The 55,748-nt window shown below is 69.0% G+C and carries 47 protein-coding genes and 13 pseudogenes; 33 read left to right on the top strand and 27 right to left on the bottom strand.

The window, feature by feature from the left end:
• The first annotated feature begins 443 nt into the window (after nt 1-443).
• The gene (locus tag ACZ52C_RS39240; RefSeq protein WP_469079315.1) at nt 444-1,865 is read left to right on the top strand and encodes a hypothetical protein; all 1,422 of its coding nucleotides are present in this window, start codon (nt 444-446) and stop codon (nt 1,863-1,865) included.
• 219 nt (nt 1,866-2,084) lie between these two features.
• A complete protein-coding gene (locus tag ACZ52C_RS39235; RefSeq protein ID WP_469079314.1) occupies nt 2,085-2,294 on the top strand; it encodes a hypothetical protein in 210 nt (69 codons plus the stop codon).
• On the opposite strand, the pseudogene ACZ52C_RS39230 reads toward ACZ52C_RS39235, so the two are convergent.
• Nucleotides 2,284-2,431, bottom strand: a pseudogene (locus ACZ52C_RS39230) (transposase); the annotation flags it as partial. The gene ACZ52C_RS39235 and the pseudogene ACZ52C_RS39230 overlap by 11 nt on opposite strands.
• Before the next feature lie 981 nt (nt 2,432-3,412).
• Between ACZ52C_RS39230 and ACZ52C_RS39225 the strand changes: the two are divergent.
• From ACZ52C_RS39225 to ACZ52C_RS39210, 4 genes are all read left to right on the top strand, one after another.
• Nucleotides 3,413-3,991, top strand: a complete 579-nt coding sequence (locus ACZ52C_RS39225) for a DUF4352 domain-containing protein (RefSeq protein WP_469079313.1) — start codon at nt 3,413-3,415, stop codon at nt 3,989-3,991.
• A gap of 283 nt (nt 3,992-4,274) precedes the next feature.
• Complete coding sequence (locus ACZ52C_RS39220) at nt 4,275-5,711, top strand: carboxylesterase family protein (RefSeq protein WP_469079312.1); 1,437 nt, start codon at nt 4,275-4,277, stop codon at nt 5,709-5,711.
• A gap of 58 nt (nt 5,712-5,769) precedes the next feature.
• Nucleotides 5,770-6,792 (top strand): alcohol dehydrogenase catalytic domain-containing protein, encoded by a 1,023-nt coding sequence (locus ACZ52C_RS39215; protein WP_469079311.1) that lies wholly within the window; start codon nt 5,770-5,772, stop codon nt 6,790-6,792.
• 265 nt (nt 6,793-7,057) lie between these two features.
• The gene (locus ACZ52C_RS39210; protein WP_469079310.1) at nt 7,058-7,417 is read left to right on the top strand and encodes a cyclophilin-like fold protein; all 360 of its coding nucleotides are present in this window, start codon (nt 7,058-7,060) and stop codon (nt 7,415-7,417) included.
• A gap of 27 nt (nt 7,418-7,444) precedes the next feature.
• On the opposite strand, the gene ACZ52C_RS39205 is transcribed toward ACZ52C_RS39210, so the two are convergent.
• Nucleotides 7,445-8,392 (bottom strand): helix-turn-helix domain-containing protein, encoded by a 948-nt coding sequence (locus ACZ52C_RS39205; RefSeq protein ID WP_469079309.1) that lies wholly within the window; start codon nt 8,390-8,392, stop codon nt 7,445-7,447.
• Nucleotides 8,393-8,521: 129 nt separating this feature from the next.
• On the opposite strand from ACZ52C_RS39205, the gene ACZ52C_RS39200 reads away from it, so the two are divergent.
• Both ACZ52C_RS39200 and ACZ52C_RS39195 read left to right on the top strand, forming a co-directional pair.
• Entirely contained in the window at nt 8,522-8,917 is a 396-nt protein-coding gene (locus ACZ52C_RS39200; RefSeq protein WP_469079308.1) for an MmcQ/YjbR family DNA-binding protein, read from the top strand.
• Between the two features lie 9 nt (nt 8,918-8,926).
• Nucleotides 8,927-9,277, top strand: a complete 351-nt coding sequence (locus ACZ52C_RS39195; protein WP_469079307.1) for an MmcQ/YjbR family DNA-binding protein — start codon at nt 8,927-8,929, stop codon at nt 9,275-9,277.
• A 288-nt stretch (nt 9,278-9,565) separates the two neighbouring features.
• Here ACZ52C_RS39195 and ACZ52C_RS39190 read toward each other — a convergent pair whose 3' ends face one another.
• Complete coding sequence (locus tag ACZ52C_RS39190; protein ID WP_469079306.1) at nt 9,566-10,195, bottom strand: TetR/AcrR family transcriptional regulator; 630 nt, start codon at nt 10,193-10,195, stop codon at nt 9,566-9,568.
• A gap of 124 nt (nt 10,196-10,319) precedes the next feature.
• On the opposite strand from ACZ52C_RS39190, the gene ACZ52C_RS39185 reads away from it, so the two are divergent.
• Entirely contained in the window at nt 10,320-11,312 is a 993-nt protein-coding gene (locus ACZ52C_RS39185; RefSeq protein WP_469079305.1) for an aldo/keto reductase, read from the top strand.
• Between the two features lie 97 nt (nt 11,313-11,409).
• Here ACZ52C_RS39185 and ACZ52C_RS39180 read toward each other — a convergent pair whose 3' ends face one another.
• The 3 genes and pseudogenes from ACZ52C_RS39180 to ACZ52C_RS39170 all read right to left on the bottom strand — a co-directional run bounded on the left by ACZ52C_RS39180 (nt 11,410) and on the right by ACZ52C_RS39170 (nt 14,908).
• Nucleotides 11,410-11,631, bottom strand: coding sequence for a DNA ligase-like domain-containing protein (locus tag ACZ52C_RS39180; protein WP_469079304.1), 222 nt, complete (start codon nt 11,629-11,631; stop codon nt 11,410-11,412).
• A gap of 1,010 nt (nt 11,632-12,641) precedes the next feature.
• A pseudogene (locus ACZ52C_RS39175) lies at nt 12,642-13,443 on the bottom strand (IS5 family transposase); the annotation flags it as partial.
• Between the two features lie 472 nt (nt 13,444-13,915).
• On the bottom strand, nt 13,916-14,908 hold the full coding sequence (locus ACZ52C_RS39170; RefSeq protein WP_469079303.1) for a helix-turn-helix transcriptional regulator: 993 nt from the start codon (nt 14,906-14,908) through the stop codon (nt 13,916-13,918).
• A 104-nt stretch (nt 14,909-15,012) separates the two neighbouring features.
• On the opposite strand from ACZ52C_RS39170, the gene ACZ52C_RS39165 reads away from it, so the two are divergent.
• The 3 genes and pseudogenes from ACZ52C_RS39165 to ACZ52C_RS39155 all read left to right on the top strand — a co-directional run bounded on the left by ACZ52C_RS39165 (nt 15,013) and on the right by ACZ52C_RS39155 (nt 17,385).
• Complete coding sequence (locus tag ACZ52C_RS39165; protein WP_469079302.1) at nt 15,013-15,591, top strand: TIGR03086 family metal-binding protein; 579 nt, start codon at nt 15,013-15,015, stop codon at nt 15,589-15,591.
• Between the two features lie 43 nt (nt 15,592-15,634).
• Entirely contained in the window at nt 15,635-16,543 is a 909-nt protein-coding gene (locus ACZ52C_RS39160) for a DNA-3-methyladenine glycosylase family protein (RefSeq protein ID WP_469079301.1), read from the top strand.
• A 108-nt stretch (nt 16,544-16,651) separates the two neighbouring features.
• Nucleotides 16,652-17,385: pseudogene (locus ACZ52C_RS39155) on the top strand (IS6 family transposase).
• A 123-nt stretch (nt 17,386-17,508) separates the two neighbouring features.
• Here the strand turns inward: ACZ52C_RS39155 and ACZ52C_RS39150 are convergent.
• Nucleotides 17,509-19,566, bottom strand: coding sequence for an AAA family ATPase (locus tag ACZ52C_RS39150; protein ID WP_469079300.1), 2,058 nt, complete (start codon nt 19,564-19,566; stop codon nt 17,509-17,511).
• Nucleotides 19,567-19,816: 250 nt separating this feature from the next.
• On the bottom strand, nt 19,817-20,320 hold the full coding sequence (locus tag ACZ52C_RS39145; protein WP_469079299.1) for a MarR family winged helix-turn-helix transcriptional regulator: 504 nt from the start codon (nt 20,318-20,320) through the stop codon (nt 19,817-19,819).
• Nucleotides 20,321-20,828: 508 nt separating this feature from the next.
• Between ACZ52C_RS39145 and ACZ52C_RS39140 the strand changes: the two genes are divergently transcribed.
• The 6 genes and pseudogenes from ACZ52C_RS39140 to ACZ52C_RS39115 form a co-directional block, all read left to right on the top strand.
• Entirely contained in the window at nt 20,829-21,107 is a 279-nt protein-coding gene (locus ACZ52C_RS39140) for a hypothetical protein (RefSeq protein ID WP_469079298.1), read from the top strand.
• On the top strand, nt 21,107-21,274 hold the full coding sequence (locus ACZ52C_RS39135) for a hypothetical protein (protein ID WP_469079297.1): 168 nt from the start codon (nt 21,107-21,109) through the stop codon (nt 21,272-21,274). The genes ACZ52C_RS39140 and ACZ52C_RS39135 overlap by 1 nt, the downstream gene beginning before the upstream one ends.
• 97 nt (nt 21,275-21,371) lie before the next feature.
• Entirely contained in the window at nt 21,372-22,316 is a 945-nt protein-coding gene (locus tag ACZ52C_RS39130) for an NADP-dependent oxidoreductase (protein ID WP_469079296.1), read from the top strand.
• 394 nt (nt 22,317-22,710) lie between these two features.
• Entirely contained in the window at nt 22,711-23,211 is a 501-nt protein-coding gene (locus ACZ52C_RS39125) for a cupin domain-containing protein (RefSeq protein WP_469079295.1), read from the top strand.
• A gap of 477 nt (nt 23,212-23,688) precedes the next feature.
• Nucleotides 23,689-23,874, top strand: a pseudogene (locus ACZ52C_RS39120) (relaxase domain-containing protein); the annotation flags it as partial.
• Between the two features lie 78 nt (nt 23,875-23,952).
• Nucleotides 23,953-24,103, top strand: a pseudogene (locus ACZ52C_RS39115) (DUF397 domain-containing protein); the annotation flags it as partial.
• Here ACZ52C_RS39115 and ACZ52C_RS39110 read toward each other — a convergent pair.
• The 3 genes and pseudogenes from ACZ52C_RS39110 to ACZ52C_RS39100 form a co-directional block, all read right to left on the bottom strand.
• Nucleotides 24,094-24,600 carry a hypothetical protein gene (locus ACZ52C_RS39110; RefSeq protein WP_469079294.1) on the bottom strand — a complete coding sequence of 169 codons (507 nt, stop codon included), beginning with the start codon at nt 24,598-24,600 and terminating at the stop codon, nt 24,094-24,096. The pseudogene ACZ52C_RS39115 and the gene ACZ52C_RS39110 overlap by 10 nt on opposite strands.
• Before the next feature lie 202 nt (nt 24,601-24,802).
• Entirely contained in the window at nt 24,803-24,985 is a 183-nt protein-coding gene (locus ACZ52C_RS39105; protein WP_469079349.1) for a hypothetical protein, read from the bottom strand.
• Nucleotides 24,973-25,667, bottom strand: a pseudogene (locus tag ACZ52C_RS39100) (IS701 family transposase); the annotation flags it as partial. The gene ACZ52C_RS39105 and the pseudogene ACZ52C_RS39100, both read right to left, overlap by 13 nt.
• Nucleotides 25,668-25,673: 6 nt before the next feature.
• Here ACZ52C_RS39100 and ACZ52C_RS39095 point away from each other — a divergent pair.
• A pseudogene (locus ACZ52C_RS39095) lies at nt 25,674-25,908 on the top strand (IS6 family transposase); the annotation flags it as partial.
• Between the two features lie 367 nt (nt 25,909-26,275).
• Nucleotides 26,276-26,512 carry a hypothetical protein gene (locus tag ACZ52C_RS39090; RefSeq protein ID WP_469079293.1) on the top strand — a complete coding sequence of 79 codons (237 nt, stop codon included), beginning with the start codon at nt 26,276-26,278 and terminating at the stop codon, nt 26,510-26,512.
• Between the two features lie 93 nt (nt 26,513-26,605).
• Here the strand turns inward: ACZ52C_RS39090 and ACZ52C_RS39085 are convergent, their stop codons facing one another.
• The gene (locus tag ACZ52C_RS39085) at nt 26,606-27,277 is read right to left on the bottom strand and encodes an FMN-dependent NADH-azoreductase (RefSeq protein ID WP_469079292.1); all 672 of its coding nucleotides are present in this window, start codon (nt 27,275-27,277) and stop codon (nt 26,606-26,608) included.
• A 119-nt stretch (nt 27,278-27,396) separates the two neighbouring features.
• Here ACZ52C_RS39085 and ACZ52C_RS39080 point away from each other — a divergent pair, with 119 nt between their 5' ends.
• Nucleotides 27,397-28,347 carry a LysR family transcriptional regulator gene (locus tag ACZ52C_RS39080; RefSeq protein ID WP_469079291.1) on the top strand — a complete coding sequence of 317 codons (951 nt, stop codon included), beginning with the start codon at nt 27,397-27,399 and terminating at the stop codon, nt 28,345-28,347.
• A gap of 154 nt (nt 28,348-28,501) precedes the next feature.
• Here ACZ52C_RS39080 and ACZ52C_RS39075 read toward each other — a convergent pair whose 3' ends face one another.
• On the bottom strand, nt 28,502-29,155 hold the full coding sequence (locus ACZ52C_RS39075; protein ID WP_469079290.1) for a hypothetical protein: 654 nt from the start codon (nt 29,153-29,155) through the stop codon (nt 28,502-28,504).
• 255 nt (nt 29,156-29,410) lie between these two features.
• Here ACZ52C_RS39075 and ACZ52C_RS39070 point away from each other — a divergent pair, with 255 nt between their 5' ends.
• A complete protein-coding gene (locus ACZ52C_RS39070) occupies nt 29,411-33,364 on the top strand; it encodes an nSTAND1 domain-containing NTPase (RefSeq protein WP_469079289.1) in 3,954 nt (1,317 codons plus the stop codon).
• A gap of 2 nt (nt 33,365-33,366) precedes the next feature.
• On the opposite strand, the pseudogene ACZ52C_RS39065 reads toward ACZ52C_RS39070, so the two are convergent.
• Together ACZ52C_RS39065 and ACZ52C_RS39060 are read right to left on the bottom strand one after the other, a co-directional pair.
• Nucleotides 33,367-33,504: pseudogene (locus ACZ52C_RS39065) on the bottom strand (IS630 family transposase); the annotation flags it as partial.
• A gap of 83 nt (nt 33,505-33,587) precedes the next feature.
• Nucleotides 33,588-33,749 (bottom strand): annotated as a pseudogene (locus tag ACZ52C_RS39060) (IS6 family transposase); the annotation flags it as partial.
• A gap of 272 nt (nt 33,750-34,021) precedes the next feature.
• Here ACZ52C_RS39060 and ACZ52C_RS39055 point away from each other — a divergent pair.
• A pseudogene (locus ACZ52C_RS39055) lies at nt 34,022-35,557 on the top strand (ISL3 family transposase).
• Between the two features lie 368 nt (nt 35,558-35,925).
• On the opposite strand, the gene ACZ52C_RS39050 reads toward ACZ52C_RS39055, so the two are convergent.
• Complete coding sequence (locus ACZ52C_RS39050) at nt 35,926-36,867, bottom strand: alpha/beta hydrolase family protein (RefSeq protein ID WP_469079288.1); 942 nt, start codon at nt 36,865-36,867, stop codon at nt 35,926-35,928.
• Between the two features lie 141 nt (nt 36,868-37,008).
• Here ACZ52C_RS39050 and ACZ52C_RS39045 point away from each other — a divergent pair, with 141 nt between their 5' ends.
• From ACZ52C_RS39045 to ACZ52C_RS39035, 3 genes are all read left to right on the top strand, one after another.
• Entirely contained in the window at nt 37,009-37,401 is a 393-nt protein-coding gene (locus tag ACZ52C_RS39045; protein ID WP_469079287.1) for a MerR family transcriptional regulator, read from the top strand.
• Between the two features lie 219 nt (nt 37,402-37,620).
• Nucleotides 37,621-37,794, top strand: a complete 174-nt coding sequence (locus tag ACZ52C_RS39040) for an STAS domain-containing protein (RefSeq protein ID WP_469079286.1) — start codon at nt 37,621-37,623, stop codon at nt 37,792-37,794.
• A 520-nt stretch (nt 37,795-38,314) separates the two neighbouring features.
• Nucleotides 38,315-38,593 carry a hypothetical protein gene (locus tag ACZ52C_RS39035; protein WP_469079285.1) on the top strand — a complete coding sequence of 93 codons (279 nt, stop codon included), beginning with the start codon at nt 38,315-38,317 and terminating at the stop codon, nt 38,591-38,593.
• A 109-nt stretch (nt 38,594-38,702) separates the two neighbouring features.
• Here the strand turns inward: ACZ52C_RS39035 and ACZ52C_RS39030 are convergent, their stop codons facing one another.
• The 3 genes from ACZ52C_RS39030 to ACZ52C_RS39020 all read right to left on the bottom strand — a co-directional run bounded on the left by ACZ52C_RS39030 (nt 38,703) and on the right by ACZ52C_RS39020 (nt 41,504).
• On the bottom strand, nt 38,703-38,957 hold the full coding sequence (locus tag ACZ52C_RS39030) for a hypothetical protein (RefSeq protein WP_469079348.1): 255 nt from the start codon (nt 38,955-38,957) through the stop codon (nt 38,703-38,705).
• Between the two features lie 17 nt (nt 38,958-38,974).
• Nucleotides 38,975-40,975, bottom strand: coding sequence for an alpha/beta hydrolase (locus ACZ52C_RS39025; protein ID WP_469079284.1), 2,001 nt, complete (start codon nt 40,973-40,975; stop codon nt 38,975-38,977).
• A 106-nt stretch (nt 40,976-41,081) separates the two neighbouring features.
• On the bottom strand, nt 41,082-41,504 hold the full coding sequence (locus tag ACZ52C_RS39020; protein WP_469079346.1) for a YybH family protein: 423 nt from the start codon (nt 41,502-41,504) through the stop codon (nt 41,082-41,084).
• 146 nt (nt 41,505-41,650) lie between these two features.
• On the opposite strand from ACZ52C_RS39020, the gene ACZ52C_RS39015 reads away from it, so the two are divergent.
• A complete protein-coding gene (locus tag ACZ52C_RS39015; RefSeq protein ID WP_469079283.1) occupies nt 41,651-42,301 on the top strand; it encodes a TetR/AcrR family transcriptional regulator in 651 nt (216 codons plus the stop codon).
• 725 nt (nt 42,302-43,026) lie between these two features.
• On the opposite strand, the gene ACZ52C_RS39010 is transcribed toward ACZ52C_RS39015, so the two are convergent.
• From ACZ52C_RS39010 to ACZ52C_RS38995, 4 genes are all read right to left on the bottom strand, one after another.
• Nucleotides 43,027-43,272: a hypothetical protein gene (locus ACZ52C_RS39010; protein WP_469079282.1), complete on the bottom strand. Its 246-nt coding sequence runs from the start codon at nt 43,270-43,272 to the stop codon at nt 43,027-43,029.
• A 195-nt stretch (nt 43,273-43,467) separates the two neighbouring features.
• Nucleotides 43,468-43,776 carry a transposase gene (locus tag ACZ52C_RS39005; protein WP_469079281.1) on the bottom strand — a complete coding sequence of 103 codons (309 nt, stop codon included), beginning with the start codon at nt 43,774-43,776 and terminating at the stop codon, nt 43,468-43,470.
• Between the two features lie 232 nt (nt 43,777-44,008).
• A complete protein-coding gene (locus ACZ52C_RS39000) occupies nt 44,009-44,560 on the bottom strand; it encodes a hypothetical protein (protein ID WP_469079280.1) in 552 nt (183 codons plus the stop codon).
• Between the two features lie 387 nt (nt 44,561-44,947).
• Nucleotides 44,948-45,466, bottom strand: coding sequence for a HEAT repeat domain-containing protein (locus ACZ52C_RS38995; RefSeq protein WP_469079279.1), 519 nt, complete (start codon nt 45,464-45,466; stop codon nt 44,948-44,950).
• Between the two features lie 587 nt (nt 45,467-46,053).
• On the opposite strand from ACZ52C_RS38995, the gene ACZ52C_RS38990 reads away from it, so the two are divergent.
• The gene (locus tag ACZ52C_RS38990) at nt 46,054-46,368 is read left to right on the top strand and encodes a hypothetical protein (RefSeq protein ID WP_469079278.1); all 315 of its coding nucleotides are present in this window, start codon (nt 46,054-46,056) and stop codon (nt 46,366-46,368) included.
• 82 nt (nt 46,369-46,450) lie between these two features.
• Here ACZ52C_RS38990 and ACZ52C_RS38985 read toward each other — a convergent pair whose 3' ends face one another.
• Nucleotides 46,451-47,371, bottom strand: coding sequence for a helix-turn-helix domain-containing protein (locus ACZ52C_RS38985; protein ID WP_469079277.1), 921 nt, complete (start codon nt 47,369-47,371; stop codon nt 46,451-46,453).
• Between the two features lie 173 nt (nt 47,372-47,544).
• Here ACZ52C_RS38985 and ACZ52C_RS38980 point away from each other — a divergent pair, with 173 nt between their 5' ends.
• Both ACZ52C_RS38980 and ACZ52C_RS38975 read left to right on the top strand, forming a co-directional pair.
• Complete coding sequence (locus tag ACZ52C_RS38980; RefSeq protein ID WP_469079276.1) at nt 47,545-48,891, top strand: aldehyde dehydrogenase family protein; 1,347 nt, start codon at nt 47,545-47,547, stop codon at nt 48,889-48,891.
• Nucleotides 48,892-49,071: 180 nt separating this feature from the next.
• The gene (locus ACZ52C_RS38975; RefSeq protein WP_469079275.1) at nt 49,072-50,160 is read left to right on the top strand and encodes an alkene reductase; all 1,089 of its coding nucleotides are present in this window, start codon (nt 49,072-49,074) and stop codon (nt 50,158-50,160) included.
• A 577-nt stretch (nt 50,161-50,737) separates the two neighbouring features.
• Here ACZ52C_RS38975 and ACZ52C_RS38970 read toward each other — a convergent pair.
• Nucleotides 50,738-50,893, bottom strand: coding sequence for a hypothetical protein (locus tag ACZ52C_RS38970; protein ID WP_469079274.1), 156 nt, complete (start codon nt 50,891-50,893; stop codon nt 50,738-50,740).
• Entirely contained in the window at nt 50,890-51,762 is an 873-nt protein-coding gene (locus ACZ52C_RS38965) for an amylo-alpha-1,6-glucosidase (RefSeq protein ID WP_469079273.1), read from the bottom strand. The genes ACZ52C_RS38970 and ACZ52C_RS38965 overlap by 4 nt, the downstream gene beginning before the upstream one ends.
• Nucleotides 51,763-51,875: 113 nt before the next feature.
• On the opposite strand from ACZ52C_RS38965, the pseudogene ACZ52C_RS38960 reads away from it, so the two are divergent.
• Both ACZ52C_RS38960 and ACZ52C_RS38955 read left to right on the top strand, forming a co-directional pair.
• Nucleotides 51,876-52,244, top strand: a pseudogene (locus tag ACZ52C_RS38960) (hypothetical protein); the annotation flags it as partial.
• Between the two features lie 435 nt (nt 52,245-52,679).
• Nucleotides 52,680-54,107: pseudogene (locus tag ACZ52C_RS38955) on the top strand (NF041680 family putative transposase).
• 209 nt (nt 54,108-54,316) lie between these two features.
• Here ACZ52C_RS38955 and ACZ52C_RS38950 read toward each other — a convergent pair.
• Nucleotides 54,317-55,006, bottom strand: coding sequence for a hypothetical protein (locus ACZ52C_RS38950; protein ID WP_469079272.1), 690 nt, complete (start codon nt 55,004-55,006; stop codon nt 54,317-54,319).
• 191 nt (nt 55,007-55,197) lie between these two features.
• Here ACZ52C_RS38950 and ACZ52C_RS38945 point away from each other — a divergent pair.
• Nucleotides 55,198-55,478, top strand: a pseudogene (locus tag ACZ52C_RS38945) (NF041680 family putative transposase); the annotation flags it as partial.
• Between the last annotated feature and the right edge of the window lie 270 nt (nt 55,479-55,748).

Here is a 55,748-nt window from a genome sequence, read left to right as displayed (position 1 = left end):
CATGTATCCACCCGTCAACGAGTCCGCAGAGTGGCGCGAAGACTGGTCGAGCAAGAGGCTCGGACGATCCACATACCGAGAGATCCGTAAGCCGGCAGACACGCGGCAGGCGACGGCTGGGCCCCCAGATGGTTCAGACCCGGCCAGCACGTGCCCGGCAGATGCCTGGCCCGGCAACCACCACGCTGGCGGCTGAGGGGCATGGTCAGGGGGGAGGTCGGTGTGCTGGCCCCTGACCAAGACCGCCTCTGCGCGTTGCTCGGTGAGCAACTACGGAGGGCTGCTGGGCGCCCTTCCTTGGGGTTCTCCGAGAGGCGCAGGTGGTCGATTCGGCCAGTGTCCACAGAAGCTGGCCTGATCAAGATCCCCATGGTGCCGGAGCGCCCCAGGCGCGTTGTTAGGGTCGGTGTTGACCGGATCATGGCAAGGGTGAGCGGGGGATCATGCGATCGCGTACGGCAGTGGCCGGGGCACTGGTGCTGACGGTGTTGACAGGCTGCTCGGACTCCACGTCGGACTCCGAATCGTCCAAGCACAGCAAGCCGCACCCGCTTGATCGCGCGGAGCCGCTGGTCAAGCTGAGCGCGCCGTCGGCCTTCGACGCGGCGAAGGGCTGGGACGAGAAGCTGGCGTGGGTTCCGGGGGCGGTGACGACCTTGCCGGTGACGACCGTCCCGGGCACACAGACGGTCGCGGTGATGCAGGTGGCCTCCGACGGCTACACCGTCACCGCCCGCTCAGGCAGCAGCGGCAAGGTCGCCTGGAGGTCCGCGCCGTGGAACCCGCCCGCCCCCGTCGAGGGTGCACAGGGCGACAGCACGACCGGCGAGACCGCCGAGATCCCCGATGTGATGGGCTTCGAGCAGGACGGCAAGCGCTACGTGGTCGCGTACGCGCACGGCATGCGCGACAAGGACGATCTCCACGAGGGCATCGAGGTGGTACGCCTGGCCCTCTACCCGGCCGACGCGTCCGGCTCTGCGGCCAAGCCGGTGCGGGAGATCGACATTCCCGTCTCCGCCGATCCCGGCGAGATCCGCGTGCAGGCAGCGGGCGGACGGCTGCTGGTGGCCTGGGGAGAGGATGGTGCGTTCCCGCGCTCGTCGGCCGCGGTGGATGCCGCCACGGGCAAGACCACCGTCTACAAGGACGCCAACCAGCTCCTGCCGCAGTGCGAGCAGGCGATCACCTGCAACAGCAGCCGCGTCATGGCCGCCACTCCCGACGGTCCGCTGGTCGGCATGGGCGGCGGAGGCTTCGGCATTCCCGGCCGGTGGTTCAGCGACTCGATCCGGCCCAAGCAGGTGACCGCTACCACCGGCTTCCTCGACTCCTGGAACGGCACCGTCTACGGCGCCGCGCGGGGGCACGTCCTGGCGGGCTGGAACACCGGCGGCAAGTACGGCCGTGATGACAACGCCGTCTGGTCCGTGCACGATTTGGCAACCGGCACGCTCGCCGCCCAGGTCGTCTGCGACTACGACATCCCCGACGAGACCAGCTCCAGCCGCGACTTCCCCGTCATCACCTCGCCTGACGGACGCTACCTGGCCGCCGGCCCCCTCGCGTTCGACCTGAAGGCCAAGAGGGGCATCTGTCTCCAGGGAGACGGGAACCGCAAGACCATCGTCCTGGCCTCCATCCGCGACGACGGCACCGCGTACGGCGCGGTCCGCGACGACTCGATCGGCAGCGACACCGACCCTGTTCCCGCCCAGCTCAACCTCCGGACCGTCACCGGCGACCCGAAGGTCCTCAGCGTCGACACGGAGCTCCCCTACCTGACCACACCGGACGGTTCCGGGCTCTTCCTCACCCGCAACGCGGACGAGGACCTCGTCGTCTCCCTGCGCGCCGGCGACTGACCGGCTGGCGGCACCGAGCGCATCGAGGCCTCCTACGAGGCGGGCGTGCTGGTCTGGCCACCCCGGTCGTCGAGGTGCCGAGCTCCGCAAGATTGCCATCAGGAGCTTGAGTGCCTGAGCTTCGCTGTGAAGCGGTTGGCTGGCTGGGTCACTGACGACCCGTTTCCCGGCCTCGTCGAGGTTCAGTTCGTTGACGCCGCGGGACGACGCTGGTCCTTGATGGACAAGAGCCCCGTCTTCACGCAACTCGATGAGCTGACCCCCGACTCGGTCTACCCGGTGAACGTCACGGTGGCGTGTGTGATCCAGAACGACAGCAAGGCCCTGGCCGGCGACGAGGTCGTCACGATCTCCACCTCGCCGGACGGGGTCACGACGCCGGACGGGCGGGACACCTTCACCGTCAGGTCAAGCCAGCTCATCCCATGAGCGCAAGGTTGTGGAGTCGGGCGATGCCAAGCATGGCCTGGTGAACCCCGTTGCCCTTGAGGCGGCAGTCCCGCAGGATCTTCCAGTTCTTCAACCGGGTCAGGGCGTTGTTCCACCCGGGCTCGCGCCCGGCGGTGGATGGCCCACTTCGGATCATCCGCTGAGATCACCCCACCCATGCCCAGCCAACGCACCAACCGCCCCACCAGTTACGGGACAACCTCTAGTGGCGGCCTTTGCGCCGTCTGCGTTCGCGGGCGAGACGGACCTCGACCGTGTGGACGGTCAGGCTGAGGATCTCTGTGGTGACCAGATCGAAGAACTGGTCAACCGCTTCTGAGCTTCAGCCGCTCATACAGTTCCCTTTTGGCCCCTGGGGCCGGGGGCCGGGGGCCGCGCCACTGAGCACATGGCGCAGTACGCGGTCCCGGCGCGCCCTTCAGCGGTCACGGCTGCTCGCCGCCGACGAGGATCTGGCCGGTGTACTTCGCTCCCGTGACCGATGCCACGGGAGCGAAGACCCGCACCTGTCCGGACAGCACCCACGGTGAGGATGTCGATCGCCCCCAGGGCCTCGTCCTTGGACTTCGTGCTCCAACTGTCCGGTCCGTCAGGGACGGCCGCGGAGTTTGCCCAGCAGGCTCTTGGCCTGGCGCCGGCGACGAGGGTCGGCAGCGGCTCGCCGCGCCTGCTCGGCCGCACGACGCCCTTGGGGGCTCCGTGCGAACTGCTTGATACGTTCCATCATGCGTGGCATGCGGCTCCATCCCTCGGTACCGACGAGTGCCTTCCTTGCCTCGGCTACCCCTTCTGGGACGACTCAGCCCTGCCGGCCGCCGGGATGCGCGACTCGTGGACGGGACGGCGAGCTGGGCGGCGAGATGTTCACCGCAGTCCTCCCCCCCCCGGACCAGGAAGACGGCTTCTGGCCATTGCAACTGCAGAGGGGGCGATGGGCGTATCCACTGCGCGCCACCGGTGGAAGGGCCTTCGTTTCCGCCCGGGCAAGCCAATGCGGGAGGCGCCTACCGGCGTGCGCGCGCTGACGAGGAGAAGCATGATTGGTTCTGCCCCGATGCACTGCGCACTGGTCGGGTGGGAGGCCTGTGATGCGTCGCGTGCTCGCCCTCATCCTCACCGGGCTTCTGACTATCACTGCGGTCGCTTGCTCCGACGACGAGGTCACCACCACACCAGCCACATCGGCGACCAGTTCACCTGCACAGCAGACATCCCCGACCGAGCAGCCCAGCACCCCGAGTCCCGCCTCCCCTTCTCCCACCGCGACGGTCGGGGAAACCATCGACCTCACCGGCGTCGAGACCGAGGAACGGCTCGCCGTCACCGTGGTGAAGGTGGTCGACCCGGCACAAGGCGAGAACCAGTTCTCCAGCCCGGATTCGGGGATGCGGTTCGTGGCCGTCCAGTTCCGGCTGAAGAACACCGGCACTGTGGTCTACGACGACTCCCCGAGCAACGGCGCGCGGCTCGTGGATGCCCAAAGCCAACAGTTCGATGCTGCCTTCGAGGACACCACCGCCGGGCCCGGCTTCCCGGGAAGCGTGGCCGTCGCGCCCGGCGACACCGCCCTGGGCTTCATCACCTTCGAGGTCCCAACGGCCTCGAAGATCGCCAAAGTGCAGTTCGCCATGAACAGCGGCTTTTCCGGAAACACCGGCCAGTGGAAGGTGTCCTGACCAGATGCCGACCGCGGCGCGGTCGGCGGCTGGACGCAGGCCGCGCACGCCGGGGCCCGCCTGTGAATGACCTTCGCCCCGCTTGTGCCCTCGTAACCGGACCGCCGCGGCGGCCTGGCTACAGAAGGAGGTGCAGCGAAGTGTCACCTGATGACCATCGTGTGACCGCTATCCGCCCGGCGATGCATCAGAGTCCAGGGAATGCTTGGTGAGCGTCACCGCGAGCGATCGCCGCCGACACGCCGCACGCAAAATTCGAACCGCACCGGAAGGATCTGACGCCATGACCGCGACTGCGCCCAAGGCTCCCACTGCACCAGGGGTGCGGTCCTGGTGGGGAATCCCGTACGCCACCGCCGAGCGATACCGCCGCCCCGTGGTCTCGGACTTCGCCCCGGACCGCCCCTATGACCGCAAGGGCGTCGTCTCTGTCCAACCCGACAGCGGCGACTGGCTCGAAGCGGACAGCGGGATGGGCGAGGACTGCCTGAACCTGAACGTGTGGGCTCCCGAGCAGCCGGCCGGGAAGGCACTGCCGGTGGCCGTGTACATCCATGGCGGTGGATTCGAGTACGGCGCGAACACGCAGACCACCTCGAACGCCGCCGGTCTCGCCGCGACGGGACGCGTGGTGGGCGTGTCGGTCAACTACCGGCTCGGCGCACTGGGCGCGCTCTCGCTCTCGCAGTACGGCGGGCGGCTCGCCGAGGCGAGCAACCTGGGTCTGCAGGACGTCATCGCCGCGCTCACCTGGGTCAAGCACAACATCGCTTCCTTCGGTGGCGACCCTGACCAGGTCACCGTCTTCGGCCACAGCGCCGGCGCCTACTCGGCCCTCGGGTTGCTCGGGGCCTCCTCCGCGGACGGCCTGTACCGGCGGCTGGCCGGGTTCTCAGGCGCGCCCTCGCGTCTCGTCCCGGCCTGGTGGGCCGAGGAGCTCGCGGAGCGGTTCGTCACCGAACTCGGTGTCGCGGGCAACCCGGACAAGCTGATCGACCTCGACGCGGCCTCCCTGGTGGCCGCCCTGCGCACGGTCTGTCCGACGGATCTCGGAGTCCGTGGCGGGATGGACAACCAGAGTCTCGGTGTCGTCCTGGACGCCGGACAGCCCGGCTCGGTGGTGCACGCCCACCCCATGGACGTCCTGGCCTCGGGCTCGCACCGGGACATCGACGTCCTGCTGAGCACGGCCAGTGACGAGATGGGCTGGTGGGTGGCGAACGACCTCGACCGGTTCGACCCGCACACCGTCGACCGCGTCACCGACGAATTCGCGGGGTGGCGCATACCCCGCTCCCGCGCCAAGAAGATCGTCGACACCTACGACCAGGGCGGCCGCACCCCTGCCGAGGTCCGCGCCGCGGCCCTGACGGACTACATCTTCACTCTCCCCGCAGCCCGCGGTGCGCTGGCCCACGCCGCCGCAGGCGGGAACGCCCATCTCCTCGCGATCGGGCCCGCCGAGGGCGCGCCCGCCGTGCACGGCACCGAGATGTACGCCCTGGTCGGCCAGGAAAAGCCGGGCCGCAGCCCCGAACAGGCCGACGGTGACACGCGTATCCGCGACATCGTCCTCGACTTCGTCACCGGTGAACAGACCCGCCTGTGGCCCGCCGTCACGGACCGTCCCACCTCGGGAAGCGTCGGCAACCTTCCCTACGAGCCCAGAGCCCACTACCAGGCGGTCCTCGACCTGTTCGAGAACATCGCCCGCCCCTGACGACCGTCGGACGATACGCAACAGCGCACCAAGGGGCGAGCGGAGTGAGGAACTCGACATGAGCCAACCGACAGCAGCCGGCGACGCCGCACCGGTCACGATGCGGGCCGTTGTCGTCACCCGGCCCGGCGGCCTCGACGCACTGGAGATCAAGGATGTGCCGGTGCCCGTACGCAAGCCCGGCTGGGTGCGGATCAGGGTGAAGGCGTTCGGCGTCAACGAGTCTGAGGTCACCACTCGCAAGGGCGAGTCGGACGCGGAGGTCACCTACCCGCGTGTGCCCGGCATCGAGGGTGTCGGCGTGGTCGATGAGGCCGATGAGGACAGCGGGCTGCGGCCGGGACAGCAGGTGGCCACGATGATGGGCGGTATGGGCCGCTCGTACGACGGCGCGTACGCCCAGTACGTGACCGTCCCTGCGGCGCAGGTCATCCCGTTCGATTCCGGCCTGCCGTGGGAGGTCGTCGGTGCGCTGCCGGAGATGTTCCAGACCGCCTACGGATCGCTGACCACCGGCCTGGACCTCGAGGCCGGGCAGACGCTGCTGATCCGCGGCGGCACCTCCACGGTCGGGCTGAGCGCGGCAACGATCGCGAAGGACCTCGGAGCCACCGTGCTGTCCACCACCCGCAGCCCGGAGCGGGCCGGGGACCTGCGGGCCGCGGGCGTCGACCATCCCCTCGTCGACAGCGGCACGATCACCGACCAGGTGCGCGAGCTGATGCCGGAGGGTGTCGACGCCGTACTGGAGCTGGTGGGCTGCTCGGTCCTCGCCGACAGCCTGCGCACCGTTCGCCGGCACGGCACGGTCTGCTTCACCGGAGCCCTGGCGGGCCAGTGGACGATCCCCGATTTCACCCCGTTCATGATCCCGGGCGGGGTGCGGCTGACGTCCTACGGCGGTCAGGCCGCCGACCTCCCGGCCGCCGTCTTCGCCCGTCAGCTCCAGGCCATCGCCGCAGGGCGTCTCAACGTCCCGGTCGCGAAGGTCTACCACGGCCTGGAACAGGTCCGTGACGCCCAGGCCGATGTCGAGTCCGGCACCACGCCGGGCAAGCACGTCGTCGTCCTGGGCGACTGAGACCTGGGCTGCTGAGAATCGACGAACACCCGCGCACGATGCCTGCCGGTCGACGACGGCCGGCCACAGCATCCGTACGAGGAACTGGCACTGGGGTGGGAGCAGTCCTTGATGGACGGCGATGGACGGCGATGGACGGCGATGGACGGCCCAGCCCGGGCATCCCGCCGGGCGCCTGCCAGCAGGCGCCGGGCTTCCAGGAGGCGCCGCTCGTCGATGAGTTCCCGTACCCGCTGCCGGTAACATCCCAGTGAGCAGGAACCATATGAGAATCCGACTGACCGCCGAAGAGACCGTTCTCACCGCAACCCTCGACGACAACGCGACGGCACGCGACTTCGCCTCGCTGCTTCCGTTGACGCTCCAGATGGACGACCTGCTCACGCGCGAGAAGTACGGTCATCTGCCCCGGTCTCTCGCTGCGGGAGGCGAGCCGCGGTTCAGCTACGAGGTCGGCACCATCGCCTACTGGTCACCCGGTCCCGACATCGCCGTCTTCTATGACCACGACGGCCAGTCGATCCCCGACCCCGGCATCGTCATCCTCGGCCACATCGACTCGGGGGGCGATGCCTTCAAGAAGTTCGACGGCTCGGTCGACGTCATCATCGAGGTCATCGACTGAGTCCCGCCCGGAAACCACCGAGACCCGTCAGCCGGCCTCGCCGGCCTCGCCGGCCTCGCCGGCCGCGAAGGCGGCAGGGGTGAGGCCGGTGCGGTCGCGGAAGAAGCGGCCGAAGTTCGCGGGGTCGGTGAAGCCGAGGTGGACGGCCACCGTCCGGGCGTCCCACCGGGCTGCTCCCAACAGGCGCCGGGCTTCCAGCAGGCGCCGCTCGTCGATGAGTTCGCGTACTCCCTTGCCGGTGGCGTCCCGGGCGGCACGGCTGAGGGTGCGGACCGAGCAGCCGAGCAACTCGGCGTACTCCGCGGCTTGGTGAAGCTCGCGAAAGTGCAGCTCCAAGGCGTCCAGAAAGCGTCCGTACCGGTCAGCGCGGCCCGCGGGGACCGTGGGCTTGCCGGTGGGGGCGATGCCAGGGGAGTTGGCCAGGCGCAACAGCAGTGATTCGAGCAGGCTGCGCCGCAGGGCGTGGTGGATGTCGAGGGGACGGCGCCCCAAGGCGCGGTGTTCGTCCAGGAGTTGGATTGCCGTCTGCTGGAGCCAGGCGGTGTCGTCGGGGTGCGGGCTGAGCACGGCAGGCGCCTCGTGCGCGGTGAGCGGGGCCAGGAGGCGGGCGAGGTCGGACCGCAGCACGTCCGGTTCGAACAGGATGAACGGGCCGCGGGCCGCGCCGGGCGGATGCCAGCACTGTGCGTGTCCGGGGCGCACCCACAGCCACTGGCCGGGGGTGACGGTCCAGGTGACGTGGTCGACGTCGTGGAGCAGCTCACCCTCGGTGACGGCGATGAGGTAGTGGAAGGTGGCGCGGCCAGGCCGGGGCGGGTTCCACGGCCAGTCGTCGTGGTGGGCGAAGAAGTCCTCGACGGTACTCACCTCGAGGCCGTACGGGGTACCGACCGGGGGCTGGAAAGCGAACAGCGGAACCGCGGCCGGACTGGCCGCGGTTCCGCTCGGGCCGGCGTGTCGCTTGTCGACCATCATGTGTCCGCAGCCTACCGACCTTCCGGGCGGCTGCGGCGGAAGGATGGGACGAGCCACCGCGCCCGCGCGGCGCGCCCACCGCATCCCTCGATGCCACAGTCCGTCACCACCTGAGGAAGGCAACGCCCCATGAACGGATCGGCTCTGCACAAGACCGCCGCCGACTGCGCGGAGGAAGTTCCGGGATCCCAGCTGGAGCACCCCTTCGGCCCCGACTGGGAGGTCTACAAGGTGCGCGGCAAGGTGTTCATGCTGATGACCGAAGTCCCGGGGCGGCCCGTCGTGATCCTCAAGGCGGACCCCGGAGAGGCCCACGCCCTGCGGGAGCAGTACAGCCACATCACCCCCGGCTACCACATGAACAAGAAGCACTGGATCACCCTGGAGAGTGGAGAAGGCGTCGACAAGGAGCTCGTCAGGGAGCTCGTCACCGAGTCCTATCGGCTCGTCGTCGCCCAGCTGCCCAAGGCCGAGCGGCCTGTCGACCCGCACACCTACGGCACCGGCAGGCGGGCGGCCCGGTGAGCGCGGCCGGTGACCGGCTTCAGGACACCGCCCGGCGGCGCCGGCCCTCCCGGGCGTCAGCCACGGTTACCCCTTCACCCCGGGGCTCGACGTGTACAAGGTCGCCGGCCGGGTGTTCCTGATCGTCACCGACGACCCGACGACCAGATCATCACGGTCAAGTGCGAACCCGGGCACGCGCGGGCACTGGAGCGCGGCCACGCCTCGATCGCCCCGGGCCACTACCTCGACAAACGCCACTGGAACTCACTGGGGCCGGGCCCCGGCATCACCGAGCGACTGATCACCGACGCGGTCCAGGATTCCTACGACCTGGCCGCCGAGCAGCTGCCGAGAGGCGACCGACCCGGAGCCCGATGAGCGGCGCGAGATTCCTGCGGGGCCGCCCGGCTCAGGAAGGCACCATCGCCCGATTCCCCACCGACGGCCAGCGACATGGCATTCGAGCCGGTGCCGGCTGGGCCGCTTCAACACCCGAGTGCGGCCAAGTGAAGTTGCCGCATGCAGACGCCCGTGCCTGCCCACCCGGCCTCTGTTTCCCTGGCCCAGGAACACCAATGCGTCAGCAGGATGGCCAATTGACGGGCGGCAAGGCGGCCAGCGCCGTTGGGGGATGTTCGAGCAGGCCTGCCGCCGGTCCGGGGAACCTCAGCGTGCTCGAGGAAAAAGCCGCTCGACAGCGGTCACCACCGCGGCGCGGCGGGCGGCGGTGGTGGGGTCCACGGCGTGTGCCGCGGCGGCCTCGCTGAGTTCGGGTTGCGACGCCCAGGTCATGGCGATCTGGTTGACCAGGGCGAGGACGTCGGCCGGGTCCCAGGCGGGATCGAGCTGTCCGGCCTGCTGCACCTGGCGGAGTTGGTCGATTTTGCGGGCGATCACTGCCCGGTCGGGATCGTCGGCAGCGGCTCTGGTGCCCGGCAGTTCGAGGCGGCCCCAGGTGATCAGGCGGTGGTGGTCCGGACGGGCGACGAAGTAGTCGAACAGGCGGCCCGCGTAGCCAGGCAGGTCGGACGGGTCCATCTGGGTGGCCTCGGCGATGACGACGTACTCCCGTGCAGCGACAGCGGCATAGAGCGCGTCTTTGCCGCGGAAGTAGGCGTAGACGCGTTCCTTGCTGGTCCTGGCGAGCTTGGCGATGCGGTCCACACGGGCCCCGGCGATGCCGTGGCGGGCGAACTCCTCCATGGCAGCGGTGAGGATGCGCTCGCGCGTGGTGTCACCGCCCGCGGCGGCTCCTGCGGGTGCTGCGGTCTGGCCGGAATCGCGGGACTGGGACATAGCCCCAGGATAGAGCACCGAACCGTTTGGTTTGGCATCCGGGCGGTCGGCGCGTAGGGTCAAACGGAACAGTTCGGTTTGGCCTCTGCGGGTGAGGCCGACGAACCACTGAGGGAGTGAACTCATGCAGCACCGCAATCTGGGTTCTCAGGGTCTGCGCGTCTCGGCGCTCGGCCTGGGGACCATGGGCATGTCCATGGCCTACGGCGCCTCGAACGACGACGAGGGCCACGCGACCATCCGCCGCGCCCACGAACTCGGGATCGACTTCTTCGACACCGCCGAGCTGTACGGCGCGGGTACCGGCAGCAACGAGATCCTCCTGGGCGAGGCGGTCAAAGACTTCCGCGACGAGGTGGTCCTTGCCACCAAGTTCGGCTTCGACATGACCGCCCCGGCGCTCAGCCCCGGCTTCAACAGCCGCCCGGAAAACATCCGAAAGGTCGCCGAGAACAGCCTGCGCTACCTACAGAGCGATCACATCGACCTCTTCTATCAGCACATCTCCGACCCGGACGTTCCGGTCGAGGAGGTCGCCGGGGTGGTCGGCGAACTGATCGCCGAGGGCAAGGTGAAGTACTTCGGCCTGAGCAACGTCGGCCCCCAGTACATCCGCCGCGCCCACGCCGTCACCCCGGTCTCCGTGCTCCAGTACGAGTACTCGCTCTTCGAGCGGGAGGTCGAGGAGAAGATCCTTCCCGTTCTGCGGGAACTCGGCATCGGCCTGGTGCCCTACTCCCCGCTCGGCCGCGGCTTCCTCGCCGGCCAGATCAAGCCCGCCGGCGAATACCCCGCGGACGACATGCGCAGCTGGGACGAGCGCTGGCAGGGCGAGAACTACACGTACAACGTGCACGCCATCGAACAGCTCAAGAATCTGGCCGACACCAAGGGCATCACTACCGCCCAACTCGCACTGGCCTGGCTGCTCGGCCAGGGCGAGGACATCGCGCCCATCCCCGGCACCCGCAGCACCAAGCGCGTCGAGGAGAACGCCGGCGCCACCGACGTCCAGCTCTCCGCCGCCGATCTGGCCCGCATCGCCGAGATCCTTCCCCACGGCTCAGCAGGCAGCCGCTACCCCGCTGCGATGCTGTCCAGCTTCACCACAGACTGACCGCGCCGGCACACGCGCATGCGAGGGTGGATCCGCCGGCCACAGGAGGCACGCGGGCCAGTTTCGATGGCAAGAACTATCGGGCGCACCCGGATAGTCACCGTCGCGAACGCTGCCCGTCGCCCTTGATCACGATGCCCTCGATACCCGGCCGCACCCCAAGCCGGATCCGGCCAGTCCCGCGCGGTCGCCCCGGTGGTGGTGGCGGGACACAGGTGAACGGGGCGGCGAGCAGTTCGCGAGCAAAGAGGTCCTCCAGGATCGCGCGCCGCTCGCGGTAGGGCCGGGCGAGTAGCTCCTCGCCACCACGCTCCAGCACGTCGACAACGATCAGATAGCCGGGGCCTTCAGCCGGCCCGGACGGCGTTGTGACTCCGGCGCCGGGCACGGCGCTGCAACTCGCCGAAGCGCAGCCTGCCCTCCTGCGGCACGACGAGCTCACCGTCCAGCACGAGCGCCACGTTCAGCTCGCTGGCCGCGCCAGCAATGTCGGGAAAGGCGTCGGTGAAATCAGCGCCCTTCGGGACTGGAACATGACAGGTCGGGCCACGCAAAGAGGATGGCCCGGAAGCCGTCGGGCTTCTGCTCCGCAATCCAGTCCCGCGGCAGTGCCGCATCTGGGGAAACTGTCGCCGGGCTTCGGCGAGCGTCGGCTCGATCGGAGGGGTCAGGCCCACAGCGTCACATGTACGCAGTACCGGTCAGTCCCGCTCGTCGAGCGTCACGAGACAGGCGCGCCGGGTGCGTCCGCGCGTAGCTGAGAGAAATGACCAGGCCGAACGAGATGGCTCCGGCCCACAGGGCATGCGGCATGACCGTTCCTCACAGGGTCCTGGGGTGGCTGTCCGGCTTCGGCTGTTCAGGTGCGGAGCAGGGGGCGGATCTTGCTGGGGTGCTGGCCGACGATGTCGGGGATGCAGCAGCCGGCGACGAGGTGGAGGACGACTGCCTGGTATTCGAGGGTGCGGTTGGTGTTCAGGGGGAGTGGTCGGGTGCGGGCGTCTATGCAGTCTGAGAATGTCGACGACGAGCAGCAACGCCTGTCGGCCGGTTCGGAGATGTGCTGTCGATGGTGCTGCCGTGCAGGTCATGGGACGGAACTGTCCGACATTGAGCATCAAGGCCCGACTCACATCCCCGCCCCGGCCGGAACGGCCTCTCGCACCGGCTCCACCGAGGAAGCGCCAGCCTCGCGCGCAGCGATGATCTGATCCGTCAAGTCTTCCCTGTATGCCGCTGTACACGTCGGTGGCCTCGCGGTAAGAGGTCCAAAGGCGTTGGACGCGGCGGTGGGTGATCAGACAGGTGGCGAGACAGGGCCGGCCGGCGGCAGCCGAGAAACGCTTCGTGGATGTCGGCGCGTCGTTCCCAGCGGATGCGCAGGCGACGGAAGCTGTGCAGCCCGCGATCGTCCGCTCGACCACGTAAACGGAAGATGCCCAGGCCGGAGCCGTGTGGTTGGCCGCGTTCGGCGATGACGGGTCGGATGCCGCGAGCCCAGAGCAGTCGGCGGTACTTGTCGTGGTCGTAGCCGCGGTCGGCCAGGAGCGTGTCGGGCCCGCGCCGGGGCCTGCGCCGGGGCCGGCCGACGACACCGGACACGGCGGGGGCCTTGTCGAGCAGGGGCAGGAGCTGGGTGACGTCGTTGCGGTTTCGGCCGGTCAGCGACACCGCGAGCGGGATGCCCTAGCCGTCGGTGAGGACGTGGTGCTTGCTGCCCGGCCGTGCGCGGGCGACCGGGCTGGGCCCGCTTTTGGGCCCCGCCGAGCTGCCCGCACGTGCGAGGAGTCGATCACCGCCCGCGACCAGTCCAGCTTCTTCGCCGCCCGCAGCTTCTTCAGCAGCGCGAGATGCAGTTGGTCCAGAAACCGGCCTCGTTCCACGCGGCCAGGCGTCGCCAGCAGGTCATCCCCGAGCCGAAGCCCAGCTCCTGGGGCAGGTACTCCCACTGGATGCCGGTATGCAGCACGAACAGGACCCCGCACAACGCCTGCCGGTCCGGCACCCGAGGTCGGCCCTCCACCAGCTTCGGACCCGGCCCGGGCAACAACGGCTCGATCAGCGACCACAGTTCATCCGACACGATCCAAGGCCGCGACTGGCGCTTTCCCACGACCAGACCAACGACCATCCACACTGGATGGCGATCACTTGACGTCATCACGTCACCGTTTGCCCAGGACGGTGACGAAACCGGACTCCGGTCCTACTCTGAGCCAACACCCCGCGCGGCATCGCGACAGATCGTGGGCGCGGCTCTGCCGCTGATGCTGCGCGGCACGAGCCCGGCCACCACCGTGACCATGTACCGCATCACCGATTCCTACGCGAATTCCAGTACCTCGTTGGGCAGTTGGACACCCTGGCCGTCGCCACGATCACGCTGGTGGTGTGGGTCCTGCCGCACGCTGCGTGGTACCTGCCGGCATCCCGCTCGGTAGCGGGCGCACCCGTACGACGAGGAGCTGTCGGGGATGGGAGAGCTGTTGAAGGAAGTCTTCCTCGAGTTGGAGGTGCCCGGTGTCCTCGGCGCCTCCTCGCAGCCCGTGCCGCCGACACCGCGTTCTTCGCCGAGCACGCCGAGCCAGAGGCGCCCAAGAAGCTCACTCGACGTCAGATGGCGGACGTCTTCCCACGGGTTCCTGTGTGTAGAGACCGACGACCTCGGCAGTTGCGGCCGCCAGTTCACGTCGTGCTTCAGGCGGGACGAGCACCTCAACGTCCGCTCCGAAGACGAGCAGCGAGCGGACCGCGCGTACAGCTCGGAAGGCCAACTCCACCTCCGCCCAACCGTCGTCCTGGTACTCAGGCGGGGCAGCCAGGTTCGCGGCTTGAATCCGCAGGAACATGTCCAGCCGCTCCCTCCGCACCCGGCACCTGGCCCGCACCTCGCTCGGCGGACGCTCCACTTCCTCACGCAGCGCCGCCCAGACCTCGGCGAGGCCACATCCCGGTCGGCGGCGCACCGGCTCATCGGCAATTGATGCCCCCTGCACCCGGTCCACGCGGAACAGCCGTGGCTGACCATCGCGATCGGCCACCAGATACCAGACGCCGGCCTTGCTCACCAGGCCGTAGGGGTCCACGAGGTACTCGCTCGGTTCGGTCTCTCCGCTGCGCCGGTAGCTCAGCCGCAATCGCTGGTCGGTGAAAACGGCGCGCTGGAGCTCGCCGAGCTCGACTTCGACCGCGCCACCCTGCATCCAGCGCGCCGGATCGACCAGGATCCGCTCGCTGGTCCTCTCGGCCTCGGGCCGATGCCCGGCGGGCAGTGCGGCCATCACCTTGCGAAGGGCGGAGCCGATCGACTTGCCGAGCCCCAGGGCCTCGTACGCCCCGTCGGCCGCCAGCACGAACAATGCACGGGCCTCGTCACTGGTCAGCCCCGTGACATCGGTGCGGTAACCGGGCAGCAGCCGGACACCACCGTTACGTCCGCGCTCCGCCCAGACCGGCACACCCGCGGCCGAGAGCGTCTCGATGTCCCGGTAGATCGTTCGGACCGACACCTCAAGGCGCGCGGCGAGCTCGGTGGCCGAGACCCCGCCCCGGGTCTGCAGCAGCAACAGGATCGAGAGCAGCCGGTCCGCCTTCATGGAAGAGAGTCTAAAACCTGACGGCACCTGTCATGTATCAGCGGAAGAGTGTCCCGCCTCCGGCCCGGGCAACTCGCGGGCTGCCAATCGAGGAGTGTGTTCCGATGGACGCCACGTTCGACCCCCGCCCCCCGTTCCTGGGCGCCCTTGACCAGCTGGAGAAACTGGTGGGCCTCCTTGACCCTACGGCTCTCGGTCGGCCGACTCCCTGCCACGATTACGACCTACGAGCGCTCCTGGGCCACACCATCGGCGCGATCCACCGGATTGCGTACATCGGCGAGGGCGGTCGAGGTCTGGATGTGTCCGCGGCGGCCGGCGAAATCGCGGATACCGACTGGGGCGGCGCGACCGGACGTGCTCGGGCCCGCGCGGCCGCCGCCTGGGCGGACGACACAAAGTTGGACCGGGAGGTCGAGGTGCCGTGGGGCTTGGCCACCGGCCGGATCGCCCTCAGCGGTTATGTGATGGAGGTCGTGACCCACACCTGGGACATCGCCCTGGGGATCCACCCCGCGGCGGAGCTGGATGCGGAGCTGGCCCGGATGGCACTGGGCATCGCGCAGAAGGTATTGCCCCCCGCCCCGCGCGGCGGGGAGATCCCCTTCGGTGATGTCCAGCCGGTGCCGGACGACGCCGACGTCTACAGCCGACTGGCCGGCTGGCTCGGGCGAACGGTCTGACTCGCCGCCCAGCCGCCAGGAGAACACGAAGAGAGACAATGCCATGACCACTGCCCAGTCGACGTCCGCCCGCTCCGTCACCGTCCGGCTGGCCGCCCAGGAGCCGTTCGATTTCCCGGCGTCCCTCGCCTTCATTCGCTCCTTCCCCGCCATGACCGGCCAACAGGGCACTGACGCGGGGGTCCTGACCCTCGCGCTGCACGAACACGGCACGACCCTGGGGGCACGTCTGACAGCGTCTCCCGGCGAGCCCGCCATCGACTGTCAACTCACCGCCGACGAGCCGATCAGCGATGCCACCGTTGAAGCCACAGTCGACCGGTTGGACTTCTACCTCGGTCTGCGGGACGACCTGACCGAGTTCTACCAACTGGCCCGGCACGACCCGCCTTTCGCCCGGGTGGTGGAGCGCCTGTACGGGTACCACCAGGTCAAGTTCCCCTCGCCGCTGGAACTGCTGTGCTGGGCCATCCTGAGCCAGCGGGTACCCATGCCGGTGGCGAGAAAGATGAAGCAGGCGCTGGTCGAAGCGGTAGGGAATCGGACCACCTTGGGTGGCAAGTCCCGATGGGCGTTCCCGGACGCCGAGCAGCTGGCGGCATTCGATGAAGCCGAGCTGCACCGGTTGATCGGTAACCAGCGCAAGGCGGGCTACCTGTACCGCTCGGTGCGCCAATGGCTCGAAGTGGAGGAAGGCTTCCTGCGCACAGGGCCGTACGACGAGGTACGGGACCAGCTCCTGCAGTTCCCTGGCATCGGCCCCTGGTCGGCCTCCTTCTTGTTGATCCGAGGGCTCGGCCGGACGGAACGAGTCACCCTCGACAAGGAGATGGCCCGAGCTGCCCAACGGGTCTACCAACGCCCGGTGGACGAGCGCGAATTCCAGCGGCTCGCCGACTACTACGGGCGTTGGCAAGGGTATTGGGGCCACTATCTCCGCGTCGGTGGCTGACTCGCGCCGGGGGATGCGCGCAGCCCCAGAATTCGGACCGGCTGGTGGACTCGCCCCGGCGCTGTCACGTTGGTTGACCGGGTGGGATGATCTTCTGGTTGGATCGTGCTGGAGGGGGCTGTTTGTGGGGCCGTGCCGCTGTCGTACAGGGGGCACCGGTACCCGGCCGAGGTGATCTCCCACTGTGTGTGGCTGTACTTCCGTTTCCCGTTGTCGTTCCTCGAGGTCGACGAGCTGATGCTCGAGCGGGGGATCGTCGTCTCGTACGCGACGGTGCACCACTGGTGCGGCAAGTTCGGTCAGCAGTACGCCAACGCGCTGCGCCGCAGGCAGCCAAGGCCCGGTGACAGGTGACACTTGGATGAGGTCTTCATCAAGATGAACGGGCGGTTGCAGTATCTGTGGCGGGTGGTCGTCCAGGACGGCCACGTCCTGGACATCCTGGTGCAGAGCCGCCGGGACAAGGCCGCGGCCAGGCGCTTCTTGCACCGCCTGATGAAGAAGACCCACGCGGTGCCGCGGTGATCGTCACCGACAGGCTCCGCTCCTACGGCGCGGCCCTCCGCGAGGTCATGCCCCGCGTCGAGCACCGGCAGTCGAAGTACCTCAACAACCGGGCCGAGAACAGCCACCAGCCCACCAGGCAGCGCGAACGCGCGATGAAGGGCTCCCGCTCGGTGGGCGGGGCCCAGCAGTTCCTGTCCGCGTTCAGCGGTATCTCGCCCCACTTCCGGCCCCGCCTCCACCTGATGACCGCTGCCGCCCACCGAGCCGAGATGAGCATCCGCTTCGCGATCTGGGACCAGATCACCGGTGCTGCCGACCGACCCACCACGGCCTGACCACAGGCCCGGCTCCCCAAGCCCACCCTGCCCCGACGCGGTCAGGCAGCCACACACCCAACAACGTGACAACGCCGTACGCGCTTCTCGCGGAGGACGTTGCCCTGCGGTACCGTGCTGGCCTCACTCCTCCGGTATCGAGTGCGGCGCGGTCGGTGTGGATCTCGTGGCCGGTTGGCGCAGCAGTTGTTCGATGAGGCGTTCCTTGGCCAGGGCGAGGTGGCGCCGGTAGGTGCCGTAGGGCACTCCGAGTCGTCGGGCGGCGGCCTTGTGGGGGCGGGAGGCCGAGATGTAGGCGGCGGTGAGGGCCTTGTGGGCTTTGACGCCCGCGGGGTCGATCTGTATCGCGTCGAGGGCGGTGGTGATGGCGCCGCGCAGGTCCGCGGTCGGGTTGGGTGAGCCCGGCGTCACGAGATGGGAGTGCAGCAGGACGCTGGTCGCGAATTCGCGCGGGGTGTGCCAGGTGCGCAGCGCCTCGAGTACGCCTTTCTGGAACTCGGCGCGCGGCAGCTGGTCGCCCGGGCCGCTCGTGGAGGCGGTTGCGGGCCATGTCGCCAGGGGCGTGACCGCGGTGCGCGCCCGGTTTTGCACCCACTGTTCCATTGCTTGCCGTCGCCAGTCTCGGCCGAAGACATGCTGTCGCAGGCCGCCGACGTCCACGGCCGCGACCTCCGGCATCCCGGCCTCGGCGAGGTAGCGCCCCCACAGGTCTGCGTCTTCGAAGACGGTGAAGGTGACCGCGCGTCCGTGGATCCTCATCTCCTCGGCGAGGGTGCGCCGGCTGATGAGTTCTATCAGGGGGGAGGGCCGCTGGCCCCCGCCGGGCTGCACCGCGAAGCGGCGGATGCCCAGGTGCTCGCCCGGTCCCAGGGGTGCGGCCGTCTCCACGAGGTCCCAGACCGCTGCGATGACCGGGTCTTCGGCGCGGTCCTCGGGCAGCGGTGCGTCCAGTCGCAGGATGGCCATGAACGAAACAGGTGTGGTGGAGCCGGCGTAGCGGTGGACGCGGAAGGCCTCCGGCTGGCGGCGCAACCAGTGTGCGACCGCGGCTGCCGAGGCCGGGCCCTCGGCCTCCTCGGCCATGCGCAGCACGGCGGGTACGTCGTCGGGCCGGAGCGGAGTGTCCTCGATGTGAGGGTGCGTCCGGTAGTTGTACAGGTTGTCCGGGCCGCCCTGGTCGCGGAAGAGGAACATCCATTCCGCGACTCGTAAGAGCGCGTCGTCGGCTGTGGCGGAGCGTACGGCTTCCAGGCCGGCGAGGGAGATGCGGGCGCGGATGTCGTCGTAGCGCTCTGGGTCCCGCCAGCGCAGGTCGGCCTCGAGGGTCGCCCGCACCGCGTCGTGCGGGTGCAGCCCTTCCGGTGTGACCTCGATGTAGGGCAGCTGGCGTAGCCAGGGGAACACCGTATCGGTGTCCTCGTCACCCAGTACCGCGCGCAGCAGGGGCTCGCGGGTGACATAGGTCTGTGCGACGACTTCGAGGGCGCGTCGATGGAGGGCGCTGGGCAGGTCGCCGATCAGCCGCTCGACCAGGGTCGTCAGGGTGTCGCCGGTGGGGTACCACGGCGCACCGGGTGCGGCGGGGGGCACGGAGGCGGCCAGTGAGAGGGCGAGCGGGCTGCCTCCCGCGAAGGCGACGAAGGCGCCGCGCTGCTCGGCGGGGACCCCCCGGGCGGCGAGCAGGGCGTCGGACTCGGCGGGATCGAGCGGCCGTACGGGCAGTGCGGTGAACAGTTGCGCCCACCCGGGGTCCAGCGACCATTCGGCGTCTGGGGCGGTCCTGCCGGCCACCACCACGATCGCCTGGTCGGCGAGCCGCAGCAGGAAGGTCTCGCGCAGCCACGTCTCGAGGGGCTGGCACTGTTCGAAGGTGTCGATGAGCAGCACCGCGCCTGGTTCGGCGCACGCCGGGGCGGCGGCTTCCTCCAGCCTGCGCGGGTCGGCGTCGAGGAACCGGGCGTTCACATGCACCACGCGGCGGCCGGCGAGTTCCGCCTGCCGGGCGGCGTAGCGCACGAGCGAGGACTTCCCGATGCCGCCGGGGCCGTGCAGGTAGGCGATGAGCGGAGCGTGCGCCGCGCCGGACAGCATCAGGTCGAGCACCGCCCGCTCCGGCTCCCTGCCCACCAGCGCTCCGGCTCGTGCCGTGGCCAGTCGGTCCGCCAGTCCCGCCGCTCCCAATCCAAGCTCCTTTCGTCAGGCCCATTTTGCCGTCGAAGATCGGTGTGATGAAGCGCTTTCTACGTGAGTGGTACCGAGCGCGGGGCAGCATCCCGGGACAGGAGGCGCTACTCGGATGTCTGCGGCATCGACTGGGTGTCGTCCGGGTGTAACGCCTCAATCCCTGTCCTCGGCGCGCTCGTCACTTCCCCTTGGCCCGGCGTCGAACGGGACGTGTCGTTGCCTCTTCTGCGTGGCCTGGGTCGAGTCTTTATGTTCCGCCTTTGCGGCGGCGAGGCGCGGCCGAGCGGGACGGCATCGAGCGCATGTGGTCGCGCACCGGCGCCAGCAGGCCGGCGAGAGCTTCGACGTCGTCGCGTGAAAGCGGCTCGAACAGCAGGCCGCTGACCACCTCGATGTGGCCCGGCAGCACCTTCGCAAGCAGCTCACGCCCGGCGTCGGTGAGGGTGACGGTGATGCTCCGTTCGTCGTCCGGCGAGGGAGCACGGACGACCAGGCCCTCCTTCTGAAGCAGATCCACCTGGTAGGTCAGGCCGCTGCGGCTGTAGACGACGCCGTCCGCCAGGTCGGTCATGCGGTGACTGCCCGTCGGAGAGTCCCCGAGGCGGGCCAGCAGCTGGAACTGCACATAGCTGAGATCGCCGGCCTTGCGCAGCTGCTGCTCGACCGCGTGCCGGAGCAGGCTGGTCACCTCGATGAGGTCGAAGTAGGTGCCGAGCTGCACGGGGTCGAGCGACGGCGGTGAATCAGGCATGACCGAAGTCTACTGCTTCGAATTCGAAGCGTGTGGCGTGGCGCCGTCCAGCCCCCGGGCGTAGCTGGAACTGAACTCCTCCGTGGGTTCCGGTGCCACCCCGGGCAGGTGGATCGGCCGGGTGCGAGGGTCGCCCGGCCCGATGTGGTGACCTCGTGAGCACGCGGTGTGGGCAGTGTTGGGCCCGACTGAGCACCGCGGAACATGGAGTTCGGACAGTGCCGCGGCACAGGGTTACGAGCAGAAGGGCGGTGCCGCCGCCCACGTATCCCGAGGACCGGCCATGAACATCCCCTGCCTCGCGCAACGTCGTCCGCGGCCCTCCCCGGTGACGGCACGACAGCGCGGCCGCAGCGCGGAAGCCATGAACATGATGCCGGGATGAGCACCGCCGCGTGGAGCCCGGTGTCCCTGGCAGTCCTGTGCGCCGGTGTCGGTTACGGGCGCTCGACTCGCCTGCTCGCGGACTGGGTTGCGGAGGCGGTGTGCCGGTCACTGGCGGCCGGGGGTGCGCGCCGAGGTGGAGGTGCTGGAGCTGCACCGGCTGGCGGCCGACCTCGCCCAGTACTCCGCCCAGGGCCGCGCCGGCCTCGACCTGCGGGAGGCGATCGCGGCGGTCGTGACAGCGCACGGGCTGGTGGTGGCGACCCCGGTGCTCGCCGCATCCCCGAGCGAGGTGTTCGACTCGCTCTTCGCCGTTCTCGGGACAGAGTCCTCTCCGGCATGCCGTTACTGCTGGCGCTCGACAGCGGCTCCCGCCGGCAGCCATCCGGCCTCGCGCAGGTGATGCGCAGACGCCTGACCGACGTGCACGCCGACCCCGTGCCCACGGTCGTCGTCGCCGGCCCCGCCGACTGGCAGGCCACGGCGCTCAGCGACGCGGCGCGGCTGCGCGCCTGCATCGACAGAGCCGCCGTCGAACTCGCCGCGGCGATGCGCTCGCACCGGCGGTGACCGACACCACTTGCTTCGAATTCGAAGTAGATGTACCGTCATCAACAGTTGCTTCGAATTCGAAGCAAGACCGATCGTAGTGAAGGTGAGAACCCAAATGAAGGCAGTGCGTTTCCACGAATACGGCGACCCGAGCGTCCTGCGCTACGACGACGTGGAGCGGCCCGTCCCCGGGGCCGGCGAGGTCCTGATCCGCGTCGCTGCGACGTCGTTCAACCCTGTCGACGGCAACATCCGCGGCGGCTTCATGCAGGGCCCCATACCGGTGGTGCTGCCGCACACGCCCGGCATCGACGTCGCCGGCACCGTCGACGCGCTGGGCGATGACGTGGACGGCATAGCGGTCGGTGACAACGTCGTCGGCTTCCTGCCGATGGACGGCAACGGCGCCGCGGCGGACTACGTTCTCGCGCCGGCCGACGCCCTGACCCCGGCGCCCAAGAGCGTCCCCCTGGCCGACGCCGCCGCGCTGCCACTGGTGGGCCTGACCGCGTACCAGGCGCTGTTCGACCACGCCAAGCTGACCGCCGGACAACGCGTGCTGATCAACGGAGCCGGCGGCGCGGTCGGCGGCTACGCCGTGCAGCTGGCCAAGAACGCCGGCGCCCACGTCATCGCCACAGCCGGCCCGCGCAGCAGCGCGGCGGTCACATCGGCCGGCGCCGACGAAGTCATCGACCACACCACCACCGGAGTGACCACCGCGGTGACCGAACCGGTCGACATCACACTCAACCTCGCACCGGTCACCCCGGACGAACTGGCCTCACTGGTCACCCTGGTCCGTCCCGGCGGGGTCCTCGTGAACACCACGGTATGGATGCCCGCCCCCAGCGACGAGGAGCGCGACGTGCGGGGCATCGACCTGTTCGTCCGCAGCGACGCCGACCAGCTAGCCCAACTCGTGGCGCTGACCGACCGCGGCGAGCTGCGCGTCGACGTCGCCGAGCGGGTGCCGCTGGCCGAACTCCCGGCGCTCCACGCCCGGGCCGCCGACGGCGCGGTGCACGGCAAGGTCATCGTGCTCCCGTCCGCCGACTGACGCCGATCCTCCACCGAAGGAAAAGACCCTGGCACTCAGTCTGGATCCCGAAATCGCCCAGGCGCTGGCCCCGATGGCCGACGCGATGGCGGACGCCACACCACCGGCAGCGGGGGACATCGCGGCGCAGCGCGCAGCCGGCACCGAGCGCGCTCACCCCGCGCCTCAGCAGGGTATGCAAGCCCGTCACACAGGCGGCCCCGGCCCCTCGCTCCGTTGGCCCCCGCGATGGGAGCCCATCGGACACCGGCAAGAACACACTGAGGTACCGCGCGGCCGGGCCGGACTCCCACTTCACGCCGCATGCGCATCGACGGCCGGGAGACTGCCGGACTCCATGAGAGCTGCCCGGCACCTGATCCTCACCTGACTGACCTCTGAAGGAGACGATTCGATGATCCCCGACGACGACCTGTCCCGCTCGCTGACCGTGGCGGACCCCGACGATCCCGCAACGACGTACATCTCTTTGGTGGGCAACACGTACGCCATTCTGGTCACCGGCGAGCAGACCGACGGTCGGTACTGCCTGATCGACATGCGTGTCCCCGACGGCGGCGGCCCGCCCCCGCACCGGCACGACTTCGAGGAGATGTTCACGATCCTCGAGGGCGAGATCGAGTTCACCTTCCGCGGCGAGAAGCACACCGTACGGGCCGGGTCCACGGTCAACATCCCGGCCAACGCCCCGCACAACTTCCGCAACGTCTCGGGGGCGCCGGCCCGCATGCTGTGCATGTGCACCCCGGCCGGTCAGGACGAGTACTTCACGCGCATCGGCGATGTCGTCGCGGGCAAGGACGCGCCGCCGCCGCAGCTGTCGCAGGACGAGCTCGCGGAGCGCCGCCGCCGCGCGGCCGAGTTGGCCTCGACCTACCGGAGCGAGTTCCTGTGACTCGCAGGGCCAGCAACCCCGGCACCGGTCGGCAGGGTGAAGTTCCCTCTGAGCTGGGCAGCCAGGACAAGATCTTCCCCTTGGATCTGCCCCGACATTCCCGGGCGCGACGGCGCCGGTGTGGTCGACGAGATCGGCCACGTGGTGTCAGCTTGAGTCGTCCGGGCGTGGACGCGCGCACGGCAGTTGACGATGGACCCGCAGGTAGTGGCTTTTGTGGTGCGTGAGGTAGATGCGGCGCAGCATTCGCACGGCCGCCGTCAGCTCTCGTAGAGGCCGCGCATCATCTCGGCCCACTCCTGTGCGCAGGTCATGTCGCTGGCGCAGCTGATGCAGTGCGGCACCCTGTCGGTTCGAGTGGGGCGTGGCTGGTTGGAGCGACTTCGACGGTCGTGCGCAGCGTGAGGGCGGCGGCACAGCGGGCAGGGGTCTCCGTAGAGCAGTTCCGCGTTCATGCGGCGGACAGTGCACACGTGTGGTGTCCGGGACGGGCTGATCGTCGCGGTCTTCCGGCATTACGAGTCCAGAGCCGCGGAGTCGAAGCCCCTTCTCCACGATCATGCGCTGGTCTCGATCCGTGTCCGGCGGCCAGATGACAAGGGGACGTGGGGCAACTTGTCGGCGGATTCGATGCTGGCCCACATCGTCGCGGCCGACACCCTAGGCTCCCGCCGGACTACCAGCAAGGGCCTGGCGTTTCCGCAGGTCAGTCCCGCCGGACGCGGGGGCGCCGCAGGTCCGACGACGTACAGCGACGGTGGCAGCGGAAACTGCGTAGAGATCGCCCCCTGCCCTCACCACCGCGATACACGTCCGCGACTCCAAAAACCCCGGCGGCCCAGGCCTCACCGTCGCCGGTGAGGCCTGGGCCGCGTTCCTCGATCACAGGTAGTACCAGTCCACGGCTACGTCCTGGCCGCCGATGCCGGTCGAGAGGATGGAGACGGTGATGACGGGGTTTCCCTTCGCCTTACCGTTGACGTACCAGCACTTGATGTACTGGAAGCCGCGCTTGGGCGGGCAGCTCTGGTCCGAGCGGTAGCCGACCTTTCTGCCGTTGATGGTGAGGGCGGTGGCGGCGAGGAGGTGCATGCCGTCCCAGTACGAGTCGGACCCGGCGCCGTCGCAGGCGGTGAGCTTGTTCCCGGTCGAGGCGTCGCCCGTCGAGGCCGCGGCCTGCTGAGTACCGTTGTACCAGTGGGTGGAGGCGCAGTTCGCCAGCCGCTTCACTTTCGTCGCGGCCCAGCTGAAGTCGCCGCTGTACTGCGGCGTGGCCGCCAGGGCCGTGCCGGCGGTGATGCCGAGCGCGAGCGCAATGGCGGTCAGCACCATGCCGACGCGGGCCGCGATCCTTGCTCGACGCGAGCGCTTGGGGGACGTAGGCGTCATTGTCCTGTCTTTCGTTCTGGGGGAAGAACTGATGACTGGACATGAGAATGTCCGGCTCGTCGATCGCGGGAGTGACGTGATCATTCCTCGGCCGTAACGATATTTCCTTTCTGCGGGCGATCGTGATGTGAGCGTCCTTTGCCACGGTCTTTACCGACCCGCTGACCGGTGTGGCATCCCCTTTGCCCACCCCGCTGTTCGGTCATTTAAGTACTGCAACGGTGCTTGTTCTGAGTGCTGGGTAGTTTTCAGGGGCTGTGTCCGCGCCGTTGTAGTGGCTGATGCGGGCCTGGTGCTGGCGTCGTCGGCGCCAGGTCGACCAGTGCAGAATGTCGTCGACCGGGGTGGGGCGACGGTCGGTGAGGCGGGTGATCAGGCGTCGCATCTCGGCGAGGCTGAGGTGGATGAGCCGGGAGGATCCGTTTCTGCTTTGTCCGTGTCCAGCTGGCGGGCCCGCAGGACGGCCAGGCAGACGTGGGCGGCCATGGCCCGGGTCATGTGGCGGTGCCAGCCGGGATAGCGGCGGACCTGGTAGTCGTCCAGGCCGCACTCCTGCTTCGCGGTCTGGAAGCATTCCTCCACCGCCCACCGCCCACCGCCCACCGGCTGCCCGCGATACGGATCAGCTCGTCCAGCGTGGTGCCGGCGGGGCAGTAGGCGATGTAGTAGGAGATCTCCTCGGGCCGGCTCACGCTGCGGCGGGCGAGGACCCAGTGCCGGCGGTCCTCGCGGTGCCAGGGCCTCACCTCGACGCGGGCCCAGTCGTAGATCCGTCGGCCGTGGGCTCCTTCACCGCAGGAACGGCGTTTCCATTTCTGTCGTGGCAGGCCAGGGAACAGGTCGTGGACGGGGTGGTCGATGGACCAGCGGGTGACGACGGTGTCGTGCCGGGTGGTGGCCATGACGTGGAAGACGTCCGCCTGCTCCAGCTCGAACCGCCAGCCCTTGCTGTAGCCGTAGGCGGCGTCCGCCGTGGCCCAGCTGAACGGGATCTTGTCGGCGATGGCCCGGCGGACCATCGCCTTGGCCATGGCCACCTTCGTCTCGAAGACGACACTTGCGTCGAGCAGTACCTGAACAACCGGGTAGAAGAGCCATCAGCCCACAAGGCAGCGGGAACGGGCGATGAAAGGCTTCCGTTCCGTGGGCGGGGCTCGGCGGTTTCTGTCCGCGTTCAGCGGTATCTCGCTCCACTTCCGGCCCTGGCGCCCCCTGATGCCCGCACACCGCTACCGCGCCGAGATGACCGTCCGCTTCGCGATCTGGGACCAGATCGCCGGCGTCGCAGGCCTCGCCACCGCAGCCTGAGCACAGCCCGGAACCGGGCTTCACCACGCAGCGACGCACCATCAGACACCGCCCACCCGACAACGTGACAGCGCCCTGCAGCGTCACCGTCCACGCCCCGTCGCCGACAGGCAGCGCGGTTGCCCGCGCACCGTGAACTCCCGTAGTCAAAGGAAGAAATGAGGGCGAAGATTTATGGGGGTGTGACTCACGGGAGGTGCGTACGGTTGTGTGAAGGTGGCCGCCCAGTGGACACGTTATGGGACGTGCCGGTGCCCGTCCCGAGAAACAGCACAAGCCGGACCGGTCCGCCCGCATCCCTGATCGAGCGGCGACGCCCTGCACGCCTACGCGGTGCTCCACCGGGCCGCAAGAGTGGTTCGCCGCCATGGACCGCACCAATACCGCCGCGGCGACCAAGCGGATCGCGGCAGGGTTCGAGGGCTGGGCTCCGGAACTCACCGTGCTGATCACCGACAGCGGACACCGCACCGGTTCCGCGCCCCACTACCGAGCGGGGCGGCCATGGGCGGCACTGGCTTCGACACCCGCCGCTCCCCGAGGGCCTCGCCGAGGCGTCCCCGAGCCGGCCCTGACCCGGCTGCGCGCGTTCAAGGACCGGTAGGACCCGGAAGACGCGTTCGACCGCAACTTCCCGCTGCGGTGAGAGGGGTTTCCGGGTCGTAGCGGGGACTTGCCAGTGGCTTACCGGGGTCTGTCAGGCCTCACCGTGCGTGCGGGCGCCGTCGATCGCCGCCTGGTACGACGTGGCCGCCATCTCCTTGAACTGGGAGAGCCGGGGCACGTGCGCCGACTTGGTCAGCTCCGCGTGCAGGAACGTCAGGTCGGAGGCGAGGCCCACCATGCTGAGCGCCGCCTTGAGGTACGGCTCCTGGTGGTCGAAGTCGTGGCGGGGCGTGCCCGGCCCGTAGGCGCCGCCGCGCGCGGAGGCCACCACGACCCTCTTGCCGGAGAGCGGGCCCTGACCGGTGGCCGGGTCGGCGATCAGCGGCGCGATCAGGACGCGGTCGAACCACGCCTTGAACGTGGACGGCACCGAGAAGTTGTACATCGGCACGCCGAGCAGGATGGTGTCGGCCGCGAGGAGCTCCTCGATCAGCGGCCAGGTCACCGCCCAGCTCGCCTCCTCCTCGGGCGTCCGCGTCGCCCCGCGGGCCATCGCGAGGTCGCGTATGCCCTCCGTCTCCAAGCGGTGCATGACCTCGATCTGTGCGTGATCGACATGCGGTACGGGGTCGGCGGCCAGGTCACGGTAGACGTAACGGCCCTCGAGGTTCGTCTTGCGCCAGGTCTCCGCGAACTCGCCCGAAATCCGGCGAGAGACCGAGCCCCGACGGGGGCTGGAGTCGAGATGAAGCAGTGTGGGCATGATGGAAGTCCCTTGTCCGGTCGGCGCGTTGGAGGGGTGTTGATCTCCATTGAAGTCGCCGCCAGGACCGTTGTCCCGTAATCTGGCGTGGCGCTTATTAACCGGAAGCGTTAGCGAGGGTGACGGTGCTGGACGTACGGAAACTGGTGCTGCTGCGCGAGGTCGGGGCCCGGGGCTCGATCGCCGCGGCCGCGCAGGCACTCAACTACACGCGTTCAGCGGTCTCCCAGCAGCTGTCCGCCCTGGAGTCGGAGACCGGCGCCGCGCTGTTGGACCGCGGCAGTAAGCGGGCCGAACTCACCGCCGCCGGACGACTGCTGGTGGCTCACACCGAGCGTGTCCTCGTGCAACTGGAAGCTGCGGAGGCACAGTTGTTCGCCCGGGACGGCAAGGTCACCGGCGAGCTGCGGGTGGGCGTACCGCTCCACGAGGGACCGGCCCTGCTGGTGCCGGCGTTGAACCGGTTGCGCGCACGCCATCCGCAACTGCGCATCACCCTGCACGGCGTCGATCCCGACGAGGGCCGGCAGACGGTCCGGCTCGGGCGGCTCGACGCCGTCCTGGCCTCCGGCTACCCGCAGGTGCCCGAGCCACGGGTGCCGGGGCTGTACGAGGAGGAGGTGATCAGTGACCGCATCCGCCTGGCTGTCGCGCCCGGTCATCCGCTCGCCCGGGGCGAGGGGACGCGTGCCCTCGCCGAGTTCGCCGAGCAGCCGTGGCTGCTGGACCGGACGTCCAGGCTCGGACAGCTGGTGCTGCACCTGTGCGCCGACGCCGGTTTCGTCCCCGACATCGTCTCCGACATCGGGGACATGCAAGCCGTGTTCGGGCTGGTCTCGCTGGACTGGGGCGTCGCGCTCGTCCCCGACCTCGTGCCCGACCGGCCGGGGCATCCCGTCGCCCGCATCGCTTTGAAGGGGATCCGGCCCATCCGCCGGATCACCCTCGTGGTGCGCGAGGGCGCCCTGGACAGCCCGCCGGTGGCGGCCCTGCTGCCGGCCGTACGCGAGGCGGCCGACGAACTGCGCCGGTCCTCGGCGGGCCGGACCAGCCACCCCGCGACAGACTGACTCCGCCCTCAGTGACCGTCTCGCTACCACCGTCGGCCGACCGACCGCTTCCACGCCGCCCGACCAGCCGCTTCCTCTCCAGCCCGTCTCGCTCCCACCGCCGACGGCCGACCGCGTCAGCCGGCCGTCGGCGGACCAGCGTGGACAGCTGGATCTAGGAGACGTACAGGCGCGTCGGCTTCGGGTAGCTCGACCGATAGCTCTTCAGCTCACGGACATCGGCCGGCTTGAGCTTGACGCAGCCGTTCGACGTGTAGTCACTGTTGCCGTCCCAGCGCGTCTTCTCCGTGGAGCCCGGCTGGCCGTTCTTCTTCATCTCGCTGTGGATGAACAGGGCGGTGCGGTTGGTCTTGGACTTTCCCGTGCACCTCTTGTCGCTGAGCCGCCAGACGATTCCGTTGATGTCGCCCTCGAATCTGTCGGAGAAACTCCTGATGTTGTATGTGCCGCTGGGCAGCCAGCCCACGAAGCTCTTGCAGCCGTCGCGGCCGATCTTGTTGTGGGCGGTCCCGAGGCCCGAGCCCGCGCGCCAGCTGTCGACCAGCCACGTGCGCGTCTTGTCCGGGGTGACCTGCTGGATGAAGTAGAAGGAGAGGCGCGAGTTCGACGGGTCCTTCTTGTTCTTCTTGAACGACAGGTACGTCGTGCCCTTCGCGGCCGCCGCCACCGACGTTTCCTCGGTCACCGACGCCCCCGATTCCTGCGCCCCCGCCGCCGACGGCAGCAGGCTCACCGCCACGGTTGCCACGCCCGCCGTCGCGATGGCCTTCAACCTTCGGCGCACAGTTCGGGATGTGCCTGAGTTCATGATCTGTTCCTCCCGTTGTACCGCCCCTGACGGAGCGGTGTCCGGCCTTCGACCGGGCCGGCAACACCGAGTTCACCAGCCCGGTCGGTTGTTCGGCAGGCCCCTTTCGCCACACCGAACAAAAGGGAAGTGGCCGGTCAGCGACCGCGAACGCTTGCCATGCAGTCGGATGGGTTCCTAACGTGGCCGCACGCACGGGGAGTTGTCCGCGTGCCGGGCGCAGGGAACTGTGCCGGGGGACGGGGGGACAGCGCGGTGGGGCGTCGAGAGAGACCGGTCGACCCGAACGCGGGACCGGTACAGCGCTTCGCGTACGAGCTGCGGAAGCTGCGGCGCGAGGCGGACGGCATCACCTATCGGGAAATGGCGCGGCGCGCACACTACTCGGTGACCTCGCTCTCCCAGGCGGCGGCCGGCGAGCAGTTCCCCTCGCTGGCGGTGACCCTGGGGTACGTCCGTGCCTGCGGCGGCGACCCGGTGGAGTGGGAGCGGCGCTGGCGCGCGGCGGAAGGGGAGACGGCCGTCCAGGTCCGCGAGGACGAGGACACCGAGCCGCCCTACCAGGGTCTCGCGCGGTTCGAGCCAGACGACCACGACCGGTTCTTCGGGCGCGGTGAACTCACCGCCGCTCTACGGCAGTCAGTGGCCGAACACCGCTTCACCGCCGTTTTCGGCCCGTCCGGCAGCGGCAAGTCCTCCCTGTTGCGTGCCGGGCTGATCCCGTCACTGCGGCGCGACGGCGGCAACGGTGACAGCGACCACAGCAGGGGCAGCGACGATGGCGGCGGCCTCCGACTGGCCGCCATCCGCGTCCTGGCCCCGGGGGAGCACCCTCTCACCACACACGCCGACGCGCTCCGGCCGCTCACGGACCCGCCCGGAACGGGGAGAGACACCCTCGTCGTGGTCGACCAGTTCGAGGAGATCTTCACACTCTGCCAGGACCCGGCCGAGCGCGCCGCGTTCATCGACCTGCTGCTCACAGCCCACCGCCCGGACAGCGGGTTGCGGGTCGTCATCGCGGTACGCGCCGACTTCTACAGCCGCTGCGCCGAACACCGCGGCCTCGCCCGAGCCCTGCGCGACACCAGCGTGCTCGTGGGTCCCATGAGCCCGGCCGAGTTGCGCGAGGCTGTCGTCAAGCCCGCCCAGGCGACCGGCCTGATCGTCGAACGCTCGCTCACCGCCCGCCTCGTCCGCGAGGTGGAGGGCCGCCCCGGCGGCCTGCCGTTGCTGTCGCATGTCCTGCGTGAGACCTGGCGCAGGCGTCGGGGACGGGCGCTGACCGAGGAGGCTTACCAGGCGGCGGGCGGGCTCGACGGCGCCATCGCGCAGACCGCCGAGGACATCTATACCGGGCTCTCGCCCGCACAGGCCGAGCTGGCCCGGCTTCTGCTGCTCCGACTGGTCGCGCCCGGCGAGGGCTCTCAGGACACCCGCCGCCCCGTCCCCCGCACCGAGCTCGACGTCGCCGCCCCCGACGACGTCGAACTCGTCCTCGACCGCCTGGCCCGTGCCCGCCTCCTCACTCTCGACGACGACACCGTCAGTCTTGCCCACGAGGCCCTGATCAGTGCCTGGTCCCGGCTCGGCGCCTGGATCGACGAGGACCGCGAACGCCTGCGTGCCCACCGTCACCTCACCGAGGCCGCCCGTGCCTGGGACGACCTCGGCCGCGACCCGGGCGCGCTGTACCGGGGGGCCCGCCTGGCCGCCGCCGGGGAGCACTTCCGGGGCACCTCCGGGCGCTCCGCCGCGCTCACCCCCCTCGAAGACGCCTTCCTGACCGCATCCCTCGCGGGCCGCACCCGGGAGCGCCGCCGCCGTCACGTCCTCGTCAGCGCCCTGTCCTGCCTGCTGGTCCTGGCTCTGGTCGCCGGTGCCATCGCCTGGCAGCAGAGCAGCACCAGCGATCGCCGGAGAGTCGAGGCGGAGGCCGGCCGCCTCGCCGCCGTCGCCGCCACCCTGCGTCTGACCGATCCGGAGCAGGCGGTGCGCCTCAGCATCGCCGCCTGGCGGCTCGCGAGGACCACGGAGACCCGGTCAGCTCTGCTCGGTTCCCTCGGGCAGAAGGAGCAGGACGTCTTCACCGTCCCCGCCGACACCGGCGCCGACAGCGTCGACAGCCACCTGAGCGCCGACGGCCGGACGGTCCTGTCGATCACACCGGACCGTATCGACACCTGGGACGTGCGCACCCACCGCCGCACCCGCACCCAGCCCGGGACCGGCGGGAGTCCGGACGACCAGGTGTGGATGGCGGTCAGTCAGGAAGGGCGCACACTTGCCCTGCTGGACGAAGAAGTCGTAAGGCTGTGGGATGTCCGTACGGCCCGCGCGACCGGCGGGCTCGCCGTGGAGTCGCCCACGGACGCGCAGTTCGGGCCGGGCGGGCACGTTCTCGTTGTGCAGAGCTGGGGACCGGACCTCGACGGTCCGATGGACCTACAGGCGTGGGACCTGCGCCAGCGGCGGCGGCTCCTGCGTCTGCCGATCGGGGAGTCCGAGACGGTTCAGGACACCGCCGTCAGCCCGGACGGCCGATGGCTGGCCGTCTGCACCGACGCACGGCCGCTGGAGATACGGAACCTTGGCGGCAGGGGCCGCAAGCTGCCGATGCCCTGGCTGGACCGTGCCGGGAAGCGCGACTGCCTCGCGGGCGAGTTCGCCTTCACCCCCGACAGCCGCGGTATCGCGCTCAGGAGCGACACCGGTATCCGTCTCTGGGACTTCGGTTCCGGCCGCGCCCGCGCTCAGCTCACGGCGGACGGCATCGAGGAATTCCGGTTCAGCGCCGACGGCCGTTTCCTCGTGGCGTCCACTCCTGACGAGATCCTGCTGTGGCGGGTGGCGGCGCCCGGCGCCCCTGTGTTCCGCTACACCCTGGTCAACGAGACTCCCTACCAACTCCGGCTGGACCTGGCCGAAGGCGCCATACGGTACATGTCGGGCGGCGGCGCGGTCGTCCGGTCGCTGAGGCTCGGGAGTGCGGTGACCGACCGCTGGCAGAACCGTGCGACAGACGACGCGAAGTGGAGCGGTGACGGCCGGACGCTGGCCACCGTTGACCGCACCGACGACCTGGCCGGGTATGAGCTGCGGGACACACACGGCAGCCTGGTGGCGAAGCTGCCGGGTGAGCCCTGCCCTCCGCCGGATCCCGACCGGAGAGGTCCGGGCGAACAGACGCTTGAGGACGGGGCCCTGGGGGAAGAGGTCGAGACGTCCGTGCGCCGACTGCAGGCCGCGGCGGTGCGTCTGCACAACTGCTCCGACGGCATGACGTTCAGCCCGGACGGCGGGTACTTCGCGTACGGACGGATCCGGCGGGACCACGACTCGAGTTCCTCTGAACATCAGTTGATCACTGTGTGGGACGTACGCGCCCGCCGCGTGCTCGCCACTGTCGACCTGGACAAGGGCGGTACGCCCGTGCCGGACGACGAAATGCCGCTCGGCGCCTCCGGAATCGCCCTCAGCGCTGACGGGCGCACCCTCGCCGTGTCCCGCGCCGCCGAGCGGGACGTGCTCGAACTGTGGGACGTACGCTCGGGAAAGCGTCTGCGCACTCTGCCCGGCTTCGCGGGCGAGGACCTGGTCGTGCGCCCGGACGGCGGAGTGATCGTGTCGGGGCAGGGCTCGGTCGCGGACCTGTCGTCCGGAAAGGTGACGCAGCGCGTATTGGGCGGGGACGATACGAACGCCCTGGCATTCAGTCCGGACGGCGCCCGTCTGGCGGTGGGCGACGGGCTGGGCCGGGTCACGATCTGGGACGGGGACCTCCGCGAACGCCTCGGCGTGCTGCCGGGTACGTACAACGAGTCCCGTCGCTCGGAGAACGAGGGAGTGGGCGCACTGGCCTTCTCGCCGGACGGCGAGACCCTGGCCGTCGCGGGTGACCTGGGCACGGTCCAGTTGTGGGACACCGACTCGCACCGGCTCCTCGGATCAGCCCTGTCCACGCCGGGCGACATGATCCGCTCGCTCGCGTTCGGCCCGGACGGTGGCACGCTGTACGGGGCGGGCGCGCACGTTCCGGTCCAGGCGTACGACATAGACCCCGACCGAGCCGCCTCCCGCCTCTGCGCACGGGTGGGCTCCGGCCTGTCCCCGGCGGACTGGCGGACGTACCTGCCGGGGATTCCTTACCGGGCGACCTGTTCATCGGCAACGTCCGGCCGGTCGGACGGAACGGCGGACGGTTACTGATGTTATTGCCGTGATGTCGTCAAGGTGAGGCCGGTTTCGGCGAGGCATCCGTTGATGAGGTTGCTGCGGTACCGGATCTGGCGGAGACCGTGCCGAAGCACGCTCATGAGGTGGTCGGGGTCGGTGAGGGCGATGTTGGCCTGGCGGCGTTCTCACGTTGATTGGGTGTGTGACTGCCTGACGGCGCGTCGGGGCAGGGTGGGCTTGGGAGCCGGGCCTGTGGTCAGGCCGTGGTGGGTCGGTCGGCAGCGCCGGTGATCTGGTCCCAGATCGCGAAGCGGATGCTCATCTCGGCTCGGTGGGCGGCAGCGGTCATCAGGTGGAGGCGGGGCCGGAAGTGGGGCGAGATACCGCTGAACGCGGACAGGAACCGCTGCGCCCCTCCCGGCCCTTCATGTCTCCTGACGCGTCCGGATTGAGCGACGACTCACGGAGCGTCACAAATTTCCAGGGTCTGGCACAGCTTCTGACCGCGCCCTCGACGTGCCGTTGCCGCAGCACGGGAGGACCCTGGAACGCACGGTAGGGGAGCGGCACCACCTGCTACGAACAGCAGTGCACCACGGCCCCGATCCGCTCAACCGCCGGGTCTGTACGGTGAGCGGGTCTGTTCCGTAGTCGGTGGTGACGGTGAGTGCCCGCCTGTGATCATTCAGCGTGCATGATGCGAACACGCTTGTAGCAACGGTGTTTTCGGGGTTGTCGGCGTTGGTCATCGAGGATGTGGCCGACGGTGGCGAGACAGTCCGGGTTACGGCTCGGACCCGGGAGGTTCCCGTTCCCTGTCCGGTGTGCGGGGTGGTGACGGAGAGGGTCCACGGGTATCACGGCCGGACGGTGCGGGATGTACCCGTCGACGGCCGGCAGGTCGTGGTCCGGGTGAGGATACGACGGCTGGTCTGTCCGGTGCTGGGCTGCACGCGGCAGACCTTCCGAGAGCAGGTCCCCGGGCTCCTGGAGCGCCATCAGCGCCGCACCACACGTCTGACCGGCCAGCTCTGCGAGCTGGTCAAGGAGTTATGCGGCCGGGCGTCCGCCCGGCTTGCCCGATCGCTGGCCGTGCCCGTGTCGTGCGCCTCCGCCCTGCGGCTGCTGCGGCGGGTGCCTGTGCCAAAGGTGTGCGGATCCCGCGGGTGATGGGGGTCGACGACTTCGCCCTGCGGCGTCGGCACAGCTACGCCACGATCATCATCAACGCCGAGACCGGTGAGCGGATCAAGGTACTGCCCGGCCGCGAAGCCGCCACTCTGGAAGCCTGGCTGCGCGGACATCCGGGCATCGAGGCCGTGTGCCGGGACGGATCGGCCACCTACGCCGGGGCGGTCCGCCGAGCCCTGCCCGACGCGGTACAGATCAGCGACAGCTGGCACGTGTGGCACAACCTCGCCGAGGCCGTCCGCAAAGAAGTCGCCGCGCACAGCACCTGCTGGGCGAAAGCGGGCCGGCCCCCGGCCGAGGGGAGACAGGCCGCCACCACCCGCGAGCGCTGGCAGCAGGTCCACGCCCTGCGCGAGCGCGGAGTCGGACTTCTGGAGTGCGCGCGCCGCCTGAACCTGGCTCTCAACACCGTCAAGCGCTACGACCGCGTCGCTGAGCCCGAGCGCCTCATCCGCGCCCCTAAGCACCGGCCCACCCTCGTGTCCCTCGCGATCACCTGCGCCGACGCCGGCTGGATAACCCGGCTGTCCCCGTCACCCATCTCCTCCGGGAGATCAGGGAACTGGGCTACACCGGCAGCTCGAACCTGCTCGTCCGCTACATCAACCAGGGCCGCGTCGAGGCCGACCGGCCCGCACTCTCGCCCCGGCGCCTCGCCCGCTACCTGCTCACCCGCCCCGACCGCCTCAAGGACCACCAGCGGGAACGCATCGAGGCCGTCCGCACCGCCTGCCACGAGATGACCGCTCTGGCCGACCTCATCCACCACTTCGCCGTGCTGCTGGATCCCGAACCACGGCAATGCCACCCTGCTGAGCACCTGGATCACCTGGGCCCAGGCCGTGGACCTGCCCCACCTGCACGCCTTCACCCGGGGCCTCGAGAAGGACCGCGCCGCAGTCGACGCCGCCCTCACCCCGCCGCACCACAACGGCGGCACCGAAGGCGTCAACAACAAAACCAAGCTGATCAAGCGCCAGATGTACGGCCGCGCGAGGCTTCCCCCTCCTGCGCCACCGCATCCTCCTGGGCTGACCACACCCTCCGTCACCACCGACTACGGAACAGGCCCAATCTAACGGCGGATCCGACGATCACGGGACAGACGTCAAGTGACCGAAACCGCCGTGGAGTTGGAGACCGTGGAGCCTGCCGAGAGTGTCCGGTCCGGGCTGCCGGTCCTGGCATGACGGCGGATCGCCACGTACAGATCGACCTTGGAGTTCGGCAGCACTCGGGCCCCCTCGTCGTGCAGAGCACAACCATGGTCCCGAGGCAAGCACCTGGGCGTTCTAGAAACTCAGCGACATCACTCTCCCGTGGAACCAGGCGTTCGCACCGCTGAGCAACAGACGTTCTCGAAACTCACCTACAAAGCCAGGCAGCCGGATCTGGCGAGGGTGTTACTTCGACTCCAGTCGTCCCAGCCGGTGGGAGTCACCAGCGAGCGCGGCTTGCGTCGTTTCCCAGCCGGTGTGGTCGATGCCGGTGACGTGGCGGAGGTAGGCGAGGGTGACTTGCCGGACGAGGGCGACGCGGCCGGGATGTTCGTCGGTGGTTTCTGCTGCCGCGTAGCCCGTGATGCCGCCGAGGGAGTGCTGGCCGCCGTAGACCGTCAGCAGGCTCTTGCCGCTGGGGCTCAGGGTGTACGGGTCGGTCGTCCAGGACGGTCCCCGGGTGGAGAGCGGGAGTTCGTCCTTGTCCCCGGCGACGACGAGTCCGGGCGCGGTGATGTGGGAGAAGTCCTGGCCGAGCAGCCAGGGAGCGCTCTCGAGGGCGAAGGGGGTCAATTCGTCGCCGCCCTTGCCGGCGGTGGCCAGCTGGACGCTGGCCATGACCCGGCGGTCGGACATGTCCTGCGCGATACCTGTCGTCGGGTCCGTGACACGCAGGCCCACGAGGACACCCGCGGTCTGACCGCCGAAGGAATGCCCCGCCGCGACGATGCGGCTGCGGTCCACTCGGCCGACCAGGGCGGGTACGGACGCCTCCAGGTGCTCCAGTTCGTCGAGGATCTGCTTCATGTCTTGCACGCGGTAGCGCCACATGTGGGGCTTGCGGGGATCGTCGGCGGGGATACCGAAGCGCTTGGAGTCGAGGTGCGTGGCCTGGATCACTACGAAACCATGGGACGCCCAGTGGTCGACCAGCGGCGCGTAGCCATCCAGATGCGAACCGAATCCGTGCGCGAACAGCACGATCGGCAGATTCGTACCAGTGACCGGTGCGGAAACGCGTACGGGCAGGTCCTCGCCGCGATACGGCGCGGGAAGCACGACCGGCTTGACCGATACGGTCGGGGTGAACGGGGGGTCCGTGAGGCCGGTCATCTGGCTCGCGGTCATTCTCGCGTACTCCTTCGTTCGGGCCTTCGTACGCCAGGAGACGAACCGGAGAGACCCGCGGTGAGGCGCACGTCGGTTACGCTAAAACCTGACGTCGACGTCAGAGGCAAGTCGCGTGACGGAAGTCGCACAGGAGACGAGATGCGCGTCGGAGAACTCGCCGCCCGGACCGGCGTCAGTGTCCGGGCCTTGCGCTACTACGAGGAGCAGAACCTGCTCAGCGCCGAGCGCAGTTCCAGCGGCCAGCGCCACTACCCCGAGAGCGCGGTCGACCGGGTCCAGCTCATCCAGCAGCTGTACGCCGCCGGGCTGTCCAGCAAGACCATCGCCGAGCTCCTGCCGTGCGTCATCGACGGCCGTGCCACACCCGCCCTGATCGAGCGGCTGGCGACGGAGCGCGGTCATGTCGACCAGCGCATCACCGATCTCCTGCACGCCCGGGACCGGCTCGACTCGGTCATCACCGTCGCCACCGGCAACATGCTCACGGGCATGTCCTGCCGACGGAAGGCCGGAGTCCACGTCCAGCGCTGACGGACGATGAGGGGCGTCGATTCGGCAGCGAGTCGTGCGTCGGCGCGACGGACGTCCCCGCGGCGCCGTCCGCGCAGGCGGCAGCCCGCGATGCGTCCTAGACGGGTTATACGCGGACCCCTACGTATCCTCGGGCTGCGGGCTCCGGCGCTTTGATCCCCTACACCACCTCGCGGGACGCCATCGTCTGGAGCGTGGCCTTCTGGGTGGGTGCTTGCGATGGTGCGCGACGGCCGCAGTCCGGCCCGCTCCGTCCTGCACGCACTGGACCACGAGGAAGTACCGGCGAGCGCTGTGCTGGACCCTTCCGGCGTCTCCTTCTGCGACTCAGCCGGGCTGAACGTGCTGCTCGATGCCCGGCGGCAGGCGGAGGCGAGCGGATCCTTGAGGTGACCGGGGTGCCTCAGCTTCTGCCGGTCCACGGCACCGTCACCGGCGCAGAAGCCGTGTTCGGCCGCTGAGACCCGCCCCCCGATGCGGCTTCAGTGCGGGCTGTCGTAAGAGGTGAAGACTTCCGGAAAGAAGGTAGGGGCAAGTAGCTGAGGGTGATGCTCTGGGTTCAGCTCTCCGGGGTGGTGTTCTCTGTCTCTTCGTCCTCGCCGAGCTCGGGCCAGTGGCCAAACGGCGCGGCGGGCTGCTCGGGAGTGGCGCCGAGTACGCCAGGCCCCTTCGTGCGGTGCGGTGGCAGCGGGATCACGCGTCCTCCCCTTCGTGTCGGGCCTGCGCCAGCAGCGCCGCTCACGACGTCGTCTCTCCCGTCCTCGCTCTGTTCAACGCAAAGAGGCGGGCGAGGGGTGACGTCGCCGCGGGCTACCGGGGTAGCTTGCCGGCATGTCCGACACGATGCGGAAGAAGGGCGCAGGCGCGGCTGGGTGACGGCGAGCCGTCCGAGGAGCAGGTGCGGCACGCGGTTATGGCGTTCCGCATCGGCGGTGCGCGGGCGACGATGGCCGCGGGTGGAGGCGCCATCTTGGGGGCGGCGGTCGGCTCGGGCGTATCGCCGGTGCCTCTGGGGCTGCCGCAGCGGTTCGTCGCGGCGTTGTCCACACACCGGTTGCTGCTGTTCGGCGTTGGCGGGTTCTTCGTCGCTGGCCCGAAGGAGCTGTTGGTCGGTGCGCCGTTCGAGCGGATCACCGCGGTCATCGAGTTGGCTGACGCCCCCGGTGGATACCCGGCCGGTCGACAGCTCTGATGAAACGGCGCCGGCAACACGTTGCGACAAGCTCGCCATCGCCTTCCAGGCCGCACTTCACCTCGCCGCCATCCTCATCTGGACACGACGATGGCCAGGAAAGCAGAAGCTAGCCCGGGATGGGCGGGCACTCGAGGACCTCGATCGAGTTCCCGGGAAGCAGAGCGATATGGGGGTGGTCGCTGAAGAGCCGGGCCGCGTCCTCGTGCGACTTGGCCTCCACGATCGCGTATCCGGTCTTCGAATCAGTGAAGTCCTCGACACCCTTGGCCGTCACCGCCTTCTTGCGAAACAGTGGCGAGCCGGGATCGACGAGCGCAGTGGGCCTGACGTCGCAGGTCCCTGCGGCGCCCGCCCACCCCATGGTGTTCTCCTACGGACTCAAGAGCTCTTACGGGCCGCCGGTACGCGCCAAGCGCGGTCCGGCCACCTACGGAAGTGCTCGACGCACAGCAGCCCAAGATTCGCTGCCGCGCCTGCACCGGCTATGGCTGCAGCAGGCGCCAGAAGGCCGGAAAGCGCGTAACAGCCGAGCCATGCCCCGAGGAACGCCCCGCAGACCGCGGCGACCAACCCAGCGCGCCGGATCTGGGATGAGCGCTCGTTACGGGTCCAGGCCAGGTAGGCGCCGAGGCCTACCATCAGGCCCGTCCCGGGCACGATCACGCTCGCGCTGGCCACGAAGTCATCGGGGCCTACCGTCCAGATCAGCAGAACCCCCAGCAGCCATCCGCCAAGACCGAGCGGGACGACGGTCACGGTCCGTACCCAGACGCTCGCGCGGGGACCGAAGCCACCGCGCCTGCGCGACCAGTGTGCGATCACGGCGAGCAGAGCGAGGCCGAGGGTTGTGCCGGCCAGGGTGACTCCGATCAGCAGTTTGGCCACCGTGGACATGCTCCACGGAACGGCTTCGAAGTTGACGGGCCGCAGGTCGAACTGGGACCTGTCCACCTTGCCGGTGTCGAAGAAGGTGGTCAGTAGACGCTTGCCGGCTTCGGGACGGTGCTCCCAGAAGTCGGCGGTGTGGCCCAACCCGGGAAGGATTACCTGTTGTCCCCGGGACAGGGCAGGCAGCAGTTCGTCGGTGGCCAGCTGCGCCGGGGTGGAGAAGTCGACCTCACCGCTGACGAGGAGGGTTTCGACGTCACTGGGCCGCATCTCACGATACTTGGCGTTGTCGGGGCTGTCCGGCCATACCGTGGACAGACCGGACTCGCCGGCCCACAGGAAGTCGGTTGAGGCGTTGCCCAGGGTCGAGCCCGGATCGCCACCACTGTCGTAGTAGCGCTGTGCTGCTGGTCCATCGATCATGGCGAAGGAAGCGAACTCGCCCCAGACGATGGAATCCGGCAGTGTGAGGTCGCCGAGGACGGACATGGCCCACAAGGCGCCGGTGTCCCGGCTGAGGTAGGCGTCGATGACGGTCGGAGCGTTGTTCGGTGCCGAGGCCGGACCGTTGTGATGCATGGCGTACTGGCTCAGGACCCGGACGTTGGTGTCCTTGATGCGGAAGGGCCCCCAGCGTTCAGGGATCTCGTCGGCGGTCTTCCGGATCGATTCGGCGAGGTCGGATGTACGCGCGGCGCAGGCGTCGTCGTCGTCGCACAGCCGTGTGTACTGGGCGAACTGCGCATCGGTGATGCGCGGGTCCCAGAGGAAGTGACCGGGAGTATTGACCGACACCATCGCGGAGCGGTGCAGCACCGCCGGGTGCCGCCAGGAGTAGATCATGGCGGTGCGTGTTCCAGCACTGGAGCTGAGGAGGTTGATCTGTGAGTAGCCCAGGGCGGTACGGGCCGCTTCCAGGTCCTCCACCCGCTGGAGAGCGGAGTAGCCGGTGAGGTCGATCCCGTCGTCGGTGAGGCGGTCCGCACACAGTTCGAACGCTTTGGTGGCGGCGGGCAGTGTCCTCGGTCCCGCGATTCCGTCGGCGGACTGCATGACCGCGGTGACCTCGGGGCAGTCCAGACGGCGCGATCCATCGATGCCCCGGTAACCGACCAGGACCACATCGTGTCTGCCGGTGAGCCGGCTTGCCTGCGGGAAGTCCATGTTCGTTCTACCGGGGCCGCCGCCCAGTCGGAAGATCGGTTCAGCGGGGTCGGCGGACGTGGCCCGGACGCGGGTGACTGGAAGTGCTATCAGTTCGGACTTGGGGTCGCGCCGGTCCTCCGGGACGGCGAGTGTGCCGCAGTCGGCGGCGACGGTTCCGGCTTCGGTGTCGTAGTCGCAGGGCCGCATGGTGAGTGACCCGGAGGCGGCCCCCTCGGGTACGGACAGGAGATGTTCTGGCCGCAGCGCCAAGTAGCAGAGCGACGCCAGGAGTCCGCCGGTGACCACGAAGGCGAGCAGGCGCCGCCAGGACGCGAGACGTGTCATTCCGTTTCCGTATAAGTGTGTGCGGGCCCGAGCTTTCCCCATGGGGAGGTGCGACGGGCACCGGCGCGTGGGGTGTCTCGGGTCTTCGGGCCGTCGGGGAGCCATGTCAGCCTCGCTCCCACAGCGGCAACCGGAACATGGCGTAGGTGAACTTGCCGCTAATACGTCCTGCGGTGTCGAAGTGGAACACGTCCACGCCGTGCCATTGCATACGGCCGCCGTAGCGTGCACGGGCGAACAGGCGCAGCGGCAACGGCACATGACGGCCGGACTCTCCGCTCATGTCGAGCCGGCAGGCCCAGCGGATCGTGGCGCGGCGGTTCGGCTCGTCGATGATCTTGTCGTACACGGCGAAGTGCATGGCGCCGTAGCGCCCCGCGAAGTGCGGTTCGAATTCCTTGCGGATCGCCGCGATGCCACGTCGCTCCGGGGGGTGACCGGGCAGGTACACGGCGTCGTCGGTGAAGAAGGACATGACCTTGTCGAGATCGGGGCTCGGCTCGTTGAAGGCGGCAACGAAGTCGTCAATGGTCTGGCTGAGGTCGGTCGGGGTGGCGGAGATGGTCTTTCACTCCCGGAGCGCGATGGGGCTGGTGGATGTCGGGACATTAACAGAACACCCGTCCGTTAACAAGAGATGGGTGTTCTGTTAGCTCTGGACTAGGATGAACGGTCATGTCAGCGCCATTCCAGCGGGCTCGACGCCCTGATCAGAAGGAGCAGCGCCGTGAGGCCATCCTCACCGTTGCTCGGGAGCTCGCCGAGCGTTCCGGCGTGGCCAGGGTCAGCCTGCAGGACATCGCCACCGCGGTCGGACTCGCCAAGTCCAACGTGTTGCGCTACTTCGGTACGCGTGAGGAGATCTACCTGCATCTGCTGATGAGCGCGGGAGCCGAGTGGGCGAGCGCGGTAAGTGCCCGGTTGCAGGAGGTGAGTGGGACGGAGGCGACGGCGGGCGTTCTCGCGGATGCCTTCGTGGACCGGCCGCTCTACTGCGATTTGACCACGCACGCGGAGACGATGCTCGAGCACAATGTGTCCGTGGAGGTGCTGAAGGTCTTCAAGAGGTGGGCCATCGACACCTACTGGGCGATCGGCCAGCGCATCTCCGTCGCCTGCCCGGAGCTGACTCCTGCCGATGGTGCTGCCCTGGTGATGACAGCCAGTGCTTTCGTGGCGAAGCTGTTTCCCATCACCCGCCCGCCTGAGGCGCTGCGTGAACTGTACGCGCGCGAGCCGGAAATCGCGGGGGCGTTCCCGCCGTTCCGCCCGACACTGAAGCGCATGGTGGCGGCCACCGCAGCTGGCCTGCCTCTGGTGCGTTAGTACTGCAACGGTGCTTGGTCTGATTGCTGGGCAGTTTTCAGGGGCTGTGTCCGCGTCGTTCGTAGTGGCTGATGCGGGCTTGGTGCCGGCGTCGTCAGCGCCATGTCGACCATTGCAGATTTCCGTTTCACGCTGGCCCAGCTGCTGGCGCCCCTCGATGCCACCGCCCGCCTGATCGGCATGCGTCTTGCCGAGCCGCTGGTCCTGCACGGCGCCCGCACCGTCTCCGACGGAACCTCGCCGTGCACGCCAAGCGCTACCGCGAGCTTCTCGGCTCCACCCGACGGGCCGCCTGAGCGTCGCGCACAAGGCGGTCCAAGCCGGAGTCGTAGGTGGTGACTCCGGCCCGGAACTCTTTCGACTGTACGGGCGCGTGGCTACTCGTCCTCGACGTCGCTGTTCGGGTCGCGCCGCTGCCGCAGGCCCGGCGTCGACGGCCGGGGTGAAGGCGTAGCCGCCCAAGAAGTTGATGTGGTCGTACTGGAGCGGGGAGAGCCGGGCGAGGAGTTGTCGGTGACGGGAAAGCCGTCGGCGGCCAGCTCCTTGACGGCGGCGTCGATGTAGAGGCTGGCCAGGGCGACTTCTTACGGCCCCACCGTGGCGATTCCAGCGGGCCCCGAAATGTGAAGCCCGCTTCGAGGAGTCCTGCCCTCGGCCCCGCCCGTGACCGGCCCGGAGGGCCAAGTAGGACCCGGAGTTTCCCCGTGATCTCGGACACGTGATCGTTATACCGAGAGGGTGTGCTGGTGTCGCTGCCTGGTTTCAGCCGGGGTGAGGTAGCCGAAAGTCCGGTGCTTGCGCAGGCGGCGGTCGCAGAAGGTCTCGATGAAGGAGAAGACCTCGGCGCGGGCGGTGGCCCGGTTGGGCCAGGTGCGGGTGCCGATCTCCTCTTTGAGCAGGGCCCAGAAGCCTTCCGCGGCGGCGTTGTCGAAGCATGATCCGGTGCGTCCGCAGCTCTGCCACAGCCCCAACTTCCCTATTTGGTACCGGAGCTGGGTCGACGTGTATTCCCTGCCGGATCCTGCCGGTCAGCTCGGCGTCCTGGCGGACGCGTTCGCATGGCTCTTTCTCCGCGCGCCGCCACCGGTAGTAGGTGGAGGAGGGGATGTGCAGCTCCCGGAGTACGGGCTCGACCCCCAGGTGCGGGTGCTCGGTAAGGAGCGCCGTCACCTGGGCCGGGTCGGGTCGAGCTGCGCGGCGAAAAAAGCCGAGGCCGTCCGCAGGACCTCATTCGCCCGGCGCAGCTCCCGCACCTCGCGCCGCAGCTGGGCGAGCTCTTCCTTCTCCTGGGTGGTGAGCAGGTCGTCCCGCTCACTGGCGTCGGCCTCGGCCTGCCGGATCCAGCCCCGCAGGGCCTCATGATGCACACCGAGTTCCTCGGCCGTACGACGGATCACGGGCTTCGGCTCGGCGGTCCAGTACATCCGCACCGCACGCTCACGCAACTCCAGCGGGTGTTTTCTCGGGGCAGGCATCGTCTGGGCTCCTCTCATGAAACCCATCTGACCCTCTGTCAACGCTCTCCACATCTCGGGGGAAGCTCAGTCGGTTCTTGGGTTCTGGCACAGCTTCCGTGCAGCATGTGGCCGGAGTGTCCGTGCGCACGGGAGTGCCCGAGGCTTCCGAGTCGACAGCCGACGCAGGCTGACCGTCGGGGATCGGAGTTTGGCAGTAGTGGCAGCCAGCCTGCCCGAGGTGCTTTGCGCGTTACAGTCCGGCCGCCTGGACCAGGGACGCCCTCTCGCCTTCGTCCAGATGAAGGCCAGCCAGCAGTTCGTCGTCGGCAAGCAGACGTCGCACCCATGCCGCGTTGGCAACGAATGCCTCTCGGCACAGGGCCCGTTCAGGGTGGTCTTTCTCAGGGCCGCTGACCGCCAGGTCCCACGCGTTGTCGGGATCGGTCGGTGCGGACAGGGCGGCGGCTAGGAGCACGAGCCCGAACAACTCGTTCCGGCGTGGGATCGATGGATCGGCAGTCAGTCTCAGCAGGTACGGGACGACCGCCGGCATTGTGGCACTGATGGCCATTGGTCCTGACATCACAAGCCAGTCCAGTGCTCGGTCGGCCATCTCAGCCGCGTCGGGATCGAGCAGCCCGCGTAGGACGACCGGGACATCGACCGGGCAGCCAGGAATGGACAACCACTCCACGTCCTCGCACCCTTCCAGTGCCGGATGCGGAAAAGCCTCATGCCTCAGGTGCGGGTAGGCCGCCGTCAGAGCTGCTGTCGCAGTCACTGCTGCGGCCTCGTGATCCACCTTGCACACCAGCGTGCCTCCCATCCGCCCGTCGGCGCCGTACCAGCGAACATCGACCGCGTCGACGCCACGAGTCTATCCACGTGCCACCTTCACGACCTTGAGAACCCGACCCTACCCACCAGCGCATTTGCGTTCAGAGCACGGAAGTTGAGCCAGAGCCCGAGAACGGAAGTCGTTCGTCGACGGTTTCGAAAGTCACCGCGTGGGCCGGTTCCTTGATCAATGTCGACGAGTTCGGGAGTCACTCACGGCTCGATGGGTGGTTTGTGTGACCTCCCGTGAGTAGTTGAGGTACAGGAAATCCTGGCGAGATTGATCTTGGTCGGAACGACTGGCCGAGGAAACGCGGCCGGGTGTCCCGCACGAGCGACTACGACTCCGCGGTCAGAGCTCGCCGCGGCGTGCGAGCTGCTTCAACGCGTTCTCACGGATGATCTCGTTCTCGTCGTCGCGCAAGCCCTCGATGGCTTCCCGGGCCTCCGGGCCGGGAATGGCGCCGAGAGCCCAGATCGCCTTCACCGCGAGGGCCCGGAACTCGTCGAAGTCCAGGTACCCGGGAACCCAGCGAGTCGCCAAGACCATTGTCGGCACGGTATTGGGCGAGCGGAGCTTGCCCAGCATGGACACGATGTCCTCGTGCTTCCAATGCCAATCGGCAGGGAACAGCTCGGTCAACGGCGCCAGGAACTCCTCGCCCGAGGCGCCGGCGGAGGCCGCGACGATCAACGCCATCTCGACGTCGTCGGCGTCCCGGCGCTCCATGGCGTCCCGGAGCAGCCGGAGCGCCAGGGCCCCTCCGTCGGACTCGCCGAAGTGGGCGAGCACCTCGTCGATCGTGCACGTCCGGCCTTTACCTGGTACGAACACCAGGCCCATGACCAGATCCCGCTCCTCAGGGGTCATCGCCTGACCACCTCCCATGCGTTGAACGTCCCAGCTCTTGGGTGGACCGTAGCGAGATCATTCTCAGCGGTGCCTCCCGAACTCGTGACATCGGCCTGGCCGCCAGCAGGGCGCCTTCTGAGCTCATCGACAAACGACTCCCGTTCTCGCGAACAGAGCCACCGGTGCGGCCGGCGGCGCAGGAGTGGTGCGCGTCGGGTGGAGTCGACGCAGTGGAGCGGGCCGGTTGAGGGCGTCGCGTTTCTCCTTGACCTGAGCCGAGGTCAAGGAGAAACGCGACGGGGTGCGCCCGGGGCTGGTCTAGAGCCAGGTGCGGCAGACGGTGATGACGGCGTCGTATGCCGCCGGCGATGCGGGCCCAGGGGGCGTCACCCGCGAAGCCGAGCAGCGTCAGCAGTACCGGCCCCGCTCGGCTGGCCCCTCCCACAGCAGCCCGTTGGCGGCGGCCCCCCCTGCAGTTCCATCACCGCCACCGTCATCGCATCCGCCTGCACCCGCAGCGCACCGATCTCGGCCTGCAACCGGCAGCCACCGTTCAACGCTCATTCGATTCAGGTACTGCGCAGCTGGGTGACCGTGACGACGGCGTGCCGGGTCGTCCCGGCCAGGACCTCAACCACCAGTCAGGAGCGGTGGTGGTGTATGCCTCCCCCGCTCCGGTGCGTGCGCTTCGCAGCGGGCCGCCGGCGGCGAAGTGCACGGCGACCTGGGCGGCGAGCGGCGTCTTCACGGATGCCAACCTGAGCCGGCTACGGAAGGAGAACGCCGACCTGTGCCGCACTCTCGCTCTGTACGAGGAGACCATCCGCCAGCTGGCCCTCGAAAACGACGCCCTGCGCAGCGGCGGCACCGTTCTTCCACTGCCCAACCGCAGCACGCCCGCGCCACCCGGGCCGTCCTGAATCCGACCCCCCCCGGAGGCGTCTGGCGTGCGAAAGGACGCTGGGCGTGGCGCGCAGCCGACTACCGATGATGGGGAGTTCATCAAGGAGTGCGTGCCGACGCCGTGCTCGTTCCCGCCCGGGTCGCATCCGCGCCCCAGCTGGCCAGCAGTCGTAGAGCCTCCGCGGACGGGGAGTTCGGTTCGGCGTGGTAGGTCACCAGCATCTGCTCGTGGGCGTCGGCCTGGTGGAACGACTCGAGGCGGAGGTCGAGTTCGCCGACGAGCGGGTGGTGCAGGCGCTGGATACCGTGGCACTTCTCCTTGACGTCGTGGGCGGCCCACAGCCGCCGGAACTCCTCGCTCTTCACGGAGAGTTCGCCCACCAGCGCGGACAGCCGGGGGTCGCCTGGATGGGAGCCGGCGTCCATGCGCAGCTGAGAGACGACGTCGCTGGCTTTGTGCTCCCAGTCCACGAACAGGTCGCGGTACTCGGGCCTCAGGAACACCAGCCGCGCCCAGTTCTGCTCCCTCGCCGGCAGCTCGGCCCAGTCGCCGAAGACCGCCGCGGCCATCCGGTTCCAGACGAGGATGTCCGAGCGCCGCCCCACGAGGATCGCCGGAACACCGTCCATGCTGTCCAGCAGCGTCCGCAGGGAGCCCCGCACCTGCTGGGCGCGGCCGGCCGGCTTCTTCTTCTGTTTCGGCTTCGCCAGGTGTGTGAGGTGGGCGTGCTCGGCGTCGCTCAGCCGGAGCGCGCGGGCGATGGCGTCGAGGACCTCCGCCGACACGTGCCGCCCGTTGCCCTGCTCCAGCCGCGTGTAGTACGCCACCGACACCCCGGCCAGCTGCGCCAGCTCCTCGCGCCGCAGCCCCGGCACCCGCCGGTACCGCCCGTAGTCCGGCAGCCCCACGTCCTCCGGCTTCAGCCTGGCCCGCCGGGTGCGGAGGAACTCACTGAGCTCGGCACGCGGGTCCAGAGCGCCGGCGGCGGGCTCGTGCACCGGTTCGGGGTATTCGTCCATGCCTCGAGTATCCACGGTCGGACGCACACCTTCCTGACCCAACCAGTGGTAGGCACCGCGCACGTACGCAAAGCCGTGACCTGGGTGGATGCCGGATCGTCCAGCACGCTGGCCACTGTGCCCGGCTGGAAGACGGCCGGGGCGTGGCCTGGATCAGGAATGGAGTACATCTCATGAGCGCAACACAGGGGATCGAGTCGAGGGCGCACCAGAGCGAGACGGCTGCGGAGGTGGTGGGCCGCCTTCGTGCGACGTTCAACACCGGTGTCACCCGCCCATTGGACTGGCGCGTCGACCAGCTGCGGCGGCTGCGGGCCCTGCTGGTGGAGAACGAGAAGGAGCTGCTCGATGCGCTCTGGGCGGATCTGAGGAAGAACGCCGCCGAGGCGAAGACGCAGGAGATCGACTTCACCGTCGCCGACATCGACGAGGCACTGGCGAGTCTCGAGAGCTGGCTTGAGCCCCGCCCGGTGGAGGTTCCCGCCCACTTCGGTCCCACGACCACGGCGTACACCACGTACGACCCGCTCGGGGTCGTCCTGGTGATCGCTCCGTGGAATTTCCCGCTGCACCTTCTCATCGACCCCATCATCGGCGCGCTGGCCGCCGGGAACACCGTGGTGGCCAAGCCGAGCGAGATCTCGGTGCACACCTCGGCGGTCGCTTCACGCCTCCTGCGAGAGTACTTCGACGCCGACGTGCTCACCGTGGTCGAGGGAGGTGCCGAGGAGACCACGGCCCTGCTGGCACAGCGTTTCGACCACATCTTCTACACCGGTAACGGCGCGGTCGGCCGGATCGTCATGGCCGCGGCCGCCAAGAACCTCACCCCTGTCACCCTCGAACTCGGAGGCAAGTCACCGGTCTTCGTGGCTCCCGACGCCGACGTGGACGAGACCGCGAAGCGGCTGGTCGGCGCCAAGTTCGGCAACGCAGGCCAGCAGTGCATAGCCCCCGACTACGTCCTGGCCGATCCTGCCGCCGCCGCCGCACTGGTCCCCGCCCTGCGCGCGGCGGTCGAGGCCCAGTTCGGGACCACTCCGCAGACTTCGGCCGGCTTCGGCCGGATCATCAACGAGCGGCACTTCGACCGGCTCACGCGTCTGCTGGACTCCGGCCGGGTGGCGGTGGGAGGCCAGCACGACCGTGACGACCTGTTCATCGCACCGACCGTACTCACCGATCTCGACCCCGCGTCACCGGTCATGCAGGAGGAGATCTTCGGCCCGATCCTCCCCGTCGTGGAAGTCGAAGACCTCGATGCCGCCATCGCCTTCATCAACGAACGCGACAAGCCCCTCGCGCTCTACGCCTTCACCGAGTCCGAGGCAACCAAGGCGCGCCTGGTGAACGAGACGTCCTCCGGCGGCGTCGCCTGGGGTCAGCCGGTGATGCAACTGCTCATGACCGGCCTGCCCTTCGGAGGCGTCGGCGAAAGCGGCATGGGCCGCTACCACGGCCGGTACACCCTCGAGACGTTCAGCCACCTCAAGGCCGTCGCGGACGTGCCGCTCAGCTAAGCCCGCGCCTTCGTGAAGCAGGCTGCCCAATTGGTGATCGACAAGCAGAAAGCGCCTCTGACCAGCGGCATGAGGATCACTGAGATCTCTGCTTCGCCGATCACCAGTTCCCCGACACCCCGCCAGGCCCATGCCGACGCCTGCCTCTTTCACCCGACCCATTCTTCGAAGGAAGCTGCTATGACTACCGCGTTCGACCCGATCGACCTGGGCGGCAAGACGCTCGCCAACCGCATCGCTATGGCACCGATGACCCGCAGCCGCGCCGACGCTCCCACAGCCACGGCGACGGAGCTGATGGCCACCTATTACGCCCAGCGCGCGAGCGCCGGCCTGATCATCACCGAGGGCATCCAGCCGTCGGCCGGCGGCCAGGGCTACACCAACACCCCCGGCCTGCACTCCGCCCAGCAGGTCGACGCCTGGCGGAAGGTGACCGAAGCCGTCCACGCCCAGGGAGGCACGATCTTCGCGCAGCTGATGCACACCGGCCGGATCAGCCACCCCAGCCTGCTGCCCGACCAACTCATCCCCGTCGCCCCTTCCCCCGTCGCGGCGGCGGGCCAGGTATTCACCTACCAAGGCCCCCAGGACTACGTCACGCCGAAGGAACTGGATCAGGACGACATCACCCGGACGATCGCCGACTACGTCGACGCCGCACGCAACGCGATCGCCGCCGGTTTCGACGGCGTGGAGATCCACGGGGCGAACGGCTACCTGATCCACCAGTTCCTCGCCCCCAACACCAATCTGCGCACCGACAGCTGGGGAGGTGGCGCCGCGGCCCGGGCCCGCTTCGGTATCGAGGTCGCCACGGCCGTCGCGGAGGCGATCGGCGGCCACCGGACCGGCTTCCGCATCTCTCCCGGCAACCCCTACAACGACATCGCCGAGACCGACCCGGCAGACGTGCTGGAGACCTACACCACCCTGATCGCCGCTCTCGGCCGGCTGGATCTCGCCTACCTGCACCTGGTCGAGAGCCCGGACCGCGACCTGACCGCCCGGCTGCGCAAGGACTGGCCGACGGCGTTGATCCTCAACCCCTTCACCCACCCCGAGACCACCGGCCCCGGCGCTCTCGGCCACATCGTGGACGGCACCGCGGACATCATCGCCTTCGGCGCACTGTTCCTGGCCAACCCCGACCTGCCCGCCCGCCTCGCAGCCGGCGGCCCCTACAACACCCCCGACGCGGCCACCTTCTACGGCGGCGACCACCGCGGCTACACCGACTACCCGACGCTGCCCGCCGACAGCGCGTGACCTGAAAAGAAGTCATCGCCGGCGAGTGCGGAGGCAAGACGCGGCGTGTCAGGCCACCGAAGTCCCTCTGGTCCTGACCCATGTGCCTGGTGACCACTCGCCGCCTGCCACATCCAGCGGATCACCTTGGAGAACCAGCAGCTGAGAGAAGAGCTTGAGGCGGCGACGGGCGGCGCTCGCGGCGCGGGTGATCCCGGACACGGCGCCCTGCGCATCGCCGCGCAGGGCAGCATCGAAAGCTTGGGGGACGCGTTCGCTACCCCGTCGGGGTGCGGCTGGCAGAACCGACGCCGCCACTGATCCAGGGCCCTTCACACCGGAGGGCCCTGACCCATGCCCGCGATGGACAACGGACAGAACGAAAGCCCATCCATAACTTCGGCTCGCCGGCCCAGCCCGGCTGCAGAGCAGGACCAGGCACGGGGGTGGCCAGCATCGGCTCCGGCAGCGTCCACGTCACGCATGATGCCTTCCACCCAGGTCATCGGCCGCCCGGGTGACCGATGACCGGACCGGTCTTGGTCGGGCACGACGCCGGGTGTTTCTCGACGGTCAGTCCTGCGGGTGCCGAGACCGATTAGATCCGGCCGTCGGAGTCGATGGTGAGGTCGAGCCGTTCTCCCGCGACGGTGAGTTTTGTGACGGTGAGGGCGCCGACGGGGAGTTGGCCTGTCGGTCGGAGGTGGAGGAGGACGGCGGGTACGTCGGGTTCCAGTCCGGTCAGCGCGGTCATGAGGGCGATGGCTGATGCCGCGGACCAGGCTTGTGGTCGGCGGTCGGCGGTCGGCGGTCGGCGGTCGGCGGTCGGCGGTCGGCGGGGTAGGGGACGGGGGCGGGGGTGCCCGCGCGTGCGTCGCCGCCCCACAGTTCCGGCAGGCGGTGGTCGAAGGCCGGTGCTGCGTCGAGGAGGCCTTCGATGAGCCGGGTGGCGGCTTCGGGGTGTCCGGTGCGGGCGAGGCGGCTGACGGCGATGGCGGTGTCGTGGGGCCAGACGGCGCCGCAGTGGTAGCGCAGTGGGCCGAAGCCGCCGGATGCCGACGACATTCTGCGCAGCCCGTAGCCGCCTGACATGTCGGGGGCGGCGAGCCGTGCGGCGACGGCGGCACTCTCGTCGGCGTTGAGGATGCCGGTGGCCAGGAGGTGGCCCATGTTGCTGGTGACGGCGTCGACGGGGCGGCCCGAGCCGTCGAGTGCCATGGCCGGGTAGGGGCCGTGCTGGTCGCGGACCCAGAACCGGGCGCGGAAGCGGTCGGCGAGGTCGGCCGCGAAGGTCCGCCAGCGTTCGCCGCCCGGCAGGCCGAAGGCGTCGAGGAGTGCCGCGCCGGCGAGGGCCGCTTCGTAGGCGTATCCCTGTACTTCGGCGAGAGCGAGGGGAGCTTCGGCGAGGCGGCCGTCGGCGAACCGGGCGGCGTCTGCGGAGTCCTTCCAGCCCTGGTTGGCCAGTCTGGTGCCGGTGTGGTCGATGTAGGAGAGGAACCCGTCTCCGGCCTGGGCGGCGGTGTCGATCCAGCCGAGAGCCGCGTTGAGCGCGGGCAGCAGCGGTTCGATGTCGGTGGCGGGCAGGCCCCAGCGCCATGCGTCGTGGAGGAGGCAGACCCACAAGGGGGTCGCGTCGACCGTGCCGTAGTAGACGGGCGGCAGGACAAGGCCCTGGCCGTCGTCGAAGACCCCGCGCCGGACCTCTTGGAGGATCTTGCCCGGCTCTTCCTCCGTCGCTGGACTGGACCTGGATCCTGATCGTCGCTCACACCCGGCTCCGGCTTGCCCGGACCCTCGCCAAGGATCTCCGCCGCCCCCGGGAGAAGCCAGCCGCCTCCGGCCGGCTCACCCCCGCCCGGGTCCGCCGGGGGTTCAGGAACATCCGCGCTCACCTGGCCTGCCCGGCCCGTGTTCCCAAACCTCGAGGCGCCGGCCCCGGACGGCCACCCGGTGTCAAGAACAGACACCGGGCACCCCGCTACGACGTCGGCAAGACCGTCAAACGCCCCGAGACCCTCAAGGCCATCGGCAAGCCCGGAGGTCTGGGTAGACAAAGAACAAGCTCAGCTTGTTCTTTAACTACCGTCGGTAGCTGCTTCGACTAGCTTCACGAGGGGCGCCAGGATCTGTGGCAGTTCGTTCTCGGAGGTGAGCACCGGTTGGTCCTGCCAGGTGTGCTCGGTTCCGGAGTCGATGAAGAGCAGTGAAGTGGCACCCGATTCCCAGAGGAACACCATCCCCGTGCGCTCGTCTGATTCCAAAGTGAGGCTCACTGCCGTGGCCTTCGGCCGCCCTCGGGATGGGGTTCCTGGGACGGGCCGCTTCACCGCAGAGCTGATCCCACGAGAGCGAAGCTCGTGTTCATGTGCGGCATGCCAGTCCTTGAGCCACTGAGCGATCTCTGACATTGCGCCCCCATGTGGGCCTCGAACGGCCGTCGAACTTGATCGTAAGCCCGACAATCACCGGACGCAGGAACGGCCTTCGTCTGATCATGTGCTCCGACCAAGGTGCACGTGACCAAGTCGAAGGCCGTGAGGGTGAGTCTGCTGCCTGGTGCTGTCCGGAGCGAAGCGTTCGCGCAAGCGTCAGCCTTCCGGGGTGAGTTCTATGAGTGTCTGACCGCACGGCGCGACGAGTTGTTCGAGCTGGTGGACGCGGTGCTGTGTGCGGACGGTGCGGTGAAGTCCCCGGTCGACCTGACGCTGCTGCCCGAACATCGACGTGGGCACGGAGCGATGTACGGCGGCCTGAACCACGGCCGGATCGATGTTGGTCGGTTGCGGACGGTGCTTGCCGGACTGTCGCTGCCTCGGTTCGACGGCGGACGACTGGTCCTCGCGGTAGATGTGTCGCCGTGGCTTCGCTCGGACGCGCCGTGCTCAGCGGACCGGCTGTTCTGCCACGTCTACGGCCGGGCGAAGACGGCGTCGCAGTTCATCCCGGGCTGGCCGTACTCCTTTGTCGCCGTGCTGGAGCCGGGTGCCACCTCCTGGACCGCGATCGTGGACGCGGTCCGGCTGGGACCTGCAGACGACGCGACCGCAGTTACCGCCGCCCAGCTCCGAGGAGTCGTTGAACGGCTCGTCGCGGCCGGCCAGTGGCAGAGCGGGGACCCGCATATCGTGATCGTCAGCGACGCCGGCTATGACGTCACCCGCCTGGCCTGGGTCCTGCGCGACCTGCCCGTCGAGCTGGTTGGCCGCGTCCGCTCCGACCGGGTCATGCGCCTGCCGAAGCCGCCTCGCGTCCACGACCCGAAGGGCGGACGGCCGCCCAAGCACGGCCCGGAATTCCGCTTGGCCAAGCCGGAGACCTGGCCTGAGCCTGCGATCACCACGGTCACCGCCACCGCCAACTACGGCAAGGCCGAGACTCAGGCATGGGACCGGGTCCACTCAAGGCTCACCCATCCGCTCCTCATGGCTCGACCACGACGGTGAACTTCCCCTGGTCGAGGGCACGTTGATCCGGTTGAAGGTCGAGCATCTGTCGAAGGACCGTGATGCCCCGCCGGTGTGGTTGTGGTCCTCCAGGACCGGCGCCACTCCGGACGTCGTGGACCGATTCTGGCAGGCATTTCTCCGCCGCTTCGACCTGGAGCACACCTTCCGCTTCGCGAAGCAGACCCTGGGCTGGACCACTCCGAAGCTCCGTACTCCCCAGGCGGCGGACCGTTGGACCTGGATCCTGATCGTCGCTCACACCCAGCTCCGGCTCGCCCGGCCTCTCGCCGAGGATCTCCGCCGACCTCCGACCGGCTCACCCCGGCCCGAGTCCGCCGGGGGTTCAGGAACATCCGCGCTCACCTCGCCTGCCCGACCCGTGTTCCCAAACCCAGAGGAACCGGCCCTGGACGGCCACCCGGCGCCAAGAACAAACACCGGGCACCCCGCTACGACGTCGGCAAAACCGTCAAACGCCCCGAGACTCTCAAGGCCATCGGCAAGCCTGGCAGGTCCTGGTAGATAAAGAACAAGCTCAGAAGCTGTGCCAGAACCCGGAAATTTGTGACGCTCCGTGAGTCGTCGCTCATTCCGGACGCGTCAGGAGACAAGAAGGGCCGGGAGTTTCCCGCCCTTCATGTAGGGGGGCGTGTGAGCTTGACGCCTGGCCGCCGCGGCCGGCGCCGGGCGGAAGTGGCTGCCGTCCTGCACGGACGCGGGTGCGGGTACGGTCAACGCGGTACACGGCGGGCACGGCGCCAGGCGCTTTGCCAATGGCGCCAGGTATCCGCGCCGTTGACACCGACGGCGCCCGCCACGGCGACGATGGATATCAGCCCGAAGATCCAGGAGAGGGTGAACCCGACGAGGATCCCCATCCCCGCAAAGCTCATCCCGCTGTACGTGGCGACCAACCGCTCGCCCAGTTCGGTGTACCGACTGGGCCCCTCGATCAGCAGCACGTTCCCGTAGTGCAGTACGAACCAGCCGCCGACCAGGATCAGTCCGAGATAGGTGAGTGTCCATTGCGGCCATGGTTCGTACTGTTCCTCCCACCGGTGGTGCACGCTCTCCTGCCAGGCCCACACAATGCCCTGCGATTCGGCGACGACGACCTCCGAGTTGTGCCGCTCGCTCCAGTTCGGCCCGATCTGGAACGTCGGCTCCGAGGCCCCGTCGAGATACACGTACAGCACGGACAGGCCGCCCCAGTCGTCCCGCTCGCGTGTTTTCGTGATGGCGGCGGTCCGCACAGGCAGGCACTGGTCGACACCACGCTCGGCGATACACGCCGACACGACCTGTTGCTGCTGCTCGCGGTGGTGCGCCGGCCCGATGCGCCAGGCGCCCAGTCCCACGAGAACCAACCCGAACACGATGCCGGCGACCCACCACGAACTGCCGTTGTCTCGCCAGCGCATTCGGCAAGTAGAACAGCGAAAGGCGGAACTGTACAGGCGGCAGCGAATCCGCTGTTCGTGGCCCTCCGTCCCGCTGCGGACCTGGAGCCAGCCGAGCGGCCCTCCCTCGACCAGGGGGACTGTAAGGCGCGGCCAGGGCAACGACTGAACGTCCACCGCCTGCGGAGAAGGCGGCCCGGTTCGGCCTGCCAGCTCCTCACACCCGGCTCCGGCTTGCCCGGCCCCTCGCCAAGGACCTCCGCCGACCCTGAGAGAGGCCAGCCGCCTCCGGCCGGCTCACCCCGCCCCGGGTCCGCCGGGGGTTCAGGAACATCCGTGCTCACCTGGCCTGCCCGGCCGTGTTCCCAAACCTCGAGGCGTCGGCCCTGGACGGCCACCCGGCGTCAAGAACAGACACCGGGCACCCCGCTACGACGTCGGCAAGACCGTCAAACGCCCCGAGACCCTCAAGGCCATCGGCAAGCCTGGCTAGAGCGGCGTTCAACGGCCCCACCAAGGCGACTCCAACTGGACCCAGTCGAAGGGTGATTGGTGAAGATCAGGCGCCCTGATTTGGCTCCGAAGGGTGGCTTGTTCTGGGACCACCAGGGGTTGGAGCGGCGCAAGGCCGCGGTGGTGGTGCGCCAGGGTTGGCATGATGGGTGTTGTGTCAATCCCCTCCGAACGTGGAGACCTTCCTATGCAGCCAGTTCCTCGGTGAGGCTGGCTCGGTGGTCGTGTTCGTAGTCGATCGGGCTCTTGA

It is taken from the genome of Streptomyces sp. NPDC034049, from assembly GCF_055575575.1.
This window is presented reverse-complemented; position numbering and strand designations above follow the sequence as displayed.

Coding starts and splice junctions, on each gene's coding strand:
- ACZ52C_RS39240 (WP_469079315.1), top strand. CDS start 444: ATGCGATCGCGTACGGCAGTGGCCGGGGCACTGGTGCTGACGGTGTTG.
- ACZ52C_RS39235 (WP_469079314.1), top strand. CDS start 2,085: ATGGACAAGAGCCCCGTCTTCACGCAACTCGATGAGCTGACCCCCGAC.
- ACZ52C_RS39220 (WP_469079312.1), top strand. CDS start 4,275: ATGACCGCGACTGCGCCCAAGGCTCCCACTGCACCAGGGGTGCGGTCC.
- ACZ52C_RS39215 (WP_469079311.1), top strand. CDS start 5,770: ATGAGCCAACCGACAGCAGCCGGCGACGCCGCACCGGTCACGATGCGG.
- ACZ52C_RS39210 (WP_469079310.1), top strand. CDS start 7,058: ATGAGAATCCGACTGACCGCCGAAGAGACCGTTCTCACCGCAACCCTC.
- ACZ52C_RS39205 (WP_469079309.1), bottom strand. CDS start 8,392: ATGATGGTCGACAAGCGACACGCCGGCCCGAGCGGAACCGCGGCCAGT.
- ACZ52C_RS39200 (WP_469079308.1), top strand. CDS start 8,522: ATGAACGGATCGGCTCTGCACAAGACCGCCGCCGACTGCGCGGAGGAA.
- ACZ52C_RS39190 (WP_469079306.1), bottom strand. CDS start 10,195: ATGTCCCAGTCCCGCGATTCCGGCCAGACCGCAGCACCCGCAGGAGCC.
- ACZ52C_RS39185 (WP_469079305.1), top strand. CDS start 10,320: ATGCAGCACCGCAATCTGGGTTCTCAGGGTCTGCGCGTCTCGGCGCTC.
- ACZ52C_RS39170 (WP_469079303.1), bottom strand. CDS start 14,908: ATGAAGGCGGACCGGCTGCTCTCGATCCTGTTGCTGCTGCAGACCCGG.
- ACZ52C_RS39165 (WP_469079302.1), top strand. CDS start 15,013: ATGGACGCCACGTTCGACCCCCGCCCCCCGTTCCTGGGCGCCCTTGAC.
- ACZ52C_RS39160 (WP_469079301.1), top strand. CDS start 15,635: ATGACCACTGCCCAGTCGACGTCCGCCCGCTCCGTCACCGTCCGGCTG.
- ACZ52C_RS39145 (WP_469079299.1), bottom strand. CDS start 20,320: ATGCCTGATTCACCGCCGTCGCTCGACCCCGTGCAGCTCGGCACCTAC.
- ACZ52C_RS39135 (WP_469079297.1), top strand. CDS start 21,107: ATGCGCAGACGCCTGACCGACGTGCACGCCGACCCCGTGCCCACGGTC.
- ACZ52C_RS39130 (WP_469079296.1), top strand. CDS start 21,372: ATGAAGGCAGTGCGTTTCCACGAATACGGCGACCCGAGCGTCCTGCGC.
- ACZ52C_RS39125 (WP_469079295.1), top strand. CDS start 22,711: ATGATCCCCGACGACGACCTGTCCCGCTCGCTGACCGTGGCGGACCCC.
- ACZ52C_RS39110 (WP_469079294.1), bottom strand. CDS start 24,600: ATGACGCCTACGTCCCCCAAGCGCTCGCGTCGAGCAAGGATCGCGGCC.
- ACZ52C_RS39105 (WP_469079349.1), bottom strand. CDS start 24,985: ATGCGACGCCTGATCACCCGCCTCACCGACCGTCGCCCCACCCCGGTC.
- ACZ52C_RS39090 (WP_469079293.1), top strand. CDS start 26,276: ATGGACCGCACCAATACCGCCGCGGCGACCAAGCGGATCGCGGCAGGG.
- ACZ52C_RS39085 (WP_469079292.1), bottom strand. CDS start 27,277: ATGCCCACACTGCTTCATCTCGACTCCAGCCCCCGTCGGGGCTCGGTC.
- ACZ52C_RS39075 (WP_469079290.1), bottom strand. CDS start 29,155: ATGAACTCAGGCACATCCCGAACTGTGCGCCGAAGGTTGAAGGCCATC.
- ACZ52C_RS39050 (WP_469079288.1), bottom strand. CDS start 36,867: ATGACCGCGAGCCAGATGACCGGCCTCACGGACCCCCCGTTCACCCCG.
- ACZ52C_RS39045 (WP_469079287.1), top strand. CDS start 37,009: ATGCGCGTCGGAGAACTCGCCGCCCGGACCGGCGTCAGTGTCCGGGCC.
- ACZ52C_RS39040 (WP_469079286.1), top strand. CDS start 37,621: ATGGTGCGCGACGGCCGCAGTCCGGCCCGCTCCGTCCTGCACGCACTG.
- ACZ52C_RS39035 (WP_469079285.1), top strand. CDS start 38,315: ATGGCGTTCCGCATCGGCGGTGCGCGGGCGACGATGGCCGCGGGTGGA.
- ACZ52C_RS39030 (WP_469079348.1), bottom strand. CDS start 38,957: ATGGGGTGGGCGGGCGCCGCAGGGACCTGCGACGTCAGGCCCACTGCG.
- ACZ52C_RS39025 (WP_469079284.1), bottom strand. CDS start 40,975: ATGACACGTCTCGCGTCCTGGCGGCGCCTGCTCGCCTTCGTGGTCACC.
- ACZ52C_RS39015 (WP_469079283.1), top strand. CDS start 41,651: ATGTCAGCGCCATTCCAGCGGGCTCGACGCCCTGATCAGAAGGAGCAG.
- ACZ52C_RS39005 (WP_469079281.1), bottom strand. CDS start 43,776: ATGCCTGCCCCGAGAAAACACCCGCTGGAGTTGCGTGAGCGTGCGGTG.
- ACZ52C_RS38995 (WP_469079279.1), bottom strand. CDS start 45,466: ATGACCCCTGAGGAGCGGGATCTGGTCATGGGCCTGGTGTTCGTACCA.
- ACZ52C_RS38985 (WP_469079277.1), bottom strand. CDS start 47,371: ATGGACGAATACCCCGAACCGGTGCACGAGCCCGCCGCCGGCGCTCTG.
- ACZ52C_RS38980 (WP_469079276.1), top strand. CDS start 47,545: ATGAGCGCAACACAGGGGATCGAGTCGAGGGCGCACCAGAGCGAGACG.
- ACZ52C_RS38975 (WP_469079275.1), top strand. CDS start 49,072: ATGACTACCGCGTTCGACCCGATCGACCTGGGCGGCAAGACGCTCGCC.
- ACZ52C_RS38970 (WP_469079274.1), bottom strand. CDS start 50,893: ATGACCGCGCTGACCGGACTGGAACCCGACGTACCCGCCGTCCTCCTC.
- ACZ52C_RS38950 (WP_469079272.1), bottom strand. CDS start 55,006: ATGCGCTGGCGAGACAACGGCAGTTCGTGGTGGGTCGCCGGCATCGTG.